Raw genomic sequence first — 57,671 nt, 5'->3', positions numbered from 1 at the left:
GAAGTTCCGCAGCAGGAAGATCGCGAACGGCAGCCCGAAGGCCGTGTGGAAGAGGACCACCCCGAGCGTCGTCTCGAAGATCCCGATGGTGCCGAAGAGTTCGGAGACCGGGATCAGCGCGACCTGCACGGGGACCACCAGCAACCCGACGACCAGCAGGAACCACCAGTCGCGGCCGGGGAAGTCCATCCAGGCGAAGGCGTACCCGGCGAGCGAACCGATCACCACCACCAGGACGGTGGACGGCACGGTGATCATGACCGTGCTGACCAGGGAGCCGGTGATCGTCGAATTGTCCAGCAGCCGCTGGTAGTTGTCGAAGGTCAGCTCGGAGGGGCGGTGAAGATCTTCCACCAGCCGGTGGCCGCGATGTTCTCGGGGCCGCGGAGCGAGGAGAGGAACAGGCCGATCGTCGGCATGATCCAGAACAGGGCGACCAGGATCAGGAAGACCCGCATCGCCCCGCCGCCCAGGCGCGCCGCGATCCGGGCGCCGAGGGACTGCTCGGCCTTGAGCTTCGGGGGCGTGCTCGGTGGTGAACTCGCAGGTGTGGTCGGGGGTGTACTCATCGCCGTGCCTCCTTCCTCATCCGCCGGATGTTGAACAGCATCACCGGCAACACCAGCAGCAGCAGAAGCACCGCGATGGCGCTGCCGATACCCAGGTCGGCGTCCGTGCCGAACGAGGACCGGTACAACTGGAGGGCCAGGACGTTGGCGTCGTCCTGGGACGAGCCCGGCGCGATGATGAAGACCAGGTCGAAGACCTTCAACACGTTGATCATCAGCGTCACCAGCACCACCGCCAGGACCGGGGCCAGCATCGGCACGGTGATCCTCCGGAACACCTGCCACTCGTTGGCGCCGTCCACCCGGGCCGCCTCCAGCAGCTCGCGTGGCAGGCCGGCCAGACCGGCCGCGATCAGCACCATCGCGAACCCGGCCCACATCCACACGTAACTCCCGATGATCGCGGGGGTCACCAGGGACGGGCCGAGCCAGTCGACGCCGTTGTACGGCTCGCGGAAGTTGTCGGCGGGCAGCCGCAGTTGGGCGCCGTCCGCCGACGCGGGCAGGGTGAACACCCCGTCGGCCCCGGCGGTCGCCGTGGCGACGACCCTGCCGTCCCTGACCGCCTCGATCTTCAGGCCCTTCAGGCCCAGCTCCTCCGGGTCGACGACATTGGGTTTCCCGCCGCCGCCCCGGGTGAAGTCCAGCCAGGCGGTGCCGGTGATCTCGTCACCCTTCGCCGCCGGGGCCGCCTTCGCCGGGCGGGCGTCGCCCGGCATCTTGCCCGGGGCCACGCCGACCAGCGGCACCTGGACGCTCTCCCCCGCCCGTACCGGCTCCTTGGAGACGAACGACCCGCCCGCACCCTTCTCCAGCGGGTGCACGGGCAGCGGACGCGCCTTGGGGTAGCCGGCCGACTCGTTGAACGTGTCGTGCACGCCCACCGCGACGGCGTTGGCCACCCCGCGCTCGGGCGCCTGGTCGTAGACGAGGCGGAAGATGATCCCCGCTGCCAGCATCGAGATCGCCATCGGCATGAAGACGATCAGCTTGAACGCCGTGCCCCAGCGGATCCGTTCGGTGAGCACCGCGAAGATCAGGCCGAGCGCGGTGGCGACGGTCGGGGCGAACACCACCCAGATCGCGTTGTTCTTCACCGCGGTGAGGATCGTGTCGTCGGTGAACAGCGCCGTGTAGTTGTCGATCCCGGCGAAGCTGGTGCCCGCCTGGTCGAAGAACGACCGGTAGACCGAGTAGCCGATCGGATAGAGCACCAGGGCGCCGAGCAGCACCAGCGCGGGCAGCAGGAACGCCGCCGCGATGACCCTGCGGGTGCCGGTCACACCTCTGCCGCCGGGCTTCGGTGACGGGCGCTGGTCCGTGTCTGCGGAGGCGGAGGACGCCGGACCGGCGCCCTCCGCGTTCGTGGTGGCCACCGCGTCAGCTCTTGTACGCCTTGGCCGCTTCGGACTCCAGCTTCTGCTGGGCCCCAGCGATGTCCTTCGTGTTCTTCAGGAAGTCCTGGAGGATCTTCCACTCACCCTTGCCGGGCGTCCCGCCGAACGACTGCGGGGCCTGGTCGGACATGTCGAAGCGGACGTCGTCACCGGCCGCGACGAGCGCCTCGGCCATCGTGCGCTGCACGTCGTTCGGGTACGCGGCCACGTCCAGGGACTTGTTCGGCGAGATGAACCCGCCCGCCTCGGCCCAGATCTTCGCCGCGTCCGCCGACGCCAGCCAGGTCAGCAGCGCCTGGGCGCCCTTGGAGTCCTTCAGCGCCACGGCCGCGTCGCCACCGGTCACCACGGGGGAGTCCGAGCCGACCGCCGGGAACGGGAAGACCTTGGCGTCCGTACCGATCTTCGCCTCGGTCTGCGCGATGTTGATGGAGACGAAGTCGCCCTCGAAGACCATGGCGCCCTTGGGCTGGTCGCCGCCGGTGAACGTCTGGGTCACCGAGGTCGGGAACTCCGTCTGGAGCGCCCCGTCCGCGCCGCCCGCGATCAGCTCCGGCTTCCCGAACAGCTCGGCCAGCGTGGTCAGCGCGTCCTTGACGGAGGGGTCGGTCCACGGGATCTCGTGCTTCGCGAGCTGGTCGTACTTCTCCGGGCCCGCCTGGGAGAGGTAGACGTTCTCGAACCAGTCGGTGAGTGTCCAGCCGTCGGCGCCCGCGACGGAGACCGGGGTGACACCGGAGGCGGAGATGGTCTCCGCGGTGGTGATGAAGTCCTTCCAGGTCTTCGGCTCACTCGCGCCCGCGTTGTCGAACGCCGCCGCGTTGTACCAGATCAGGGACTTGTTGGCGGCCTTGAAGTACACGCCGTACTGGGTGCCGTCCACCGCCCCGAGGTCCTGCCAGACCTTGGCGTAGTTCTTCGTCAGCTGGGCCTTCGCCTCGTCGCCGACCGGCTTGGCCCACTTCTTGGCCACCGCCTGCTGGATGGCGCCGACCTGCGGGATCATCGCGACGTCCGGGGGCTGGCCACCCGCGATCTTCGTACCGAGGAAGTTGACGATCGGGTCCTGGGCCGGGACGAAGGTGACCTTCGCGCCCGTACGCTTCTCGAACTCGCCCAGCACCTTGGTGAAGTTGGCCTGCTCGGGTCCAGTCCAGACCGCGGCCACGGAGATGTTCTCCCCGTCCAGCTTCGGCAGGGTGACGGTGGGGGCGCTGTCGGTGCCCTTGTCCGTCCCGTCGCCCGACTTCTTCGACCCGCCGCCGTCCCCGCAGCCGGTCAGCGCCAGAGCGCCGACCGCCGTGAGGACGAGCGCGGCCCTGCGTATGGAAAGGGTTGTACGCATTCCTGCCCCGTCTCTTCCGTACGCGCCCGACCACGTTGTCGTCGCCCGGGCTGCGTCGTCCGTGCGCACAGTCCTACGCCCGGGGCACGGGCCCCGCAATACCGCCGTCGGGGCCAACACGGTGATCGTGATGGCCTCGTGACGTCACATCAGCCGATGCCGGGTAATGCGGCGGAATGAGGTGAGGAACGGGCGGGCAGGGACAGGAGTGCCAGGTCGGGCACGCGGTTCGGGGCGGTGGCGGCCGACGGGGTCGGGGCTCGTCATGGCCGGTGGTCCGTGGCCTCGCGTGGGGGGGGGGGGGGGGGGGGGGGGGGGGGGGGGGTGCCTCTATGTCCTTCGTCAAGCCCGAGGTGGTCATGCGGCGGCTACCTCGGGCTGGCGTGCCTCGTAGAAGGTGCCGTCCCGGAGCATGGCGAACAGGACGCTGATGCGGTGGCGGGCGAGGCGGAGGAGGGCCTGGGTGTGGGTTTTGCCGCGGGCTCGGCAGCGGTCGTAGTAGGTGCGGGATGCGGGGTCGTGCAGGGCGGCGAACGCGGAGAGGAACATGGCGCGTTTGAGCTGCCGGTTTCCGCTTCTGGGTGCGTGTTCGCCGTGGATCGAGGTCCCGGACGACTTGGTTGCCGGTGCGAGGCCGGCGTAGGAGGCCAGGTGGGCGGCGCTCGGGAACGAACTGCCGTCGCCGACGGTGACCAGGAGGACTGCGGCGGTCCTGACGCCGACGCCGGGCAGCGACGTCAGGACCTGGGAAAGAGGGTGGGCCTCCAGCAGTTCGTTGATCTGGGCTTCCAGGGCCCGGCGTTGTTCGTGGACGGCCGCGAGCGAGCGGGCCAGGGACGGGATGACCACGTCGAGGGTTGCGGTGCCGGGGACGACGACGGTCTGTTCGTCGAGCGCGTCGAAGACGTCGTCGATGAGCCGCTGTGCCATGCGCGGGGCCTTCGGGCGGATCAGCTCGACAAGTCTGCGGCGGCCGGCTTTCCGCAGGGCGGCCGGGGATCCGTGGCGTTCCAGCAGCCAGGTGACGGCCTGGTGGTCCAGGCGTGGTCCGAGGACTCGTTCCAGGCTGGGATGGAACTGGGTGAGCAGGCCGCGTATCCGGTTGGAGGTGCGGGTGGCTTCGGCGGCGAGGTCCTGGTCGAAGCCCACGAGCACGGTGAGCTCGGCGGTGATCTCGTCGGTGAGTTCCAGTGAGCGCAGTGTGCGGGGCATGGTGCGGGCGGCGTCCGCGATCACCGCGGCGTCCTTCGCGTCGGTCTTGGCCTCGCCGGGGTAGAGGTCGGCGATCCGCCGCATCGCCAGTCCGGGCAGGTAGGCGACGTGGCAGCCCGCGTCGCGGGCCACCGCGAGCGGGAGGGCGCCGATCGAGGCGGGCTGGTCCACGACCACGAGGACGGTGCCGAACTTGTCGCGGAGCTTGTCGAAGACGGCCCGCAGTTTAGGCTCGCTGTTCGGCAGCGGCTTGTCGAAGACCTTCTTACCGGCCGGGGTCAGTCCATGGCCGTGATGAGCGGTCTTGCCGACATCCAGGCCCAGGAAGACGCCTACGCCGCTGGTGTCGATCATCGTGCCCCCACTTGCTCGATACCCGTGCTGGCCTGGGCGTCGGGGCCGTTCTCGCGCATCCACGTTATGCAGACCTGCCGCCCGTAAGCGGCCGGGCATTGCGCCCGGCCGGGCGGTGGTCGGACCTCTCATCAGCGTCTCCGACGGCACCCCTCGGGCCCGGTGACACCACCCCCCCAGGTCATCCGTTCGACAGGGGGCAACAGTCATGCCGGGCCCGGAGGCCAGCGGCCCTCTTGCAGGACCGCGAAAAACATAACGGGGGGGGCGGGGTCAGGGGCTCGTCAGGTTCGTCCCCATCGTCCGGCCCAGGGGCTCACGGCGGGAACGGGATCAGCGGGGGCAGCCGCTCGGCGTTCACCGAACGGGCCGCGCGCTCCAGGGCGCTGGCCAGCAGTGCCAGGTCCGTCGGCCCGTTGCCCAGCTCGCGGACCGGGCGGCGGGTCGGCGGATCGCCCATCCGCTCCCACTCCAGCGGTACGACGGTGGGCCGCAGCGTCGCCGTACGCGGGATGCGGCCCGTGACGCGGCCTCCCTGGAACGGGGTCACCCGGCCGTCCGGGTGGCCCAGCCTGCCCCGGCCCGGGGCCGGTTCGTCGGGTGAGGGCGGCAGGACCGGGGCGTCCAGCACGATGCGCAGCCGCGCCCCCCGGGCCAGCTCGGTGTCCTCCGTGCGGTCCGGGCGCGCCGAGGTGGCGACCAGGTGCACCCCGAGCCGGCCGCCGTCCCGGGCCACGGCCTCCAGCGCCCGCACCACGGAACCGGCTGAGGGGCGGCCGGGGCTGCCGAGCCCCGGAGCGACCAGTGCGTCGAAGTCGTCGGCGAGCACGACCAGGCGCGGCAGGGGCGAGGGGCCCGGGTCCGGCGTCCGGGCGGCGACATGGCGCAGCCGCAGTGTGCCGCTGGCCGGGGAGTCCAGGTCGCCCCGGCGCTCGGCGCCGCTCGGCGGACGCTGGCCCACGATGCGCCGGGGCTCCTCCTGCCGCTGGGCCGCTTCCGCCTGCCGGGCGTGCCAGGCGGTGAAGTCCAGCGGGCCGAGCAGCTCGGCGCGGCGCTTCAGCTCGCCGCCCAGGGCCTGCGCGAACTCCCGCATCCGGACCGGGTCGGAGGCGACGAGGTGGGTGAAGACGTGCGGCAGCTCCGTACAGGGGAGCAGCCCCGGTGCTGAGCTGTCGCGCTCCTCGGGCTTCCCGCCGGCGCCGTCGACCAGCAGGATGCCGAGCCGGTCGGGCCGGGCGGCGGAGGCGAGGGAGGCGGCGATGGCGCGCAGCAGCTCGGTACGGCCGCTGCCCGCCGGGCCCTCGATGAGCAGGTGCGGCCCCTCGTCGGCGAGATCGACGCTGAGGGCACCCCGGGGCCCGGCCCCGAGCACGAGCACGGGCCGCCCGGCGTGCGGCGGGCAACTGACCTGCGCCTCACCGGCCTGCGGGCCCACGCGGGGGGCGGTGGGTGCGGGGTACGGCGTACGCCCGGAGCCATGGGCCTCGGCGGCCGGGTACGGGGTGTGCCCGTGGTCCAGGTCGTCCGTGCCGGGGTAGAGGGTGCGGCCGGAGTCCCGGGTGTCGGCCCGGGGGTGGGGAGTGCGGCCGGAGCCCCGGTCCTCCGCCGCGCCCGGGTACGCCGTCCGGCCCGAGCCGCCCTCGCCCGCGCCCGGGTGCGGCGTACGGCCCGAAGCGGAGGTGTCCTGGGAGCGGTGGCCGTCCGGGGTGACCGTGCGTTGGGGGCCCACGCGGGGGCCCGTGCTCAGGGTGCGGCCCGAGCCGGGGGTCTCCAGGTCCGCGCGGGACGGAGGGACGGCCGCCGGGGCCGAGGCACCCGGCTGGTGGTCCGCCGTGGAGGCCCAGCGGGCCATCAGCGACGCCGGGGTCGCCCGGGCCAGGCCCAGCTCGTCCAGCAGTCGGGCCGAGGGCGGCAGCGCCGCCGTCGTGGGGCGGCCCGCCAGCGCGGCCGAGCCCTCGTCGCGCAGGGGCGCCAGCGCCCGCCCGAACCGCTCGGCCCAGGCGGCCGAGACCGCGTCCACCGCGGCCACCGCGCCGTGCCCCGCCGCCTGACCGCCCGCGGTACGCAGCAGCCGCAACGCCGTCGCCACATCGCCGCTCAGCATCGCCACCGCCCCGCACTCGCGGAAGGCGATGGAGGCCCGGCAGGCGGCGTCGTACGTCGCGTCCACCGGGGAGGTGGGCGAGGCCGCCGGGGTCTCGGCCAGGCAGATCAGATGGATGCCCGCCGCCGCCCCCGCACCCGCCAGCCGTGCCGTCGTCTCGCGCAGCGCCGCCGTACCGGGGTCGCCGTCCAGCACCACCACCGTGTGCGGGCCCGAGTGCGCGCGGGCCGCGTCGGCCACCTCGGTGCGCTCCAGGTTCGGCCAGCCGGGACCGAGCGGGCCCTCGTCGAGGCGGCGGACCAGCTCGGCCGTACGGGCGGCCGCCTGCTCACGGTCGTAGGCGAGAAGGAGTCGGCAGTCCTGCCCGTGCATCGGGCGCAGATGCGGCAGCCACCCCAGCCAGGACCACTCGCGCCGCCGCTCCTCCAGGGAGCGGCAGCGGTCCGTGGAGATGAGCACGATCTCCAGGTCGAAGGGGGAGTGCAGCGCGGCCAGTTGCGCCACCGTGGCGCGGGCCAGCCCCGCCAGCCGGGCGCGCGGCCCGGCGAGACCCAGCGAACCGGCCTCCCGCAGCCCCACCGTCACCGGCACCGACGGCACATCGGCCCGCTCGGTCGTCCCGAGCCGCACCACCAGCGCCTCCGGGTGCCCGTCGTGGCGCTCCCAGAGCCGGGGCCCGGGGCCCAGCGCGGTCAGCAGCACCGCCGCCGGGTCCGGCCAGGTGCCCTCGGGCGCGGACGGCACGGCGGAGAAGGGGGACTGGGGTGAGGCGGGGGAGGCGAGGTGGCCTCCCGCATCACCGGACGAGGCGAAGGAGGGGGCGTACGGGTCGGGGGGCGCGGCCTCCGGGGAGTCGGCGCAGCCGGACGGGGAGGCGCCCGCCCCCGGCCAGGGGCCCCGGGCCGTCTGATCGGGGCCCTGAGCCTGCTCGGCCTTCCCGCCGCCCTTGAGCCGCCGGGCCCAGGCACCTATGCCCCCACGCCGAGGCGCCTCGCCCGCACCGGAAGGCTCCCGGCCGCCCGTGCTCGCGCCCGTCGGAGCGAACGGCACGTGCCCGCCCGGGAACTGCTCCCGGCCGCCATGGGTGCCCTGCCGCGCGGCCGTCTCGGGGCCGTCGGGCTCCTGGCCCTCGTACCCCGCCGGCCCCTCGTACCCCTCCGGCTCCGCGCGCGAGCAGGAGGACGACGGGCCCCCGAACGCGGGGGCCGGCGTGTGCTGCTCCGGCTCGGCGCGGCTCACCCGCAGGTGGCCCTCGCCGTCCGGGGCCGTCGGCAGCGTCACCGGGCGCGGGCCCGCCGTGAGCCGGAGGGCCGATTCGCCGAGCCGCAGCAGGGCGCCGGGTGGGAAACGGACGGGCCGGTCGCGGACCTCCGTACCGTCCAGCGAGGTGCCGTTCGTGGAGCCCAGGTCGGCGACCGAGACCCGGCCGTCCTCGGAGACCGTCACCGCGCAGTGCAGCCGGGACACGTCCGGGTCGTCCAGCGGGACGTCGGCCTCGGCGGAGCGGCCGATCCGGATCTGCCCGCCGTGCAGCAGATGGACCCCGCCCGCGTCCGGCCCGGCGACCACATGGAGCTGGGCCGGAACGGGGCCGTCCGTCGCCTCGTCCTCACCCGGCACCTGGAGCGAGAGCACCGCCCCGTCCATCAGCGGCGGCTCACCGAGGGCGATGCGCTGGGAGTCCAGCCGCTCCCGCCCGGCGAAGAGGACCACCGCCCCGCCCCCCTGGGAGCTCTCGGGCCCGGAAACGGCCTGGGCCAGCCCGGAGGCGACGGCGGCCAGGGCCGTCCCGGCGGGGGCGGTGACGAGCACGTCGCAGGCGCGCGCCGGGGTCTGGCCGCTGCGCGGCGCGAGGACGGTCAGCCGGATCTGCATCGCCGTCGGCGGTCCCTTCTGCGCGGGGTGCCCGGCAGGGGGAAACGCCCTGTGATTCCCCCCGCCCGGCACGGACAGGTCGTCCGTACAGGTCGTCACGGACCCCGGGCTCCCGACCCGTCAGATCCGTGCTTGGAGGCATCCTCGCACCTGCCACTGACAACACGCCCGGCGGTCACCTTTAAATGATCTTGAATGGTCGGCTGTGGGCGCAAAAGTGCCTGCTTGCGTCCGGTTCCCGCCGCCCGGACCCCCGCAATCGGGGCCGCCAGCGCCTGTTCGCGCAGGTGTACGGCACTGCCGTTCGATCCTCCGATTCCCGAGCGTCAACCGCGTGTGGCAACCATCTGTCCGGTCCATGCGTCTTTCCCCGGAACGCGGCCCCCGGAGCGCCTCCTCCACAGGCACCCCGCCCCCTTGTCCAGCGGCATTAGAGTGGGCCGGAACATCGGGCCGGGAAGATCCGGGCAGGCCCGGGGGACCGCAAGCACCACGATCAGCAGGGAGTGCAAGACGTGCGGCCTGTAGGCAGCAAGTACCTCCTGGAGGAGCCGCTCGGACGCGGTGCCACGGGCACCGTCTGGCGAGCCCGCCAGCGGGAGACCGCGGGCGCCGAGGCGGCCGTCGCCGGTCAGCCCGGCGAGACCGTGGCGATCAAGGTCCTCAAGGAGGAGCTGGCCAACGACGCCGATGTCGTGATGCGGTTCCTGCGGGAGCGCTCGGTCCTGTTGCGGCTCACGCACCCCAACATCGTGCGGACCCGCGACCTGGTCGTCGAAGGCGATCTCCTCGCCCTGGTGATGGACCTGATCGACGGTCCCGACCTCCACCGCTACCTGCGCGCCAACGGTCCGCTCACCCCGGTCGCCGCGTCCCTGCTCACCGCGCAGATCGCCGACGCGCTCGCCGCCAGCCACGCCGACGGCGTCGTCCACCGCGACCTCAAGCCGGCCAACGTGCTGCTGGACGAGCGCGACGGCGGCATGACCCCGATGCTCACCGACTTCGGCATCGCGCGGCTCGCCGACTCCCCGGGGCTGACCCGGACGCACGAGTTCGTCGGCACCCCCGCCTATGTGGCGCCGGAGTCCGCCGAGGGCCGCCCGCAGACCTCCGCCGTGGACATCTACGGCGCGGGCATCCTGCTGTACGAACTGGTCACCGGTCGCCCGCCGTTCGCCGGGGGCACCGCCCTCGAAGTCCTGCACCGGCACCTCAGCGAGGAGCCCCGCCGCCCCTCCACCGTCCCCGAGCCGCTCTGGACGGTCATGGAGCGCTGCCTGCGCAAGGACCCCGACCAGCGGCCCAGCGCCGAGAACCTGGCCCGTGGACTGCGTACGGTCGCCGCGGGCATCGGCGTCCACGCGAACTCGGCCCAGATCGCCGCCGCCGACGGGGTGGGCGCCCTGCTCGCCCCCGACCCGGCACCCACGGCCGTCCCGGAGACCCCCGGAGCCGCCGACCCGACCCAGGTGCTGCCGGGCAACGCGGGCTCGTACGACCCGGCGGCCGCCACCAGCGTGCTCCCGCAGACCGGCAACCCCGGCTCCCCCCAGGGCCACGGCAGCCAGGGACACGCCGACCCGACCGCCGTCATGCCGCCCGTGCCGCAGCGCCCCGACGGGCCGCCGCAGCCGGACGGCCCGCACCCCTGGCAGTCGCAGCTCCAGGCGGCCCGCGACCGCAACGAGCAGACCCAGGTGCAGTACCTGGACCCGAGCCAGGATCCGCTGCGCCGCCGCCCCCAGCGCCAGGCGCCCCAGCAGCCTCCCCAGCGCCAGCAGCAGCCGCAGCACCGGCAGCAGCCGCTCCAGCAGCAGTACCCGCAGCAACAGCCCCAGCAGCACCAGCCGCAGCGCTACCAGGCCCCGCAGCAGCCCCAGCGCCAGCAGTACGCGCCCCCGCAGCCGCAGCAGCCCCAGCGGCCCGCCCCGCGTGAGCCGCGTCCGCCCAGGCAGCGCAGCTCCAACCCGATGCGCATCCCCGGTCTCGGCTGCCTCAAGGGCTGCCTGTTCACCGTGGTGCTGCTGGTCATCGCCGGCTGGCTCATCTGGGAGCTGACCCCGGTCCAGGACTGGGTCGCCCAGGGCAAGGGCTACTGGCAGGCGATCGGCGACGCGATCAGCAAGGTCACCGACTGGGTCTCCCAGCTCGGCGAGGCCACCGGCGACTCCGGGGGCACGGGCGGGGCCTGACGGCCCCCGGCTCTGTCCCTTTGTCGACTTCTCCGGGCCCAATCGGCCCGGAGAAGTGCAGGTTGGCGCCATCCTGGGCACGCACCACCCGGAACGCCGCGTAACTTTGTCGACCGGGGGTCCACCGCCAGCCGCTGAGGGAGCAGTCTTGGCACGGAATATCGGCAGCCGGTACACGGCCCACCAGATCCTGGGGCGCGGCAGCGCCGGCACGGTGTGGCTCGGCGAAGGGCCCGAGGGCCCGGTCGCCATCAAGCTGCTCCGTGAGGACCTCGCGTCCGACCAGGAGCTCGTGGGCCGCTTCGTACAGGAGCGCACCGCCCTGCTCGGACTCGACCACCCCCAGGTGGTCGCCGTCCGGGACCTCGTCGTGGACGGCAACGACCTCGCCCTGGTCATGACCCTCGTACGCGGCACCGACCTGCGCACCCGCCTGGACCGCGAGCGCCGTCTCGCCCCCGAGGCCGCCGCCGCGATCATCGCGGACGTCGCCGACGGGCTGGCCGCCGCCCACAAGGCCGGAGTGGTCCACCGGGACGTCAAGCCGGAGAACATCCTCCTCGACATGGAGGGACCCCTCGGCCCCGGCGGCTCCCACCCGGCCCTGCTCACCGACTTCGGCGTCGCCAAGCTGATCGACACCCCGCGCCGCACCAAGGCCACCAAGATCATCGGTACGCCGGACTATCTGGCCCCGAGATCGTCGAGGGCCTCCCGCCGCGCGCCGCCGTCGACATCTACGCGCTCGCGACCGTGCTGTACGAGCTGCTCGCCGGGTTCACCCCCTTCGGCGGCGGCCACCCCGGCGCGGTCCTGCGCCGCCACGTCACCGAGACCGTCGTCCCGCTCCCCGGCATCCCCGAAGAGCTCTGGCAGCTCCTGGTCCAGTGCCTGGCCAAGGCTCCGGCCTCCCGGCTGCGCGCCTCCGAGCTGGCCGTACGCCTGAGGGACCTCCTCCCGCTCCTCGCCGGCATCCCGCCCCTGGACGTGGACGAGCCCGGCGGCGACGAGGCGGAGCAGCAGCCGGCCGCGTACGACGAGCAGCAGTACACCCCCTCCGCCGATGAGCCGCGCCGCCGCGGGGCGGTCCCGCTGGTGCCCGGCTCGTCCCCGGACTCCAACCGGGATACCCATACGAGCATGCGTGTCCCCGCCCCCGACGAGCTGGCCGGCGGCCCCCTGGGCACCGCCCGCGCCCCGCGCGCCCCGGGCAAGCCGCGCCCCGGCTCCGCCCGTAACAAGGCGGCGGCCGTCCGCAAGCGCCGGATCACCCTGGGGGCGGCGGCCCTGCTGCTCTGCGCGGCCGTCGCGGTGGGCGGCTGGTTCGCCGCGGGCGGCGACGGGGACCCGGCGGGGCCCCAGGACAGCGAGAACTCGGCGCCGGCGATCCCGTAGAAGGCGCCGCGACGACTCCGCGGGCGGCCCTTTCCCGGCACCTGTCCCCGGGGAGGGCGAGCTTCATCCGCCATGCCGTTACGCTGGACCCGTGGCAGTCGTCGATATTTCCGAAGAGCTGAAGTCCCTCTCCTCGACCATGGGGTCGATCGAGGCCGTCCTGGACCTGGATGCGCTGAGGGCGGACATCGCCGCGCTCGAGGAGCAGGCAGCGGCACCGTCCCTCTGGGACGACCCGGACGCGGCCCAGAAGATCACCAGCAAGCTTTCGCACCTCCAGGCCGAGGTCCGCAAGACCGAGGCCCTGCGCGGTCGCATCGACGACCTCGGGGTCCTCTTCGAGCTCGCCGAGGACGAGGGCGACGCCGAGGCGCTGGCCGAGGCCGAGGCCGAGCTGGAGTCGGTGCGCAAGGCGCTGGACGAGATGGAGGTCCGCACCCTCCTGTCCGGCGAGTACGACGCCCGCGAGGCGCTGGTGACCGTCCGCGCCGAGGCCGGTGGCGTGGACGCCGCCGACTTCGCGGAGAAGCTCCAGCGCATGTACCTCCGCTGGGCCGAGCGGCACAACTACAAGACCGAGGTCTACGAGACGGCGTACGCCGAAGAGGCCGGCATCAAGTCGACCACCTTCTCCGTCCAGGTCCCGTACGCCTACGGCACCCTCTCCGTGGAGCAGGGCACCCACCGTCTGGTCCGGATCTCGCCCTTCGACAACCAGGGCCGCCGACAGACGTCCTTCGCGGGCGTCGAGGTGCTCCCGGTCGTGGAGCAGACCGACCACATCGAGATCGACGAGTCCGAGCTGCGCATCGACGTGTACCGCTCCTCGGGCCCCGGCGGACAGGGCGTCAACACCACGGACTCCGCGGTCCGTCTGACCCACCTGCCGACCGGCATCGTCGTCTCCTGCCAGAACGAGCGCTCGCAGATCCAGAACAAGGCGTCCGCGATGAACGTCCTCCAGGCCAAGCTCCTTGAGCGCCGCCGCCAGGAGGAGCAGGCCAAGATGAACGCGCTCAAGGGCGACGGCGGCAACTCCTGGGGCAACCAGATGCGTTCGTACGTCCTCCACCCGTACCAGATGGTCAAGGACCTGCGTACGGAGTTCGAGATGGGTAACCCCGAAGCGGTCTTCAACGGCGAGATCGACGGCTTCGTCGAGGCGGGCATCCGCTGGCGCAAGCAGCGCGAGAAGTAACCTCCGCCGTACGAGGGTTGGGCCCGGACGGGGAACTGTCCGGGCCCGTTCGCGTCGTGGCACCGCTGTTCCGAGTTGGGGGGAAACTGTGCCCGATGCGTCACAGTCGTGCTGTCGAATGGCCGTCAAGAACCCCTATAAGGTGCGTAGTGCACACAACGACCTTGACGGAATCCTTAACTCTGGCGAGGGTGCTGGAGCAGCATGCGTATGTCTGGGACGGGTGCGAACCGGGGGCCGGCGGGGTGACCACGATACGAACGTGGCCTCGCCGAGAGCGATCCCCGCAGGGCCGCCGTGGCCCGCATATGGCTGCTCCACTGACGAGATCAGCTACTGGGGGTAGCAACAGATGACGAAGAAGACGCGCGTTCGCGTCGCGCGGATAACCGCCGGCGCGATTATCGCCGCGGGTGCCTCGCTGACCGCCGCCGGTGCGGCGCAGGCACTGAATCCCGGCGAGGACCAGGTGACCACCCAGGACGGGAACACCGACGGCGGGCTCATCGGGGGCCTCATCGAGGGCAACACCAGCGGTGAGAACCCCATCGGTGGCGCTGACCAGGGCGGTACGTCCGAGGGTGGCGACCAGGGTGGCACCTCTGAGGGTGGCGACCAGGGTGGCACGTCCGAGGGTGGCGACCAGGGTGGCACCTCTGAGGGTGGCGACCAGGGCGGTACGTCCGAGGGTGGCGACCAGGGTGGCACCTCTGAGGGTGGCGACCAGGGTGGTACGTCCGAGGGTGGCGACCAGGGCGGTACCTCTGAGGGTGGCGACCAGGGTGGTACGTCCGAGGGTGGCGACCAGGGCGGTACCTCTGAGGGTGGCGACCAGGGCGGTACCTCCGAGGGCGGCAACAACGGCGGCTCGGGCAACAACGGCGGGTCCGGCAACAACGGCGGCTCCGGCAACACGGGTGGCAGCAACGGCGGCTCCGGCAGCAACGGTGGTTCGGGCAACACCGGCGGCTCCGGCGGCGACGACGACGGCGGCACCGGCACGACCGGTACCACCGGCTCCACCACCGCCGGCGCCGGCACCTCCGGTTCCGCGACCGGCGGCGACGAGGCCTGCACCGTCGAGTCCGGCGTCGTCGAGTGCGCCGACAACACGGGCCCGAACAGCGTCGGCAACCAGCCGGTCGAGCAGAGCAAGGGCAAGGAAGAGCTCGCCGAGACCGGTGCGGCCGAGACCACCTTCCTGGTCATCGGTGCCGCGACGATGATCGCCGGCGGTATCGGCTTCCGTATCCTGCCGCGTCTGGTCGGCGGCCGTACGGTCGCCTAGGACCCGCTGAAGATCGCGTACGGGGCGAGTTGAGCCCCGTACACGGTCCGGCAACGCACGAAGGGCCCGGGAGGCAGCAGAACACCTCCCGGGCCCTTCCTGCTGGCCTCGGCTGCTTCATGGGCCCCGGAGGGCCGTGCGTGTGGGGGTCAGGCCGTTTGGTGGGCCAGCAGCGCGAGCGCGGCCAGCAGCACGACCATCAGCGCGATCAGCATGGCCGGATTCATCCCGGCCAGCGGGCCCTGCCCCTGCTCCTCCAGCATCTGCTGCCGGACAGCACGGCAGACGCGGCAACGCCCCTCGCTCACGGGGGCCGCGCAGTTCGCGCACACCAGTCGGTCATAGGTCATGCGCATTCCTCCTCCCGCGCGGCGGAGCCGCTGACTGCTTCTCTCTCCGCACAACGCTCCGGGAAACGCAACCGTTCCCCCCACCACTGTGCCAGCTCCGGCCGTTTTCGGCGCGGCCCGCCGGAGAAGGGAGGGTCCGACCCGATGCGTTCCGTGCGGCGATCCGCCATAAATCGCCCATTGCCGGACGCCGCCTGCGCGCGTGAGCCCGGTTCGCGTATGGTCACGCTCACCTACTCCCGGCCGACCGTGGTGCATCCGTGATCCGATTCGACAACGTCTCCAAGACCTACCCGAAGCAGACCCGACCGGCTCTGCGTGATGTCTCGCTGGACATCGAGAAGGGTGAGTTCGTCTTCCTGGTGGGCTCCTCCGGCTCCGGCAAGTCGACCTTCATGCGGCTGATCCTGCGCGAGGAGCGCGCCAGCACGGGCATGGTCCATGTGCTCGGCAAGGACCTCGCGCGGCTCTCCAACTGGAAGGTGCCGCAGATGCGCCGCCAGCTGGGGACGGTCTTCCAGGACTTCCGCCTGCTGCCCAACAAGACCGTCGCGCAGAACGTGGCCTTCGCCCAGGAGGTCATCGGCAAGCCCCGCGGCGAGATCCGCAAGGCCGTGCCCCAGGTCCTCGACCTCGTCGGCCTCGGTGGCAAGGAGGAGCGGATGCCCGGTGAGCTCTCCGGTGGTGAGCAGCAGCGGGTGGCGATCGCCCGGGCCTTCGTCAACCGCCCGATGCTGCTGATCGCGGACGAGCCGACCGGCAACCTCGACCCGCAGACCTCCGTCGGCATCATGAAGCTGCTGGACCGGATCAACCGGACCGGCACCACCGTGATCATGGCGACCCACGACCAGAACATCGTCGACCAGATGCGCAAGCGCGTCATCGAGCTCGAACAGGGCCGTCTCGTACGCGACCAGGCGCGCGGCGTCTACGGCTACCAGCACTGACCGAGGGGCCCTCGGGCCCCTCGCGCATTTCGAGCATCGAGTCACTGAAAGGACGCCATGCGCGCCCAGTTCGTCCTGTCGGAGATCGGCGTCGGTCTCCGTCGCAACCTCACGATGACCTTCGCCGTCGTGGTCTCCGTCGCCCTCTCGCTCGCCCTGTTCGGGGGCGCGCTGCTGATGCGCGAACAGGTCAGCACGATGAAGGACTACTGGTACGACAAGGTCAACGTCTCGATCTTCCTCTGCAACAAGAACGACGCCAAGGACATGCCCAAGTGTGCGAAGGGCGCTGTCACGACCGAGCAGAAGAACCAGATCAAGGCCGACCTGGAGAAGATGGAGGCCGTGCAGAAGCCGGTCCACTTCGAGACGGTCGACGAGGCGTACAAGCACTACCAGGAGCAGTTCGGCGATTCCCCGATGGCGGGCAACATCACGCCCGACCAGATGCAGGAGTCGTTCCGCGTCAAGCTCAAGGACCCGCAGAAGTACAAGGTCGTCGCGACGGCCTTCGCGGGGCGGGACGGAGTGCAGTCCGTCCAGGACCAGCGGTCCATCCTGGACAACCTCTTCGAGCTGATGAACGGCATGAACGTCGTCGCGATCTACGTGATGATCCTCATGCTCGTCATCGCGCTGATCCTGATCGTCAACACCGTGCGCGTCTCCGCGTTCAGCCGGAGACGTGAAACGGGCATCATGCGGCTGGTGGGAGCCTCCGGCTTCTACATCCAGGCCCCCTTCATCATGGAGGCGGCCGTCGCCGGACTCATCGGCGGTCTGCTGGCCTGCGCGATGCTGCTCGGCGGCCGGTACTTCCTGATCGACGGCGGTCTCGCCCTCCAGGAGAAGCTGAACCTGATCAACTTCATCGGCTGGGACGCGGTCCTCACCAAGCTCCCGCTGGTGCTCGCGATCGGCCTCCTGATGCCGGCCGTCGCCGCTCTCTTCGCGCTGCGCAAGTATCTGAAGGTATGACATACGCCTCCTGGGGCGCACGGCCGATCACCCGTGCGCCCCAGGAGGCTTGTCCTAGACTCGGCGCCATGTCCGGTTGTTCGCACCGCTTCCGGCCCCGCGGCCTCTGCCGTGGGGTGACCCTGACCTTGGTCTTCGGGTGTGTCCTCGCCACCGGCGCGGCGACCGGTTCGCTGCCCCAGGACCCCGACCCCCTCCCTGAACTCCCGGCCCGTGCCGTGGCCTCCACCCTGCCCCCGGTCGACCGCGAGGAGATCCGGGACGCGGCGGCGAAGGCCGCGGCCGACGGGAAGTCGGTGAAGGAGGCGGCCGGGGAGGTCGTCAGCCGCAGCGGGGACCGCTGGGGCGCGGTGTACGACGAGCGCGAGTACGAGGAGTTCGAGCAGTCCCTGGACGGCTCGTACCTGGGCGTCGGCCTCTCCGCCCGCCGCACCGAGGGCGGCGGCGTCGCCGTCTCCCGCGTCCAGCCCGGCGGTCCCGCCGACCGGGCCGGCATCCACGAGGGCGACCTGCTCCGCACCGTCGACGGCCGCCGGGTCGACAAGCGCCCCGTCCCCGAGGTGGTGGCCCTGCTGCGCGGTGACGGTACGGGGGCGGGGGAAGGCACCCGCGTCGTCCTCGGTCTCGTGCGCGAGGGGAAACCCTCCACGCGGACGCTGGAGCGCGCCCGGCTGACCCCCGACGCGGTCACCGTGAGCCGCCTGGGCACCGGCCCCTCCGCCGCCCTGCTCCTCAAGGTCAGCGCGTTCACCAAGGGAGCGGGCGAGGAGGTACGGGAGGCGGTCCGCGAGGCGCCCCGGGACGCCGGGATACTCCTGGACCTCCGGGCCAACTCCGGCGGCCTGGTCACGGAGGCCGTCACCGCCGCCTCCGCCTTCCTGGACGGCGGCCTGGTCGCCACGTACGACGTACGCGGCGAGGAGCAGGCCCTGTACGCCGACCCGGGCGGCGACACCGAGCGGCCCGTGGTGGTCCTGGTGGACGGCGGCACGATGAGCGCGGCCGAGCTGCTGACCGGCGCCCTCCAGGACCGGGGCCGCGCGGTCACCGTCGGTTCGCGCACCTTCGGCAAGGGCTCGGTGCAGATGCCCAGCGAGCTGCCGGGCGGTTCGGTGGCCGAGCTGACCGTGGGCCACTACCGCACACCGGCCGGCCGCAGCGTCGAGGGCCGGGGCATCACACCCGACCTGGTGGCGGGCGAGCGGGCCCAGCAGCGGGCCGAGACGGTATTGAGTGGCCTCGGGGGTGGGTCGTAGTGCGAAAATGGCCGCACTATGGCTAAGGAAAAAGACACCGGGCGCAAGATGATCGCGCAGAACAAGAAGGCGCGACACGACTACACCATCCTCGACACCTACGAGTGCGGCCTCGTCCTCATGGGCACCGAGGTGAAGTCCCTGCGCATGGGCCGGGCCTCCCTGGTCGACGGGTTCGTCCAGATCGACGACCACGAGGCGTGGCTGCACAACATCCACGTCCCCGAGTACGTCCAGGGCACCTGGACCAACCACGCGGCCAAGCGCAAGCGCAAGCTGCTCCTGCACCGGGCCGAGATCGACAAGCTGGCGTCGAAGTCCCAGGAGAGCGGCCACACGATCGTGCCGCTCGCCCTGTACTTCAAGGACGGCCGGGTCAAGGTCGAGATCGCGCTGGCGAAGGGCAAGAAGGAGTACGACAAGCGTCAGACGCTCCGCGAGAAGCAGGACACGAGGGAGACGAACCGCGCCATCTCGGCGGCCCGCCGGCGGCAGCGCAGCGCCTGAGGAGCCCCCTGCGGGGGAATACGCTGGCATCGTCCGGCGTTGGTCACGTACGATGGGCCGTGCACCTCAGCGAAGGTGTGCGTTTTGAAAAATCAACATGGGGATGATCGGTTTCGACAGCGGATGTCGAAGCAGGGGAAGCGAGTCGAGGAAGCGGCAATGATCTCGTAAACCATATGTCGCAAACAATAATCGCCAATTCCAAGCGCGATTCCTCCGCCTTCGCCCTCGCTGCCTAATTAGCAGCTAGCGAAGACTCTGCGGAGTGTCAGCCCGGGGGTGATCCCGACCCGGATCCTGGCATCAACTAGGGATCTAAACTTCTCGGCCCGGCCACGGGGCCGAGAAGGAAATCAAACAGTGGCTGGGCCTGTCGGAGGCTTGTTCGCGTGACCTCCGGGGCCGAGAAAAGCGTAGCGAACTGCACTCGGAGAAGCCCTGGTTCCGCACCGTTGGACGCGGGTTCGATTCCCGCCATCTCCACCACCCCATGTAAACCTCTGCCCCGCGAGTCCGCTCGCGGGGCAGAGGTTTTTTCGCGTCCGGCACCGGGTGGCGGCCGCCACCCGGTGCCACCGTCACGCCGCCGGTGACGGCGGTGCGGCGGGCTCCGCTCCGCTCGGACGCCGGAAGTGTGTCCCTGCGGCCGCGACGACCAGAGCCAGGGCCGCCGCGCTCATCGGGGCCGCGTAGCCGGAGACCGTGCCCGTGTGCTCCACCAGCCAGCCGCCCGTCGCCGCGCCGGCTGCGACCCCGCCCAGCAGGGCGGTGACCGAGAGCGTCATGCCCTCGTTCAACTGGCCCGAGGGTGTGGCGCGTTCTCCCCGCCGATTCACGCACCACAGTGGTGAATCGCAGACCCACCGCGCCGCAGCCCGGCCGCTGCCCCGCGGCCTGCCGCAGCCCGGCCGCCTTGTGGACCCGCTGCCTCGCGGCCCGCCGCCTCAGCCCTGCCGCGCCGCAGCCCTGTCTCCTAGCGGCCCGGCCGCCCGCAGACCTCCCGCGCCACGGTCCCGCCCTGTCGCAGCGCGCGGCCTTGTAGATTCGCCGCGTGCCCACCCCCGACACCGACCCCCGGCTCCTCCGTGCCTTCCTCGCCGTCGCCGAGGAACTGCACTTCACCCGGGCCGCCGCCCGGCTCTTCGTCGCCCAGCAGGCGCTGAGCCGGGACGTCCGGCGGCTGGAGCGCGAGCTCGGTGCGGAGCTGTTCGTCCGTACCACCCGGCAGGTCGCGCTCACCCCGGACGGCGAGCGTCTGCTCCCGTACGCGCGGCGCGTACTCGACGCGCACGCCGAACTGGCCGGGGCCTTCGGCGGTGGGACCGCCCGGCCGCTGCTGGTCGACCTGAACAGTGAGGGGACGACCGCCGCCCGGGTGCTGGAGCGGGCCCGTGAGCTGGCTCCGGAGTGCGAGCTGATGGCGCGGTTCGAGTCCGGGCTGACCTGGGCCGCGTCCGAGATCCTGGCGGGGCGGCTGGACGTCTCCTTCGGCCGGGCCGCCGGGCTCGCCCCCGGGGTGCGCGCCGGGCTCTCCGTACAACCGGTGCGGTACGAGCCGATGGCGCTGATGCTGCCGGCCTCTCATCCCCTCGCCGGGCGGGAGGTCATCCCGCTGTCCGAGCTGTCCGGGACGACCGTCTACGCGGGGGTGGGAAACGAGCGGACGCGGGAGTGGACGGAGCTCGCGGCGCTGCTGTTCGCCGCCTGGGACATCGAACTGGCCCCGCCGGTTCCGCTCGCCGTAGGGGTGGCTGAATTTCAGCGCGTCATCGCCAAGGCGGGGCACCCGGTGCTGGCGGTGACGGGCTTTCCGCCGCTGCCTGGATCCGTGCTGCGGCCACTGGTCGAACCGGTTCCGCTCTCGCCGCTGATGCTGGTCTGGCGCAGAGGTCTGCGGCACCCCGGAGTAGACGCCGTGCGTAGTGCTAGTGCCCAGTTGAGTAGGGAGAACGGCTGGCTGGTACCCCCACCCGGAGCCTGGCTGCCGGAGGGCGATCTGTCGCTGATGTACGACCGTTCCTGATCAACTCCGTTCAGGAGGGCTTGGGTGTCAATGTCGTGCGCTACATTCGTCCTCCAGGTGCATGAATGCCGGTTTTGATTGACGGAGTGGGGTCCGTCCAACAGTAAAAAACCGGTCATTCTTTGGCGCCTGTCCGTTGAGTGGGGGATGGGCTACACCTGTGGAGAATTGGCGCGAAGGTGCTCGAAGCGGGCACACGCATGAACCCAACGACGTCACCGTCCAGCTGGACGGCCTCGGACGGCAGCTCGCCGAGCTGCCCGGCGAGCCCGTACCGCCGGGCGGATCCGAGAGACCGGTCTTCGTCGACGAGAGCGGCCGCCGCAGCAAGACCTACCGCCGCCTCGGCTGGGTGGTCGCCTCGCTCTGTGCCGCGTATGCCGTGACGCTGGTCCTCGCCGTCCTCGGCGGCAACTCCACCGCCCCCTGGCTGCCGCTCTCCGGCCCCAAGGAGGAAGCCAGGGCCGAGGAGGCCGAGGCGCTCCCCGGGCCGAGCGAGTCCGCCGGACCCTCCGCCGACGACCCGGACCCGGCCCCCGGGGCCACCGGCCCGGCCGGGACCCCGGAACCGGACGCCTCCCGCTCCGCCGCCCCCTCGGTCACCTCCATCACCGTCCCCGCCGGGTCCGGCGCCTCCACCCCGTCAGCCTCCGCCTCCGCCCAGCCCCCGGGCCCCACCACCGCCGGCGGCGGTGCCACGAAACCGGCGCCCACCACCTCGGCCGCCGAGCCGCCCGTCCCCACCCCGCCGCCGTCACCCGAGCCGGAGCCCCCCGCCACCACGAGCGCTCCCGCAGAGTCCCCGGAACCTCCGGTGCAAGAAGAGAGCGCTTTCTGAATGACACACCCCGCCCCGCGGGGCAGGCACGACCGGTCGCAGCGGACCGCGGACAGGCAGACCGGAGCCGGAGCGCCCATGAGGCCGCGCACCGCCCGGAAGCGGCCCCGGCGCAAGCTCCCCATGCGCTACCTCCTGCCCTTCATGCTGCTGGTCGCCCTGCTCGCCCTGCTGATGCTGCGCGGCTATGTGCACAGCGAGATCCTCGCCGACCACCGCGTCCGCCCGCCCGCGCCCGCCGGCCAGGTGCCGGACGAGGTCCTCGACGGCGGGCCCGTCATCGACGCCCGCTCCGCCGAGGTGAAGACCCTGTCCATCCCGGACCACCGGGTCGTCCTCACCTTCGACGACGGACCCGACCCGGTCTGGACGCCGAGGGTGCTGGACAAGCTGAAGGAGTACGACGCCCACGGCGTCTTCTTCGTCACCGGCACCATGGCCGCCCGCCACCCGGACCTGGTCCGGCGGATGGTGGAGGACGGCCACGAGATCGGCCTGCACACCTTCAACCACCCGGACCTCTCCTACCAGTCCACCAGCCGCATCGACCGCGAACTCTCCCAGAACCAGCTGGCGCTGGCGGGCGCGGCCGGGGTGCGCACCTCGCTCTTCCGGCCGCCGTACTCCTCGTTGTCCGACGCCATGGACAACAAGTCGTGGCCGGTCACCGAGTACATCGGCAGCCGCGGCTACCTCACCGTCGTCAACAACACCGACAGCGAGGACTGGAAGCGCCCGGGCGTCGCCGCCATCGTGGAGCGCGCCACCCCGAAGAACGGCAAGGGCGCCGTCGTCCTGATGCACGACTCCGGCGGCGACCGCTCGCAGACCGTGGCCGCACTCGACACCCTGCTCCCGGACCTCCAGGAGAAGGGCTACACCTTCACCCGGCTCACCACCGCCCTCGACGCCCCCAGCGCGCACACCCCGGTCACCGGCTCCGCGCTCTGGAAGGGGAAGGCGTTCGTCTCCGCCGTCAGCGTCTCGGAGCGGATCACCAGCGTGCTGGTGGTCGGCCTCGCCGCCATCGGCGTGCTGGTCCTGGCCCGCTTCGGGCTGATGCTGCCGCTCTCCTTCCTGCACGCCCGCAAGGTCCGCCGCAAGGACTTCAGCTGGGGGGAGCCCTTCACCCGCCCGGTCTCCGTCCTGGTGCCCGCGTACAACGAACGCGCGTGCGTCGGGGCGACCGTGCGTTCGCTGGCCGTCAGCGAGCACCCCATCGAGATCATCGTCATCGACGACGGCTCCACCGACGGCACCGCCGACCTGGTCGAGGCGATGCGGCTGCCCGGCGTACGGGTGGTGCGCCAGCAGAACGCGGGCAAGCCGGCCGCCCTCAACAACGGCATCCGGCAAGCCCGTTACGACATCGTCGTGATGATGGACGGCGACACCGTCTTCGAACCCGCCACCGTCCGCGAGCTGGTCCAGCCCTTCGGCGACCCCCGGGTCGGGGCCGTCGCGGGCAACGCCAAGGTCGGCAACCGCGACTCGCTGATCGGCGCCTGGCAGCACATCGAGTACGTGATGGGCTTCAACCTGGACCGCCGGATGTACGACCTCCTCGGCTGCATGCCCACCATCCCCGGCGCCGTCGGGGCGTTCCGCCGCGACGCCCTGGAGCGGGTCGGCGGGATGAGCGAGGACACCCTCGCCGAGGACACCGACGTCACCATGGCCCTGCACCGGGACGGCTGGCGCGTGGTCTACGCGGAGAACGCCCGCGCCTGGACCGAGGCGCCGGAGTCCGTGCAGCAGCTCTGGTCACAGCGCTACCGGTGGTCGTACGGCACCATGCAGGCCATCTGGAAGCACCGCCGCTCGGTCATCGAACGCGGGCCCTCGGGCCGCTTCGGGCGGGTCGGGCTGCCGTTCGTCTCGCTCTTCATGGTCGTCGCCCCACTGCTGGCGCCCCTGATCGATGTCTTCCTGCTGTACGGGCTGGTCTTCGGCCCGACCGGCAAGACCGTCGCCGCGTGGTTCGGCGTCCTGGTCGTGCAGGCCGTCTGTGCTGCGTACGCGTTCCGGCTGGACAAGGAGCGGATGGTCCACCTGATCTCGCTGCCGCTCCAGCAGATCCTCTACCGCCAGCTCATGTACGTCGTGCTGCTCCAGTCCTGGATCACCGCCCTCACCGGCGGCCGGCTGCGCTGGCAGAAGCTGCGGCGTACGGGCGTCGTCGAGGCGCCCGGCGGGGTCTCCGCGCAGCGCCGCGGGACCGAGGCCGTACCGGAGAGGAGGCCCGTCGGATGAGCGCCGCCGCCACCGTGCCCGCCGGTGTCCCCCTGGAGGCCCCCGCCCCCGCGAGGAAGCCCGGCCGGGACCGCTATCTCGACCTGCTCCGCGCCGTCGCCCTGGTCCGCGTGGTGATCTACCACCTCTTCGGCTGGGCCTGGCTGACCGTCCTCTTCCCCTCCATGGGCGTGATGTTCGCCCTGGCCGGTTCGCTGATGGCCCGTTCGCTGGCCCGCCCCGCCCTCGGCGTCATCCGGGGCCGCATCCGCCGTCTGCTGCCGCCCATGTGGGCGTTCTCGCTCGTCGTCGTACCGATGATGTTCGCGCTGAGCTGGCGGCCGGTGAAGGAGGAGGGGCTGTGGTGGTTCGTCAAGCTGGCCTGGTACGTCTTCCCGGTCGGCGCGCCCCCCTACCCCTGGTCCAGCGGTGACCCGGCCGGTCTGCTGGAGGAGACCTGGGCGGACCAGGCGGCCGGGCCCCTCTGGTACGTCCGGGCCTACCTCTGGTTCGTCCTCGCCTCGCCCCTGCTGCTGCGGGCGTTCCGCAAGCTGCCCTGGGTGACCCTGCTCGCCCCGCTCGGCCTGACCGCGGTGATCGGCACCGGCCTGGTGACGATCCCCGGCGAGAGCGGCAACGCGCTGAGCGACTTCGCGGTGTTCGGCTCCTGCTGGATCCTCGGCTTCGCCCACCACGACGGTCTGTTCGAGGACGTGCCGCGCTACCTCACCGTCTCGCTGGCCTCGATCGTCATGGGATTCGGGCTCTGGTGGGCCTCCGGGCACCTCACCGCGGACGGCTGGGACCTCAACGACATCCCGCTTGCCCAGGCTGCCTGGTCGCTGGGCTTCTGCGTGATCCTGCTCCAGTACGCCCCGTCCTGGCAGGAGCTGCCCGGCCGGCTGGCCCGCTTCGACCGCCTGGTCACGCTCGCCAGCAACCGGGCCGTGACGATCTACCTCTGGCACAACCTGGTGATACTGGCGACGGTCCCGCTGATAGACCTCCTGTGGAAGATCCCGTACGTGGACGCGCACCTGGGATCGACGGTGGAGGCGATGTACACCCTGCTGATGGCCCTGCTCGTCTGGCCGCTGATCGGGCTGGTGATCCTCTGCGTGGGCTGGGTGGAGGACGTCGCCGCCAAGCGGCGGCCCCGCCTGTGGCCGGACGGGCGTCGGTAGGAGCTCATCTCACCGGGCCGCCCCCCGGCCCGGTGGGAGCAAGGTTGCCCACCGGTCACCTCACGGCACCGCACCGAGACGCGCGCTCCCCAGCGTCGGGACCACACCCCGCGGTGACGGGGACACCACCCCGCCCCCCTGTGGAGGCGCGTGATGGCAGGCCGCTGGATCGGGACCTGGGAGCCGGAGGACGAGACGTCCTGGCGGGAGCGGGGCGAGCGCGTCGCCCGCCGCGACCTGTGGTTCTCCGTGCTCTCCGAGCACATCGGATTCTCCGTCTGGACCCTGTGGTCGCTGATGGTCCTGTTCATGGGACCGGAGTACGGCGTCGACCCGGCCGGGAGGTTCTTCCTGATCTCCACCGCCACCCTGGCCGGGGCGCTGGTGCGGGTGCCGTACACGTTCGCCGTCGCCCGGTTCGGCGGCGCCCTGGGCGGCCTCGCGGTCAACCTCGCCTGCCGCCAGTCCTTCCAGACCTCCGGCACCGGAACCGCCGCCTTCTGGTCCTTCCTCGCCTTCTACGCCGTGTGCTCCGCACTGACCTGGGTGGTATACCTTCGCCGCCCCGCACCCGTGCCCACGAAGGCCCAGGTCGGTTACGCGAAGGTGTGGAGAGGCGGCCTCCCGGGCCACGGCCGACGTAACGGCCGGGAAATGCGGGGGAACCGAGCCTGTCACGGACCGTTGGCAGTCTCGGGCCTCCGCACATCGCGTAGCAGCAGGACCACGAGAGCCGGGAACACGCCATGCAGGACGACGACACCACGCACGGCCCCCTCGCGGGCTTCACGGTCGGAGTGACCGCGGCCCGCCGCGCCGAGGAGCTCACCGCCCTGCTCAGGCGGCGCGGCGCCGCCGTCCAGCACGCCCCGGCCCTGCGGATCGTCCCGGTCGCCGACGACAGCGAACTCCTGCAAGCGACGCAGGAGTTGATCGGCCACGCCCCCGATGTGGTGGTCGCCACCACCGCGGTCGGCTTCCGGGGCTGGGTGGAGGCGGCCGACGGCTGGGGCATCGGTGACGCGCTCCTGGAGCGGCTGCACGGGGCCGAACTCCTCGCCCGGGGGCCCAAGGTCAAGGGCGCGGTGAGGGCCGCCGGGCTGACCGAGGCCTGGTCACCCGGGTCCGAATCCATGGCCGAGGTCCTCGAACGGCTCCTCGGCGAAGGCGTCGAGGGCCGCCGTATCGCCCTCCAGCTGCACGGCGAACCGCTCCACGGCTTCATCGAGTCCCTCCAGGCGGCGGGCGCCGAGGTCGTCGGCGTCCCCGTCTACCGCTGGATGCCCCCGCGGGACATCGCCCCCCTCGACCGCATGCTCGACGCCACCGCAGCCCGGGCGCTGGACGCCATCACCTTCACCAGCGCCCCGGCCGCCGCCTCGTTCCTGGGCCGCGCGGAGACCCGCGGGCTCCTCCCGGAGATCCTGGGGGCGCTGCGCGACGACGTGCTGGCCGCCTGCGTCGGACCGGTCACCGCCCTCCCGCTCCAGGTCCGCGGCATCCCCACCGTCCAGCCCGAACGCTTCCGCCTGGGCCCCCTCGTCCAGCTGGTCTGCGCCCAACTCCCCGCCACCGCGAGGGTCCTGCCCATCGCCGGCCACCGCGTCGAGATCCGCGGCCACGCCGTGCTGGTCGACGACAAACTACGCGCGGTCCCACCCGCGGGCATGGCCCTCCTGCACACCCTGGCCCGCCGCCCCGGCTGGGTGGTGGCCCGGGCCGACCTGTTGCGGGCCCTGCCGGGCAGCGGCACCGACGAGCACGCGGTGGAGACGGCGATGGCCCGACTGCGCTCCGCGCTGGGCGCGCCCCGCCTGATCCGGACCGTCGTCAAACGCGGCTACCGGCTGTCGCTGGACCCGGCGGAGGACACGCCGGGGCCACGCTGAGCGGGAGCCTGCCTCAACTCCGCCCGCCGCGCGTGCAGATGGCCGTCCAGCGGGAACTCCGTCGGCAGGGCGCCCAGCACCTCTGTGAACGCGTAACCGGCCTTCTCCGCCACCCGGCAGGAGGCCGCACCCCGGCCCGCGTCCGTCACGGTGAAGCTGAACCGGGCCCTCTGTCCGTTCTCCCGTGATCGTTCATGGCCGTCACGGTAGCGGGGGTTACGGGCGAGCTCCGGCGGGGGCACTCTGGGGGGTGGCATCCGACCGGTGACCCCGAGGCGGTGACAGGCGCATGGCGGCGGGCAGGGGCGCGTACGTGTGGCGGTTCGACTCCGGCCGGATCTGTCTCGACCTGGTGGCCACCGGACCCGGCGGCGGGACACCCCGCGCCCGGGAACAGCTCGAAGGGCCGGGGCGGCTCGCCGACTGGCTGACCGCCGCCCGGCTCGTCCCGGCGGGCACGGCACTGACCGCCCTGGACGCCACCTGGCTGCCTCGGTTCCGGGAGCTGCGGGCGGATGTGGACCGGCTGGTCTCGGACCAACTGGACTCCTTATGCGGGAAGGTTGCCCAAAAGGATTCTCAACTCTCCTCACCTGCCTATGAGAAGGCCCTTGAACGGGTCAACTCCCTTGCCGCCGCGGCTCCGCCGGGTCCGCGTGCGGTGCCGGGTGAGGGCGGGGCGCTGGTTCGGACCCTGAGCGCCGAACCCGACTGCGCGGGGCTCCTCGCGGTCGTGGCGCGGGACGCGGTGGACCTGCTCACCGACCCGGTGGCGCGGGGAGCCCTGCGCCGCTGTGCGGGCGCCGCCTGCCACCGGCTCTACCTGGACACCTCACGCGGGGGCCGCCGCCGCTGGTGCTCCGGCGAGGTCTGCGGCAACCGGGAACGGGTCGCCCGGCACCGCCGCCGCACGGCCTCCGCGCCCGCCGCCACGGCGGCCGGGGCACCTGCCACCACGGGCGGCCGGCGAGCGGCCCAGGAGGATCCCGGCGAAAGAAATATGAAGCGACGTTGAATGATCCGGCGCCCGCCCCCGTACCCATGCGCGAAGAGCTCCATTCAGGGTCTCGACCAGGAGGTTCGGGTGCGCAAGGATGCGGCCGTGGCCGATGACCGTCCGCACAGGGCTCGACATCGCAGTGAGCCGCCCACGCCTCCCGACGGGATACCCGACGAGGAGCTGATGCGGGCGCTCTACCGCGAACACGCCGGGCCGCTGCTCGCGTATGTCCTCAGACTCGTGGCGGGCGACCGCCAACGGGCCGAGGACGTGGTGCAGGAGACGCTCATCCGTGCCTGGAAGAACGCCGGCCGGCTCAACCGGGCCACCGGCTCCGTCCGCCCCTGGCTGGTGACGGTCGCCCGGCGCATCGTCATCGACGGCCACCGCAGCCGGCAGGCCCGGCCGCGCGAGGTCGATCCGTCGCCGCTGGAGGTCATTCCCGCGGAGGACGAGATCGACAAGGCGTTGTGGCTGATGACGCTCTCGGACGCGCTCGACGATTTGACGCCCGCGCACCGGGAAGCATTGGTCGAGACCTACTTCCGGGGACGTACGGTGAACGAGGCGGCCGAGGTGCTCGGTATCCCCAGTGGCACCGTGCGGTCCCGGGTCTTCTACGCACTCCGTTCGATGAAGCTCGCACTCGAAGAGAGGGGGATCACGGCATGAGCGACCAGCAGTGGCAGCCGTTCGGGCCCCGGCCTCCGGGACCCCGTATGCCCACCGGTCCCTCGCACCCCCCGCACTCCCCCTGTCCCGCGGGTCCTGCACACCCCTCAGGGCCCGCGTACCTCTCCGCCCCCGGGCACCCCGGCGCCCCGGGGTACCCCGCCGCTCCCGGTGGACCCACCGGCCCCGAGCCGCCGTTCGGCGGGGAGCCCGAAGGGAGCGAGCACGACGCGGCCGCCGCCTACGTCCTGGGCATCCTGGACGACGCGCAGGCGAGCGCATTCGAGGCCCATCTCGCGGGGTGCGCCCGGTGTTCGGCGCATCTCGACGAGTTCGCCGGGATGGAGCCCATGCTCGCGATGCTGGCCGAGGCGCCGGCGGCCACGCCCGGGGCCCGTCCCGTACCGCACGTGCCCGAGCGGCCCGCGCCCAAGGTGCTCGGCGGGCTGATGGACGAGGTCGCGCACCGGCGGCACCGGCGTACGCGGCGCAGCCGGTATCTGATCGCCGCGGCCGCCGCCCTGATCATCGGCGGGCCGGTCGCCGCCGTCGCCGTGACGGCGGGCGACGACGGCGGCCGCAGCGTCGCCGTCGGCGACCCGCACCCCACCAGCCCGGCCGAGGACGCCTTCTTCCAGCACATGACGGAGAAGGTGTCCGCGACCGACCCCACCACCCGGGTCGGCGCGACGGTCGGGATGGAGGAGAAGGCGTGGGGCACCCACACGGTCCTGGAGCTGAAGAACGTGAAGGGGCCGCAGAAGTGCACGCTCGTCGCCGTCTCCAAGACGGGGGAGGAGGAGGTCGTCACCTCCTGGTCCGTCCCGCAGTGGGGGTACGGCATCGAGGGGTCGACGCACGAGTCGGCGAAGAACCCGCTGTACGTGCACGGCGGCGCGGCGATGGCCCGCGAGGACATCGACCGGTTCGAGGTGCGTACGTTCGACGGGGAGCGGCTGGTGGAGATCGGCGCCTGAGCGGACCCGGCCGCCCGGACGCACCCCTCCCGCCCGGGCGGCCCGGCCGTCCGGGCGCGCCTCCTTCCGACGCGCAATCGCAACACGCGTAACGGTGGACGGCAGGTGCGCCCGGCCCCCCCTTCGCATAGGCTTGACGGCTGCCCGATGCACGTCAGAAGGGGGCCTCGGTGGCCGCGCAGGATGCCGCTGTCGATTCGCTGCGGGACCGGGAGATCGGTGTCGAACAGGATCATCTGGACCGCGTTTACCACCGTCTCGAAGAGAAGATCGACGAGGCGGAATTTCTCATGCACGACGCCGTCAAACGCGGGCAGGTCGGCACGCCCGGTGCCCTCGCCGAACGGGACGCCCAGGTCTTCCGGGCGGGCGTCCACCTCAACCGGCTGAACAACGAGTTCGAGGACTTCCTCTTCGGCCGGGTCGACCTGCTCCTCGGCAAGGACGGTGAGCGCGGCCCCGACGGCGCGTTCACCTCCGTGGAGCCGGCCGACGACGCCGTACGGGAGGACGCCACGGCCGATATCGCCGAGACGCTCCACATCGGCCGGATCGGGGTCCTGGACTCCGACTACGCGCCGCTGGTGATCGACTGGCGGGCCCCGGCCGCCGCCCCGTTCTACCGCTCCACCCCGAAGGAGCCGGGCCGCGTCGTACGCCGCCGGGTCATCCGCTCCAAGGGCCGCAGGGTCCTCGGGGTCGAGGACGACCTGATGCGCCCGGAGCTGACGGCGTATCTGAACGGCGAGAAGCTGCCGGTGATCGGCGACGGCGCCCTGATGGCCGCCCTCGGCCAGGCCCGCAGCCACACCATGCGGGACATCGTCGCCTCCATCCAGGCCGAGCAGGACCTGGTGATCCGGGCCCCCGCCGCCTCCGTCACGGAGGTCACCGGCGGCCCCGGCACCGGTAAGACGGCCGTCGCCCTGCACCGGGCGGCGTACCTCCTCTACCAGGACCGGCGGCGGTACGCGGGCGGCATCCTGGTCGTCTCGCCGACCCCGCTCCTGGTCGCGTACACCGAGGGCGTGCTGCCCTCGCTCGGTGAGGAGGGCCAGGTCGCGATCCGCGCCGTCGGCTCGCTCTCGGAGGAGGCGGCGGGCGTCGAGGGCGCGTACGGAAGGGGCGGCTCGAAGGGCCTCGATGAGGGGCGGCGATCGGGTGACGGGGGGGTCTACGACGAACCGGCCGTCGCCCGGATCAAGGGTTCCTCCCGGATGCTCCAGGTGCTGCGCAAGGCGGCCCGGGGCGCGCTGGAGGCGCCGAAGGCTTCGCCCAGCGACGGCCAACTCCCCTTCGGCGACGAGCCCGCACAGAGCGGCGCCGCCACCCCCACCCGGCTGCGCGTCGTCGCCTTCGGCGCCCGGCTGGAGCTGGAGGCCGACGAGCTCCAGCGCATCCGCAACAACGTCCTCAGCGGCACCGCCCCCGTCAACCTGCTGCGCCCGCGCGCCCGCAAACTGCTGCTGGACGCCCTGTGGAGCAAGTCCTCCGGGCGCGGCCGCTACACCGACCCGCAGCTGGTGGCGGAGTTGCGGTCCTCCTTCGACGAGGACGTCTCCACCGAGACGCCGTTCCTGGAGTTCCTGAACGCCTGGTGGCCCGAGCTGACCCCGCGTCGGGTGCTGGCCGCGATGGCCGACGAGAAGCGGCTGGCCCGCTGGTCCCGGCGCATCCTCAACCAGGGCGAGGTGCGCCGCCTGGCCCGCTCCCTGAAGCGGCTGGACGCGGCGGACGGCACCGGCCCCCTCTCCGTACACGATGTGGCGCTCCTGGACGAGCTCCAGGCGCTGCTGGGCACGGTGGTCCGGCCCAAGCGGAAGCGTGAGATGGACCCGCTGGACCAGCTCTCCGGACTGGAGGAGCTGATGCCGCAGCGCGAGGAGACCCAGTGGGAGCGGGCCGAGCGGCTCGCGGCTGAGCGCACGGAGTACACGCACGTCATCGTCGACGAGGCGCAGGACCTCACCCCCATGCAGTGGCGGATGGTGGGCCGCCGGGGCCGCCACGCCACCTGGACCATCGTCGGCGACCCGGCCCAGTCCTCCTGGTCGGACCCGGACGAGGCGGCCGCCGCCCGGGACGAGGCGCTCGGCTCCCGGCCGCGCCGCCGCTTCACCCTCACCGTCAACTACCGCAACCCGGCCGAGATCGCGGAGCTGGCCGCCAAGGTGCTGGCGCTCGCCATGCCCGGCATGGAGTCCCCGTCGGCGGTCCGCTCCACCGGGGTGGTGCCGCGCTTCGTGCCGGTCGGAGGCGGCGACCTGGCCGCCACGGTCCGCGAGGAGGCGCGGCGGCTGCTGGCGGAGGTGGACGGCACGGTGGGCGTGGTCGTGGCGATGGACCGCCGTGCCCAGGCCCGCGAGTGGCTGGCCGAGCTGGGGGAGCGGGTGGTGGCGCTGGGCAGCCTGGAGGCGAAGGGGCTGGAGTACGACGCCACGGTGGTCGTCTCACCGGCGGAGATCGCGGACGAGTCCCCGGCCGGGCTGCGGGTGCTGTACGTGGCGCTGACGCGGGCCACCCAGCAGCTCACGGTGGTGTCGGGGGAGCGGGACATGCCGGACGGGGACGGGGTGCCGGACCTGCTCAGGGAGTGATCCGGACCTGCCGGGGGAGCGCCCCGGGCCCGCCGCGGGAGTGACCCGGACCCGCCGGGGATTCGCGGCGCGCGAGTCAACCTGTCGCACGGGAATCACTTCTCCGGGGTCTTTGTTACCGTGGTACTGGCACCGGCTCGATCCAAGCCCCCGGGCCCAACCTTCGTCGCTTCGAGCGACCACTTGCCGCGAGGCGAGCATGGCGGGTCGGTGCCACTTAAGTGAAGAAGACAGACCCGCGTCACCTGATGGTGGCGCGGGTCTGTTTTCGTTCGTGGGGCCTGTTGGGGGTTCCGCCGAACGGGTGACTTCTCGTATGGTGGAAAATACTTTCCGAAAGGCGGCACTCATTACCGGCTACCAGCCGGTAGGTGCGACGATCGGGGAGCGTGACCGGAACGAGGGTTCCGGATGCGCGGCAATGAAGCTCAGGAAAGCGAAGGACACGGCCATGGCAACGGCGCCCAGCGTCTCGTACTCGATGACGGTCAGGCTGGAGGTGCCCGCCAGCGGCACCGCGGTCTCCCAGCTCACCACGGCCGTGGAGTCGTCGGGGGGTTCGGTCACCGGCCTCGACGTGACAGCCTCCGGCCACGAGAAGCTGCGGATCGATGTCACGATCGCGGCCTCCTCCACCTCGCACGCGGACGAGATCGTCGAAGGTCTGCGCGATGTCGAGGGCGTCGTGCTGGGCAAGGTCTCCGACCGTACGTTCCTCATGCACCTCGGCGGCAAGATCGAGATGGCGTCCAAGCACCCCATCCGCAACCGTGACGACCTCTCGATGATCTACACCCCCGGCGTCGCCCGGGTCTGCATGGCGATCGCCGAGAACCCCGAGGACGCGCGCCGCCTCACCATCAAGCGCAACTCCGTCGCAGTCGTGACGGACGGCTCCGCCGTGCTCGGCCTCGGCAACATCGGCCCGATGGCCGCGCTGCCGGTCATGGAGGGCAAGGCGGCCCTCTTCAAGCGCTTCGCCGGCATCGACGCCTGGCCGATCTGCCTGGACACCCAGAACACCGATGAGATCGTCGCGATCGTCAAGGCGATCGCCCCCGGCTTCGCGGGCATCAACCTGGAGGACATCTCCGCCCCCCGCTGCTTCGAGATCGAGGCCCGGCTGCGCGAGGCCCTGGACATCCCCGTCTTCCACGACGACCAGCACGGCACCGCCATCGTCGTCCTGGCCTCGCTGACCAACGCCCTGCGCGTGGTGGGCAAGAACATCGGTGACGTACGGGTCGTCATGTCCGGTGCCGGAGCCGCCGGTACGGCCATCCTGAAGCTCCTGATCGCCGCCGGTGTCAAGCACGCCGTCGTCGCCGACATCCACGGCGTGGTGCACAGCGGCCGCGAGGACCTGGTCGCCGCCGACCCCGACTCGCCGCTGTGCTGGATCGCCGACAACACCAACCCCGAGGGCGTCACCGGCACCCTCAAGGAGGCCGTCGTCGGCGCCGACGTCTTCATCGGCGTCTCCGCCCCGAACGTCCTGAACGGCGACGACGTCGCGGCGATGGCGGACGGCGCGATCGTGTTCGCGCTCGCGAACCCGGACCCCGAGGTCGACCCGACGATCGCCCGTGAGACGGCCGCCGTCGTCGCCACCGGACGCTCCGACTTCCCCAACCAGATCAACAACGTGCTGGTCTTCCCGGGTGTCTTCCGCGGTCTGCTGGACGCTCAGTCCCGCACCGTCAACACGGAGATGATGCTCGCCGCCGCCGGAGCCCTCGCCGACGTGGTCGCCGAGGACGAGGTCAACGCGAACTACATCATCCCCTCGGTCTTCAACGACAAGGTCGCCGGCGCGGTCGCCGGAGCCGTCCGCGCGGCCGCCAAGGCCGCCTCCGGCACCGGAGCGGCGCCCGCCGCGTCCGTCTGACCCGGCCGTCCACCCCTGTTTCGCGGGGCCCTCAAGGGGTACCCGCGGAGCACCTCGGGCCGCACCCGCCCGTGCCGTACGGCGCGTCGCGGGTCGCGGCGCCCCAAACGCCCCTTTAGGGTGGGCGGGCAGTGGGCCCCGTAGGGCCCGGCATCCGCTGCGGACCGCTAAGGGAAGCCGACGGAACGTCACCACGAGCAGACAGTGGCGCCTTTCGTTGACCCTGAAGGGTTCCGGATTGGCTTTCCCGCCGCAGGTGGGGGCAGGATGCGTAATCGGGCGCGAGGGTCTGACATCAGACCCGGGTCCGGGGACTGTCAGAGGGCCCTGGCAGCATCGGCTTCGATCTCACGCCTCACAGGCAAGAAGAACACGGGAGTAACAACATGAACCGCAGTGAGCTGGTGGCCGCCCTGGCCGACCGCGCCGAGGTGACTCGCAAGGACGCCGACGCCGTGCTGGCCGCGCTCGCCGAGACCGTCGGTGAGATCGTCGCCAAGGGCGACGAGAAGGTCACCATCCCCGGCTTCCTGACCTTCGAGCGCACCCACCGTGCCGCTCGCACCGCTCGCAACCCGCAGACCGGCGACCCGATCAACATCCCCGCCGGCTACAGCGTGAAGGTCTCCGCGGGCTCGAAGCTCAAGGAAGCCGCCAAGGGCAAGTAACCCCAAGGCGCAGCAATGAGGGCGGCCACCCCCGACCAGGGGTGGCCGCCCTCGCGCATGCCAGGGGCACATGCGCCCCGCTCAGCCCTTCGTACGCCGACGGGGCCGCCCGGGGTCAGGGATGCATCCGCGCGCCCTTGAGGACCTTGTCCACGGCGTTGCGGGGCCCGTACACGGCCAGCCCCACCAGGTCCAGCGCGTCCCGCCCCACCGCCCGCACCGCCGCCCGGTTGTCCCGGTCGTTCCCCGTACCGAACAGGTCCGAGGTGAACACGGCCACCGTCAGGGACCGGGAGAGCGCCTTGGCGTGCGCGGCGGTCAGCGTCTCCGCCGCCCCCTCGAAGACCAGCACCGGCTGCCGGAGCATCGGCAGGTAGGCGGTGGCATCGGCGTCCTCGTAGGGTTCGCCGATCACCTCGGGCGCCGCCGTCCCCAGACCGCTGACCAGGAAGGCGGTCACGTTCAGGCGCTGCCAGCTCTCCAGGTCGTCGCGGAGCAGCACCGCGATCTTCGTGTCGAAGCGGACGGGTGCCTCGCCGGTGGTCATGGTTCCGTCCGCCGTCTCGTGCGTGTTTCTCATGGTCCGAGACTGGCCGTCGGCCCCCGGCCGTTTCTTGTACGTTCTTGGCGTGACGCCGAGGCAGCAGGCGCGGCAGGAGATCTCGGCCTGGCGTCCGGAGGTCCCGGGCGTCGTGGAGGTCTTCCACGCCCGCTTCACCGAGCACGCCTACCCCATGCACGTCCACGAGGCCTGGACCCTCCTGATCGTCGACGACGGGGCCGTCCGCTACGACCTGGACCGCCATGAGCGCGGTACGCCGGGCGGCACGGTGAGCCTGCTGCCGCCGCAGGTCCCGCACAACGGTTCGCCCGCGACCTCCGAGGGCTTCCGCAAACGGGTGCTCTACCTGGACATGTCGCAGCTGGACGCGCGCTACATCGGGCTCGCGGTGGACACCCCCGACCTCGCCGACCCGCTCCTGCGCACCCGCGTCGCCCGGCTCCACACGGCCCTGGCCGACCCGGGCGACGCCTTCGAGGCGGAGAGCCGCCTGGCGTTCATCGCGGAGCGGCTGAGAGGCCACCTGGGCCCCGCACGGGGCCCGGAGAGCCCGCCGCCCGGCCCCGGCGTCGCCCGGGACCTGCGTGAGCTGCTGGACGAGCGGCTGGGCGAGGGCATCACCCTGGCGGAGGCGGCCCGGCTGGTCCACGCGCACCCGACCCATCTCGTGCGGGCGTTCAGCGCGGCGTACGCGATCGCCCCGCACCAGTACCTGACGTCCCGCCGGGTCGACCGGGCCCGCCGGCTGCTGCTGGACGGGGTGCCGCCCGGTGAGGCGGCGGCCGTCGTGGGCTTCCACGACCAGTCCCATCTCACGCGGCACTTCAAGCGGATCGCGGGGACCACGCCGGGCCGGTTCGCGCGTTCCCGGGAAAGCCCGGTGCCCCGGCCCCGGTGAGGGGCCGGGGCACCGGTTCGCGCAGTGCTGTGTGCGGCAGCACTGTGCGGTCAGACCAGGGAGCCGCCCGGCAGCTCCACCTTGGCGCCGAGCTTCTCCAGCTTCTCCATGAAGTTCTCGTAACCGCGGTTGATCAGGTCGATGCCGTGCACCCGGGAGGTCCCCTGGGCCGCCAGCGCCGCGATCAGGTACGAGAAGCCGCCGCGCAGGTCGGGGATGACCAGATCGGCGCCCTGGAGCTTCGTCGGTCCCGAGACGACCGCCGAGTGCAGGAAGTTGCGCTGGCCGAAGCGGCAGTCCGAACCGCCCAGGCACTCCCGGTAGAGCTGGATGTGCGCACCCATCTGGTTGAGCGCGGAGGTGAAGCCGAGCCGCGACTCGTACACCGTCTCGTGGACGATGGAGAGCCCCGCGGCCTGCGTCAGCGCCACCACCAGGGGCTGCTGCCAGTCGGTCTGGAAGCCGGGGTGGACGTCCGTCTCCAGCGCGATGGCGTTGAGCGCGCCGCCCGGGTGCCAGAAGCGGATGCCCTCGTCGTCGATCTCGAAGGCGCCGCCGACCCGGCGGAAGGTGTTGAGGAAGGTCATCATCGAACGCTGCTGGGCGCCGCGTACGTAGATGTTGCCCTCGGTCGCCAGCGCCGCCGACGCCCAGGAGGCCGCCTCAAGCCGGTCCGGGATCGCCCGGTGGGTGTACCCGTCGAGCTTGTCGACACCGGTGATCCGGATGGTCCGGTCGGTGTCCAGGGAGATGATCGCGCCCATCTTCTGCAGTACGCAGATGAGGTCCTCGATCTCCGGCTCGACGGCCGCGTTGGACAGCTCGGTGACGCCCTCGGCGAGGACGGCGGTGAGCAGCACCTGCTCGGTGGAGCCCACCGAGGGGTACGGCAGCCGGATCTTGGTGCCGCGCAGCCGCTGCGGGGCCTCCAGGTACTGGCCGTCCGCCCGCTTCTCGATGGTCGCGCCGAACTGGCGGAGCACCTCGAAGTGGAAGTCGATCGGCCGGCCGCCGATGTCGCAGCCGCCCAGGCCCGGGATGAAGGCGTGGCCGAGGCGGTGCAGCAGCGGGCCGCAGAAGAGGATCGGGATGCGCGACGAACCCGCGTGGGCATCGATGTCGGCGACGTTCGCGGACTCGACGTGCGAGGGGTCGAGGATCAGTTCGCCCGGCTCGTCGCCGGGGCGGACGGTGACGCCGTGCAGCTGGAGGAGCCCCCGGACCACCCGTACGTCACGGATGTCGGGAACGTTGCGGAGGCGGCTGGGCCCGCTGCCGAGCAGCGCGGCGACCATTGCCTTCGGCACCAGGTTCTTGGCGCCTCGGACGCGGATCTCGCCCTCCAGCGGGGTGCCGCCGTGGACAAGCAGGACATCGTCTGTGCCGGTCATGTATCTCGCGTTCCGGAGTGGTCGGGCAGGGGGCCAACGAAAAGGGTAATGGCCTCCTACCCCCCTTCCGTAAGGCGAAGGGGGGTGTACGAACGTCATGAATCCGCCACAACACCCTCCGCGCACCCGATCTTGCGGAGGGTCACCGTCCGGATGGCCCCCGGATCCCGCCCTCGTGGTGCGCTCCCCGTGCCTCCGTGCGCCCTGAGCTGCGCTCGCTCTCCTGAGGTGGTCGTCACGGTCACGGGGCCCCCGCGGAGGGCGAAGATGCGGGATCATCTCTGCCATGACGGAGGTGTCCTCGCTCACAGGGCGACTGCTCGTGGCCACACCCGCCCTCGCGGACCCGAATTTCGACCGCGCGGTGGTGCTCCTCCTCGACCACGACGAGGAGGGGTCCCTCGGTGTGGTGCTCAACCGCCCGACCCCGGTCGGCGTCGGTGACATCCTCGGCTCCTGGGCCGGGCTGACCGGCGAGCCGGACGTCGTCTTCCAGGGCGGCCCCGTCTCCCTCGACTCCGCGCTCGGCGTCGCGGTGATCCCCGGCGACGAGGGCCCGCTCGGCTGGCGGCGGGTGCACGGGGCGATCGGCCTGGTCGACCTGGAGACCCCGCCGGAGCTGCTCGGACCGGCGCTCGGATCGCTGCGGATCTTCGCCGGGTACGCCGGGTGGGGGCCCGGTCAGCTGGAGGGCGAGCTGACCGAGGGCGCCTGGTACGTGGTCGAGTCGGAGCCCGGTGACGTCTCCTCCCCGCGCCCGGAGAACCTCTGGCGCGCGGTGCTCCGCCGCCAGCGCAGCGAGCTGGCGATGATCGCCACGTATCCGGACGACCCTTCGCTCAACTGAAGGCCCCTTCTTTCAGTACCCTTGGCGGTTATGAGCACTCTTGAGCCCGATCGCGGGGCAGGTACGGGGACCCTCGTAGAGCCGACGCCGCAGGTGTCGAGGGGCGACGGCGACCACGAGCGCTACGCCCATTACGTCCAGAAGGACAAGATCATGGCGAGCGCCCTGGAGGGCACTCCCGTGGTGGCGCTGTGCGGCAAGGTCTGGGTGCCGGGGCGTGACCCCAAGAAGTACCCGGTCTGTCCCATGTGCAAGGAGATCTACGAGTCCATGGGCGCCGGCGGCGACAAGGACAAGGGCAAGGGCGGCAAGGACAAGGGCAAGAAGTAGGGCCCGGGTCCCACTCGGGTCCACGGCCCCCGGCACGCGCGGTCGACGCGCGTGTCGGGGGCCTTTTGCGTTCCCGGTCACGGAGAGTGCCCGAACGCTCGCGTTGCACGGGCTGCGTCGGCTGGTCACAGAGTGGTGGAGACCACTTGTCGGGCGCCGGAACCGGACTTACTCTCCTGCCAGTTGTGCAGAACGAAACGCACGTTGCACATGATGCAACGCATGACCGGTAGGGGTTCCCGGATGAAGCTTTCTGCCCGAATTGCCGCCCCGGTTGCGGCGCTTGTGCTGGCGGGCCTCACCGCCACCGCCTGCGCGCCGCAGACCTCCGACACCAGTGCGAAGGGTGACGACAAGAGCGGGACTCTCCGTGTCTGGCTCTTCCAGGAGGTCGGCAACAAGCCCAAGGAGAAGGTCGTCGACGACGCCGTCGCCGCGTTCGAGAAGAGCCACGAAGGCGCGAAGGTCGAGGTCGAGTACATACCCGTCGACACCCGCGCCCAACGCATCAAGGCCGCCTTCAACGACCCCAAGAGCGCCCCCGACCTCATCGAGTACGGCAACAGCGACACCGCCGGATACGTCAAGGACGGCGGACTCGCGGACGTCACCGAGGAGTTCGGCGCCTGGGAGGAGGCCAAGGACACCGACCCGATCGCCAAGCAGTCCGTCACCGTCGGCGACAAGGTCTACGGCGCCCCCTTCTTCGTCGGTGTCCGCGCCCTCTACTACCGCACCGACGTCTTCAAGGACCTCGGCATCGAGCCCCCCAAGTCCCAGGCCGAGCTGATCGCCACCGCGAAGAAGATCCACAAGGCGAAGCCCGACCTCTACGGCCTCGCGGTCGGCGGCGCCTACACCTACGGCGCGATGCCCTTCATCTGGTCGCACGGCGGCGAGATCGCGGGCGAGAGCGGCGGTACGTACAAGTCGGCCATCAACAGCGAGAAGGCCCGCAAGGGCATCGAGGCCTACACCTCCCTCTTCGGCGACGACAACTGTCCGGCCGCCAAGTGCGCCTCCATGGGCGGCAACGCCACCGTCACCGCCTTCGCCTCCGGCAAGGCCGCCATGGCCATCGGCGGCGACTTCAGCCACACGGCCGTCGAGGCGGGCTCGGTCAAGGGCAAGTACGCCGTCGTCCCGCTGCCCGGCATCGCCCCGAACTCCATCGCCCCCGCCTTCGCGGGCGGCAACAACATCGGCGTGCTCAAGAGCAGCTCGCACCGCACCCTCGCCGTCGACCTGATGAAGTCGCTCACCGGCAAGAAGACCCAGGCCGAGATGTTCGACGCGATGGGCTTCCTGCCCACCTACACCGACGTCCTGGACAACGCCGCCAAGAAGCAGCCCTTCGTCGCCCCGTTCGTCCAGACCCTCGGCGCCGGCGCCAAGTTCGTCCCCGCCTCGCCCGCCTGGGGCCAGATCGACGCCTCGCTGGTCCTGCCGACGATGTTCCAGGAGATCGTCTCCGGCCGTAAGGACGTGGCGCAGGCCTCGGACGACGCGGCGGAGAAGATGGACGCGGCCTTCACCGACGCGGGCTGACGATGACCACGCCCACCACCGCTCTCCAGGCCCCGGCCCCCGGTGCGTCCGGGACGGGCGCCGGCACCCCCGCCGGCCGCCCGCCCCGGCGCGGCCGCTCGGTCTCCCCCAGGGGGCACTCCGGCTGGACCCCCTGGCTCTACCTCCTGCCCGCCCTCGTCCTGCTCGCCGGGCTGCTGGTCTACCCGATCTACCAACTCGGCCTGATCTCGTTCCTGGAGTACACCCAGGCCCAGGTCAGCGGCGGCGAACCCACCACCTTCCAGGGGTTCGGCAACTACGCCACCCTCTTCAACGACAGCCAGTTCTGGCAGGTCCTCCTCGCCACCGTCCTCTTCGCCGCCGCCTGTGTGGTCTCCACGCTCTTCGTCGGCTGCGCCCTGGCCGTCCTGCTCACCCGCATCCGCGCGCTGCCCCGGCTCGCGCTGATGATGGCCGCGCTCGGCGCCTGGGCCACCCCCGCGATCACCGGCTCCACGGTCTGGGTCTTCCTCTTCGACCCCGACTTCGGACCGGTCAACAAGGTGCTCGGCCTCGGCGACTTCTCCTGGACGTACGGCCGCTACAGCGCCTTCGCGCTCGTACTCCTCGAAGTCCTGTGGTGCTCGTTCCCGTTCGTCATGGTCACCGTGTACGCGGGCATCCGGGCCATCCCCACCGAGGTGCTGGAGGCCGCCTCGCTGGACGGCGCGTCCCAGTGGCGGATCTGGCGGACCATCATGGCGCCGATGCTCAAGCCCATCCTGATCGTCGTCACCATCCAGTCGATCATCTGGGACTTCAAGGTCTTCACCCAGATCTACGTCATGACCAACGGGGGCGGTATCGCCGGGCAGAACCTGGTGCTCAACGTGTACGCGTACCAGAAGGCGTTCGCGTCCTCGCAGTACAGCCTCGGCTCGGCGATCGGCGTCGTGATGCTGGTGATCCTGCTGGCCGTCACGCTGGTCTATCTGCGCCTGGTGCGGCGCCAGGGGGAGGAACTGTGAGCGTAGTCAAGTCCCTGCGGGTCAAGCGGCCCGGCAGGCTGGCCGCCGAGGCCGCGGCCCTGCTGATCGCCGTGGCCGTCGCCTTCCCCCTCTACTGGATGGTGCTCTCCGCCTTCAAGCCGGCCGGCGAGATCCAGTCGACCACCCCCCGCCCCTGGACCCTCGCCCCCTCCCTCGACTCCTTCCGCCGGGTCTTCGAACAGCAGGACTTCGGCCGCTACTTCCTCAACAGCCTGCTGGTGGCGGGCACGGTCGTCATCGCCTCGGCGCTGATCGCCTTCCTGGCCGCCACCGCCGTGACCCGCTTCCGCTTCAAGTTCCGCACCACGCTGCTCATCATGTTCCTGGTGGCGCAGATGGTGCCGGTGGAGGCACTGACCATCCCGCTGTTCTTCCTGATGCGGGACTTCGGCCAGCTGAACACGCTCGGCTCGCTGATCCTGCCGCACCTCGCCTTCTCGCTGCCGTTCGCCATCTGGATGCTGCGCGGCTTCGTCAGGGCGGTCCCCGAAGCCCTGGAGGAGGCCGCCTACATCGACGGGGCGAGCCGCACCCGCTTCCTGTGGCAGATCCTCTTCCCGCTGGTCTTCCCGGGCCTGGTGGCGACCAGCGTCTTCTCCTTCATCACCACCTGGAACGACTTCCTGTTCGCGAAGTCGTTCATCATCAGCGACACCTCCCAGTCGACGCTGCCGATGGCGCTGCTGGTCTTCTTCAAACCGGACGAGAACGACTGGGGCGGGATCATGGCGGCCTCGACCGTGATGACCATCCCCGTCCTGGTCTTCTTCGTACTCGTACAGCGGCGCCTGGTCTCCGGACTGGGCGGCGCGGTAAAGGACTGACGTCTCATGACATCCGATGACACGACGGCTCCCGGCCTGATCCCCGCGCCGCGCGAAGTGACCTGGGGAGCACCGGGAGCGGAGCCGTTCCGGCTGGACGCGGCGACCGTGCTCACCGCCGCACCGGGCACCGAGGGCGTCGCCCGGCTGCTGCGCGCCACCGTCGGCGCGGCCACCGGCCTGCCGCTCGCCGACGGCACGGACGGCCCCCGCGTGGAACTGGCGCTCGACGAGGCGCTGACCTCGGAGGCGTACGGACTCGTCGTCGACGGCGACACCGTACGCATCACCGGCTCCGGCGCGGCCGGGCTCCTGCACGGGGCGCAGACCTTCCGTCAGCTCCTCGGCCCGGACGCCTTCCGGCGCGCGCCCATCACCCCGGGGCGGACCTGGGAGGTGCCGGCGGTGGCCATCGAGGACGAGCCGCGCTTCGGCTGGCGCGGCATGCTGCTCGACGTCTGCCGGCACTTCCTGCCCAAGGACGACGTGCTGCGCTACCTCGACCTCCTCTCCGCCCACAAGCTGAACGTCTTCCACTTCCACCTCAACGACGACCAGGGCTGGCGCATCGAGATCAAGCGCCACCCCCGCCTCACCGAGACCGGCGCCTGGCGCTCCCGCTCGAAGTACGGCCACCGGGCGTCCGACCTCTGGGACGAGACCCCGCACGGCGGTTACTACACCCAGGACGACATCCGTGAGATCGTCGCCTACGCCGCAGAGCGGCACATCCGGGTCGTCCCCGAGATCGACATCCCGGGCCACGCGCAGGCCGCCATCGCCGCCTACCCCGAGCTGGGCAACGCCGATGTCGTCGACACCGCCGCCCTGACCGTCTGGGACTCCTGGGGCGTCAGCCCGAACGTCCTCGCCCCCACCGAGAACACCCTCCGCTTCTACGAGGGTGTCCTGGAGGAGGTCCTGGAGCTCTTCCCCGCCGAGACCTCGCCGTTCGTCCACATCGGCGGCGACGAGTGCCCTAAGGACCAGTGGAAGGAGTCCCCGCTCGCCCAGGCCCGGATCGCCGAACTCGGCCTCAAGGACGAGGACGAGCTCCAGTCCTGGTTCATCCGCCACTTCGACACCTGGCTCACCGCACGCGGCCGCCGTCTCATCGGCTGGGACGAGATCCTCGAAGGCGGCCTCGCCGAGGGCGCCGCCGTCTCCTCCTGGCGCGGTTACGCGGGCGGCATCGCGGCAGCGGAGGCCGGGCACGACGTGGTGATGTGCCCGGAGCAGCAGGTGTATCTGGACCACCGTCAGGACGGCGGCCCCGACGAGCCGATGCCCATCGGGTACGTCCGCACCCTGGAGGACGTCTACCGCTTCGAACCCGTTCCGCCGGGGCTGAGCGAGGAGGCGGTCCGTCACATCCTGGGCACCCAGGCCAACGTGTGGACCGAGGTCATGCAGAACCGGTCCCGCGTCGACTACCAGGTCTTCCCACGCCTCGCCGCTTTCGCGGAGGTCGCCTGGAGCTCCCTGCCTGCCCCGGCCGAACGGGACTTCGCGGGATTCGACGCGCGCATGACCGATCACTACGCCCGGCTCGACGCCCTCGGCGTCGACTACCGCAGGCCGGGCGGCCCGCTGCCGTGGCAGCGGCGGCCCGGCATCCTCGGCCGCCCGATCGAGGGAGCGCCGCCGGTGGTGTGAGCCCCGGAACGGTCCGCGCCGGAGCATGCCCGGCGCGGACCGAACGGCCTCTCCTCGAACGGCCTCCGCAACAGACAGCCTCCGGACCGAACGGCCTCCGGACCGAACGGAATAAGTCGCACAAGCCTCGCTGAAGAGTGGCAATTCACCCTCCACTCCGAAGAGGTGCGAAACCGGATCATCCTCCAGGTCAGGGACGGATCCACCCTTCGCGGACCCTCGCGCCGGTCCCGTCGGAAGATGTGCCAGAGTTGCCACGTCCGGCCTGTGAACACGTACCGTACGGCGGAGCAGGCGGACCAGCCGGGAGACCGGGAAGGGGCAGCTGGGTTGACCACGCACGCACCGCAGGCGATGCAGTCGGTGACACTGCCGGCCTCGTTGGACGAGGCCGTGGCGGCGCTGGAAGCCATGCCTGCCGCCGTCCCCGTGGCGGGGGGAACGGACCTGATGGCGGCCGTGAACAAGGGGCTCCTGCGCCCCTCGGGACTGGTCGGCCTCGGCCGGATCAGCGAGCTGCGCGGCTGGCATTACCAGGACGGCCACGCCCTGCTCGGCGCCGGCCTCACCCACGCCCGCACGGGGCGCCCCGACTTCGCCGCCCTGATCCCCGCCCTCGCCGCCTCCGCGCGCGCCGCGGGCCCGCCCCAGATCCGTAACGCCGGAACCCTCGGCGGCAACATCGCCACCTCCGCGCCCACCGGCGACGCCCTGCCGGTGCTGGCCGCGCTGGAGGCCGAGCTGGTCGTCGCCGGACCCGGCGGCACCCGCCGCGAGGTCCCCGTCTCGCACCTGCTGGCCGGCCGCGAGATGCTCGGCCCCGCCGAGCTGATCGGCTTCGTCCGGGTCCCCCTGCTGCACGCCCCGCAGGTGTTCCTGAAGGCCACCGGCCGCACCGGCCCCGGCCGCGCCACCGCCTCGGTCGCCATCGTGCTGGACCCGGCCCGGCGCGGGGTGCGCTGCGCGGTCGGTGCCATCGCCCCGATGCCGCTGCGCCCGCTGGAGGCGGAGCGCTGGATCGCCTCGCTGATCGACTGGGACGGCGAGCGTGGCCTGGCCCCCGACGCGCTGGCGGCCTTCGGCGAGTACGTCGCCGCCGCCTGCATCCCGGACCACGAACCACCGGCCGACGGCTCGGAGCCCCCGCCGCTGTCCCCGGCCGTACTCCACCTGCGGCGCACCGTCGCCGCGCTCGCCCGACGCGCACTGGGGAGGGCACTGTCGTGAGCAATGAGGAACACCCCGACCCCCGGTACGAGGGCTGGGAGCCGACGCCGCAGAGCGGTGAGTACGACGCCGACGCCACGGCCTTCGTCCAGCTCCCGCCGGAGGACCTGGCGGCCATCCCGCTGGCCGCGCCCGGCCATGGATACGTACCGCCGATGATCGTCCCGCTGACCCCGGCCGCCGGTCTGGACCCGGCCGCGACGGGCAGCTGGGTCGTGCAGACGCAGAGCCAGCAGCAGGCGCAGGCCGAGCGGCACGCCCAGGAGCAGCCCCCGGGCGCGGTGCACTGGCCCGAGCCGAACGAGCAGGGCGGCTACGCGCAGCCGTACCAGAACACCGCGCACTCCACGGCCCAGTGGAACTTCGCCGAGGCGGTGGGGGAGCGGTCCGGGCAGTCCGGTGCGGGGACGGGGCCGGGGGAGTACCAGGACCACCCGGGCCACGACGGCCGGTACCCCTACGCGGACCACGGCGGCCACCCGGGCCACCCGGGCCCTGGTGACCACACCGGCCCCGGCGACCACACGAGCCACCAGGACCACGCAGGCCGCACGGACCACACCGACATCTCCGCGCACACCGGCCGCACCGACTCCTCCGCGCACACCGAGCACGCGGGTCAGCCCACGCCGGTCGGCCACACCGGCCAGTGGACGATCCCGGTCGCGGACGGGGATCTGCCGGACGAGTCGGGCGAGTTCCTGGCCTCGGCGGCGGCCTCGCAGCAGTGGTACGCGGACGACGCGCGCCCGGCCACGCTCCCCGGCGGCGCCCCCGCCCCCTGGGCCACGCAGCCGCAGCTCGAGGAGTCCCCGGCGCCCGTGCGCCCCGGCCCGGACGAGGAGCACACGGCGGTTCACCCCGCCGCCGACCCCGGGACCGGCCCCCACCCGCTCCCCGGCGACGAACCGGAGGCGGAGGCGCCGGCCGAACCCCGCACCGAAGCGGGAGCGGAACCGGAAGCGGAACCTCCGGCCGACATCGCCCCGGAAGCACCCACCGAGGCCGGGACCGGCTCCCCCTCGGAGGAAACGGCACCCGCCCTCGCCGAGGCGGACGCGGAACAGGCCCCCGAAGCGGAACCCGAGCCGGACCCGGCGCATGACCCCGCGCACGACCCGGCCGCCGCCCCCGTCGACGTACCCAGCGAACACCCCGCCGCCTCCTACCTCCTGCACGTCAACGGCGTGGACCGCCCGGTCTCCGACGCCTGGATCGGCGAGTCCCTGCTCTACGTGCTCCGCGAGCGCCTCGGCCTCGCCGGGGCCAAGGACGGCTGCTCGCAGGGGGAGTGCGGGGCGTGCAACGTCCAGGTCGACGGCCGCCTGGTCGCCTCCTGCCTGGTGCCCGCCGCGACGGCCGCGGGCAGCGAGGTCCGTACGGTCGAGGGGCTGGCCGTCGACGGCGAACCCTCCGACGTCCAGCGCGCGCTCTCCGCCTGCGGGGCCGTCCAGTGCGGCTTCTGCATCCCCGGCATGGCGATGACCGTCCACGACCTGCTGGAGGGCAACCACGCCCCCAGCGAGCTGGAGACCCGCCAGGCCCTCTGCGGCAACCTCTGCCGCTGCTCCGGCTACCGGGGCGTACTCGACGCGGTCGCGGACGTCGTGGCGGCCCGCGAGGCGAGCGCGGAGGCCTCCGCGGCCGCCCAGGACGAGGCCCGCATCCCGCACCAGGCCGAGCCCGGCGCCGGCGGCGTACACCGGTCGCACCAGCACCACCCGCACGAGGGAGGCGCGCAGTGATCGACGCGCGCAGACCCCCGTCTTCCGGACGGCACCCCGCGACACCACAGGTCACCCCCCGCCCCCGTAGCGGCGGGGCGAACGACAAGGAGGCGGCGTGAGCGGCGACGCGGCCAACGCGACCAGCACCAGCCTGCCGAGGATCGACGCGGCCGGAGGTCCGGGCGACGGGCCCGGCCAGGAGCCGCCGCTGACGGGCCTGGGCGCCTCGCTGCCGCCCGCCGACGCCCGCGCGAAGACCGAGGGCACCTTCCCGTACGCCGCCGACCTCTGGGCCGAGGGGCTGCTCTGGGCCTCCGTGCTCCGCTCGCCGCACCCGCACGCCCGCATCCTGTCGATCGACACCTCGTCCGCCGCCGCGATGCCCGGGGTGCGCGCGGTCGTCACGCACGAGGACGTCCCCGGGGACAGCAACTACGGCCGCAGCGTGGTCGACCGCCCGGTCTTCGCCTCCGAGCTGGTCCGCCACCACGGCGAGCCGATCGCCGCCGTCGCCGCCGACCACCCGGACACCGCGCGTCTCGCCGCCGCCGCGATCGCCGTCGAGTACGAGGTGCTGGAGCCGGTCACGGACCCGGAGAAGGCGTTCGCGGCGGAGCCCCTGCACCCCGACGGCAACCTGATCCGGCACATCCCGCTGCGCTACGGCGACGCCGAGGCGACCGGTGAGGTCATCGTCGAGGGCCTCTACCGCATCGGCCGCCAGGACCCGGCCCCGATCGGCGCGGAGGCCGGGCTCGCCGTGCCCCGCCCCGACGGCGGCGTCGAGATCTACACCGCCTCCACCGACCCGCACACCGACCGCGACCTGGCCGCCGCCTGCTTCGGCCTGGAGCCGGACCGGGTCAAGGTCGTCGTCACCGGCGTCCCCGGCGCGACCGGCGACCGCGAGGACCCCGGCTTCCAGATCCCGCTGGGCCTGCTCGCCCTGCGCACCGGCTGCCCGGTGAAGCTGGCCGCCACCCGCGAGGAGTCCTTCCTCGGCCACGCCCACCGCCACCCGACCCTGCTGCGCTACCGCCACCACGCGGACGCCGACGGCCGGCTGGTCAAGGTGGAGGCCCAGATCCTGCTGGACGCGGGCGCGTACGCCGACTCCTCCTCGGAGTCACTCGCGGCGGCCGTGGCGTTCGCCTGCGGCCCGTACGTCGTCCCGCACGCCTTCATCGAGGGCTGGGCGGTCCGCACGAACAACCCGCCGTCGGGCCATGTCCGTGGCGAGGGCGCCATGCAGGTCTGCGCGGCGTACGAGGGCCAGATGGACAAGCTGGCCGCCAAGCTCTCCATCGACCCGGCCGAACTCCGCCTCCGCAACGCCCTGTCGACGGGCGACATCCTGCCCACGGGCCAGACGGTGACCTGCCCGGCCCCCGTGGCCGAACTGCTCCGCGCGGTCCGCGACGCCCCCCTCCCCGCCCTCCCCAAGGACACCCCGGAGGACGACTGGCTGCTGCCCGGCGGCCCCGAGGGCGCGGGCGAACCCGGGGCGGTCCGCCGGGGCGTGGGCTACGGGGTCGGTATGGTCCACATGCTCGGCGCCGAGGGCGCGGACGAGGTCTCCACGGCCACGGTCCGGGTCCACGACGGTGTGGCCACGGTGATCTGCGCGGCGGTCGAGACGGGCCAGGGCTTCACCACCCTCGCCCGCCAGATCGTCCAGGAGATCCTGGGCGTGGACGAGGTCCATGTGGCGGCGGTCGACACCGACCAGCCGCCCGCGGGCCCGGCGACGCACGGCCGCCACACCTGGGTCTCCGGCGGGGCGGTGGAGCGTGCGGCGAAGATGGTCCGCACCCAGCTCCTCCAGCCGCTGGCCCACAAGTTCGGCATGTCCACGGAGCTGCTCCAGATCGCGGACGGCAAGATCACCTCGTACGACGGTGTCCTCTCCACCACGGTCCTGGAGGCGATGGACGGCAAGGAGCTCTGGGCCACCGCCCAGTGCCGCCCCCACCCCACCGAGCCGCTGGACGGCTCCGGCCAGGGCGACGCGTTCGTGGGCCTCGCGTTCTGCGCGGTACGGGCGGTGGTCGACGTCGACATCGAGCTCGGGTCGATCCGGGTGGTCGAGATGGCGGTCGCCCAGGACGTGGGCCGCGTCCTCAACCCCGCCCAGCTGGCCACCCGCATCGAGGCGGGCATCACCCAGGGCATCGGCGCGGCCCTCACCGAGAACCTCCGTACCGCGCGAGGCCTGATCCGCCACCCCGACCTGACCGGCTACGCCCTCCCGACCTCGCTGGACGCGCCGGACATCCGTATCGTCAAGCTGGTCGAGGAGCGGGACGTGGTGGCCCCGTTCGGCGCCAAACCCGCCTCGGCCGTCCCGGTCGTCACGGCCCCGGCCGCCGTGGCCTCGGCGGTCCGCTCGGCCACCGGCCGCCCGGTGAACCGCCTGCCGGTCCGCCCGCAGGCGGCGGTGGCGGCGACGAAGGGCTGACAGGACGGCGCACACGCGTGCGCCGTCCTTCTTGACCAGGGGGAGTGCCGGACATGATCTCCGAGCCGGAGCTGATGGGGGAGTTCGGACCGGAACACCCCCCCGGAGGCGGTGGGCGGCTTCGACCGGAAGCCCACGTCGGGCCGCAGACGCGGCCACGGCCTGCTGTGGGGCGGCGGCCGGAGCGCTGACCGCGTCGGCGGTGTGGGCGACGGCTGTCTTCGCGTACTCAGTGACATGCGCGATGTGACGAAGGCGCTGAAGACCGCGGCCTGAGCGCCGCCGTACGCACGCGAAAGTGGCCGCCCCCTTCTCCCGGGGCGGCCACTTCGCCGTTGGAGGCCGTGACCGGAATCGAACCGGTGTAACTCGAGTTGCAGTCGAGCCCCTGAGCCTCTCGGGCACACGGCCATGCGTTCGCTGTTGTGTCCTCGACGTTAGGGGGCGCGGGGAGCGGACCACAAGGGCGGCGGCCGGTACGCAACGCGACTGCCACACGCCGTTCACGCCCGGCCCTGCGGCCTACGACCAAGGGACGACCCCGGGCGGGCACAGGGACAGGGCCCAAACCGCTCCACGCCCCTTACCCTGGGGCCATGACCGCCCCCGAACAGCGTGACGGCACCGATGCCGCGCGTCCCGCGCCGACCGATCTGCCGCACGGCCTGCCGGGCGGTCCCACCGACCCGGCCACCGGACTGCCGGCGGACCTCCCCACCGATCTGAAGACCGGCATACCCGGCGATGTGCGTCCCGGTATGCCGGACGCGCTGCCCGGGGATCTGGGCGGGGCGGTCGCCGAGGCCGCCGCCGAGGGGGTGCTCGGGCGGACCTACCGGGCGCTGAGCATCGGCATCGTCTCCGTGGTCTTCCTCATCGCCTTCGAGGCGACGGCGGTCGGTACGGCGATGCCGGTGGCCGCCCGTGAGCTGCACGGCATCCCGCTCTACGCGTTCGCCTTCTCCGCGTACTTCACCACCAGCCTCTTCGCCATGGTGCTCTCGGGGCAGTGGGCCGACCGGCGCGGGCCGCTCCAGCCGCTCGCGACCGGGATCACCGCCTTCGGCGCGGGGCTGCTGCTCTCCGGGGCGGCCGGCTCCATGTGGGTCTTCATCGCGGGCCGGGCGGTCCAGGGGCTCGGCGGCGGGCTGGTGATCGTCGCCCTGTACGTGGTCATCGGGCGCGCCTACCCCGAACGCATCCGGCCCGCCATCATGGCCGCCTTCGCCGCGAGCTGGGTGATCCCGTCCGTGGTCGGGCCGTTGGCCGCCGGGACGGTGACCGAGCACCTCGGCTGGCGCTGGGTCTTCGTCGGCATCCCCGTCCTGATCGTGATCCCGCTGGCGCTGGCCCTTCCGCAGATCCGCCGGATGGCCTCGGGCCCGGCGGACCCGGATGCGCCGCCGCCCCCGTACGACCGCCGGCGTATCCGTCTCGCGCTGGGGATCTCGGCGGGGGCCGGGCTGCTCCAGTACGCGGGCCAGGAGCTGAACTGGCTGGCGCTCCTGCCCGCCGCCGCGGGCGTCGCGCTGCTGGTGCCCGCCGTACGGGGCCTGCTGCCGACCGGGACCGTACGGGCGGCGCGCGGGCTGCCGTCGGTGATCCTGCTGCGCGGGGTGGCGGCCGGTTCGTTCATCGCCGCGGAGTCCTTCGTCCCGCTGATGCTGGTCACCCAGCGCGGCCTGACCCCGACCATGGCGGGCCTCTCCCTGGCGGTGGGCGGCGCGACCTGGGCGCTCGGCTCGTACGTCCAGTCCCGGCCGCGCCTGGAGCCGTACCGGGAGCGGCTGATGGTGAGCGGGATGGTGCTGGTGGCGGCCTCGATCGCGGTCGCGCCCACCGTGTTGATCCCGGCCGTCCCGGTCTGGATCGTCGCCGTGGCCTGGGCCTTCGGCTGCTTCGGCATGGGCATGGTGATCGCCTCCACCAGTGTCCTGCTCCTGAAGCTCTCGGCCCCCGAGGAAGCGGGCTCCAACTCCGCCGCCCTCCAGATCTCCGACGGCCTCTCCAACGTCCTCCTCCTGGCCATCGGCGGCGCCGCCTTCGCGGCCCTCGGCGGCAAGGCCCTGGGCGCGGCGGCCCACGGCACGGTCTCCGGCGCGGCCACGGGCTCCCACCCGGCGGCCTTCGCGGCGGTGTTCGTGCCGATGGCGGCGGTCGCGGTGGTGGGGGCGTGGGCGGCCACGCGGGTGGTCGTACGGGAGAAGTGAGCGGTACCGCTCGGTACCGTGGGCGTGTGGCTGGTCTGAATCTGCGGTTCACCGAAGAAGAGCCGCACTCCCTGCGCTCCCGTGCCGCGGCGGAGGGCAAGAGCACGCAGGCGTTCGCCCACGACGCGGTGATCACTGCCATAAACGAGCACTCGCGGCTCTCCGGCGAGGCCGCGGACCATGTCCTGAAGGCGAGTGAGGAGCTCGACCGGAGGCTCGCCCTGATGGAGTGCCTGGCCCGCAACCGCGGGCTCGCCGGCGGCAACAAGCGCATCGCGTGGTACGCGACCTGGGTCTCTCTCCACATGAACGGCCATCCGCTCGATCCGCACCTCGATGCCGACGAAGCGGAGCGGTCGGTGCTGGCCACGTGCCAGGGGGCTCTGGACATGCCCAAGATGGCCGAGCAGTTGCCGCGGTTCGCCCGGTAGCCGCGGTTGTGAAGAGGGTCTCAACGGACTCGAACCGCGACTCGTTCGTACGGGTTCTCAGCCGGGCCCCCGGTAGGGTGGCCCGGTTGTCGTATCGCGGGCCGGGTCCTTCGGGCCGGGTCCGGTAGCGGCAGCGACCCACGTACCCGAGCGCCCCGAACCGGAGACCGTGACTACTACCACCGCCTCCCACCACCTCTCTCCCGCCTTCCCCGGCCGTGCCCCCTGGGGCACCGCCAACAAGCTGCGAGCCTGGCAGCAGGGGGCCATGGAGAGGTACATCCAGGAGCAGCCGCGCGACTTCCTCGCCGTCGCCACGCCCGGCGCCGGCAAGACCACCTTCGCGCTGACCCTCGCGTCGTGGCTGCTGCACCACCATGTCGTCCAGCAGGTCACCGTGGTCGCCCCGACCGAGCACCTGAAGAAGCAGTGGGCGGAGGCGGCCGCCCGGATAGGGATCAAACTCGACCCCGAGTACAGCGCCGGCCCGCTCAGCAAGGAGTACCACGGCGTCGCCGTGACGTACGCCGGTGTCGGTGTGCGCCCCATGCTGCACCGCAACCGGTGCGAGCAGCGCAAGACCCTGGTCATCCTCGACGAGATCCACCACGCCGGTGACTCCAAGTCCTGGGGCGAGGCCTGCCAGGAGGCGTTCGACCCGGCGACCCGGCGGCTCGCGCTGACCGGTACGCCGTTCCGGTCGGACACCAACCCGATCCCCTTCGTCCAGTACGAGGAGGGCAACGACGGCATCCGCCGCTCCTCCGCCGACTACACCTACGGCTACGGCAACGCGCTCGCCGACGGTGTCGTCCGGCCCGTGATCTTCCTCAGCTACAGCGGCAACATGCGCTGGCGCACCAAGGCCGGGGACGAGATCGCGGCCCGGCTCGGCGAGCCGATGACCAAGGACGCCATCGGCCAGGCCTGGCGCACCGCGCTCTCGCCCACCGGCGACTGGATCCCCAATGTGCTGAGCGCCGCCGACAAGCGGCTCACCGAGGTCCGCAAGGGCATCCCCGACGCGGGCGGGCTCGTCATCGCGACGGACCAGGACTCGGCACGCGCGTACGCCAAGATCCTGAAGAAGGTCACCGGCGAGACGCCGACCGTCGTCCTCTCCGACGAGAAGGCCGCCTCGAAGAAGATCGACAAGTTCAGCGCGGACGAGTCGCGCTGGATGGTCGCGGTGCGGATGGTGTCGGAGGGCGTGGACGTGCCGCGGCTCGCCGTGGGCGTGTACGCCACCACCATCTCCACCCCCCTCTTCTTCGCCCAGGCCGTCGGCCGCTTCGTGCGCTCCCGCAGGCGCGGTGAGACGGCCTCCGTCTTCGTACCGACGATCCCGATGCTCCTCGACTTCGCCAACGAGATGGAGGTCGAACGCGACCACGTCCTCGACAAGCCGAAGAAGGGCAGCGACGAGGAGAACCCGTTCGCGGAGGAGGACCAGCTCCTCGCCGACGCCGAGAAGCTGGAGGACGAGGAGACCGAGGACCAACTGCCCTGGGAGGCGCTGGAGTCGGACGCGGTCTTCGACCGGGTGCTGTACGACGGCGCCGAGTTCGGCATGCAGGCCCACCCGGGCAGTGAGGAGGAGCAGGACTATCTCGGCATCCCGGGCCTCCTGGAGCCGGACCAGGTGCAGCTCCTCCTCCAGAAGCGCCAGAGCCGGCAGATCGCGCACAGCCGCCAGAAGCCGGCCGAGGAGGCCGACCTCCTGGAGAAGCCGGCCGAGGCGCGGCCCGTCGTCACCCACAAGCAGCTGCTCAGCCTGCGCAAGCAGCTCAACACGATGGTCTCCGCCTACACCCACCAGAGCGGCAAGCCGCACGGCGTGATCCACAACGAGCTGCGCCGCGTCTGCGGCGGCCCCCCGAGCGCCGAGGCGACCGCCCACCAGATCCAGCAGCGGATCGCCAAGGTCCAGGAGTGGGCCACCCGTATGACGTGAGCGGGCGCGGCCCCTCCCTCGCCTCCGTGCGGCTCGTTCCGGTCCATCCGGGACGAGCCGCACGGCCGTTTCCGGCCACGCCCCACCGTCCGGCCGGAAAATTGTGCGGGCTCCGATTCACGGTGGGTTAACGCCAGTTCACATGAGGTGCACGAAGGGTCACCGGCACGTCTGTCCTCCTGGACGCGCGTAGATGTTCGCGTTCCGGACGCCACCGCGCTGACCGGCGGTTATGTCGTACGGTCGGGGCCCCGCCCGGGGAAGCGCCCGGATTCTGGACGAGGTCTTCCGCTGAGCGGACTGGCTCGCTACTGTCCCCGCCATATGAACGCCCCGTGGCAGAGCCGCCGCGGAGCGCAGCCGGGGCCTTGGCCAGACCGGCGGCCTCTCCGTGCGTCGCCGCTGGGACCGGCGTCGCAACCCCCGGAGCCCGGCCGTCGTCGCTCACCCGAAGAGGAGAGGGCGTCGTGACAGCGGAGACTTCCCAGACGCTCGACCGAGGACTGCGGGTCCTCAAATTGCTCGCCGATACCGACCACGGCCTGACCGTCACCGAGTTGTCGAACAAACTCGGGGTCAACCGGACCGTCGTCTACCGGCTGCTCGCCACCCTGGAGCAGCACGCCCTGGTCCGCCGTGATCTGGGCGGCCGCGCCCGGGTCGGACTCGGGGTGCTCCGTCTGGGCCGACAGGTGCACCCCCTCGTCCGGGAGGCCGCGCTGCCCGCGCTGCGCTCCCTGGCCGAGGACATAGGGGCCACCGCCCACCTCACGCTCGTCGACGGCAGCGACGCCCTCGCGGTCGCCGTCGTGGAGCCCACCTGGACCGACTACCACGTGGCCTACCGGGCGGGCTTCCGGCACCCGCTGGACCGAGGCGCCGCGGGGCGGGCCATCCTCTCCGCCCGCCAGCACACCACGGCCGGACACCCCGGCTACACCCTCACCCACGGCGAGCTCGAAGCCGGTGCCAGCGGGGCGGCGGCGCCGCTGGTCGGGGTGTCGGGGGTGGAGGGCAGTGTCGGCGTGGTCATGCTCGCCGACGCCGTACCGGAGCGGGTCGGGCCCCGGGTGCTGGACGCCGCCCGGGAAGTCGCGGACGCCCTGCGGTAGCGCATCGCGTGTCGGCGCCCCGGTGTCCGGGGCGCGGCGCGGGCCGGTGGCCCACGGGTCCCGGCCGTCCCGCGTCGGCGGCGCCCCTGCGGCCGGGGCGTGGCGGGGGCGCACGCCTGGCGCGTTCCCGCTTCCGGGCGGCGGTTAGATTGGACGGGTGCTCACTCGTCTCTCGCGCCCCCGCGCGCTCGCCCTCTGCGCGCTGCCCGTCCTCGCCCTGTTCGGTACGGCGGCCCTCGCGCCGCTGCCGTTCACCCTGGCGCAGCCCGGGGTGACCGCCGACGTGCTCGGCAAGGACCGCGGCAAGCAGGTGATCACCATCACCGGCGCGGAGACCCGGCCCACCGACGGGCAGCTGCGGATGACCACGATCGTCGCCACCGGGCCCAAGGCGGACGTCCGGATCGGCGATGTGCTGGACGGCTGGTTCCGTACGGACCGGGCGGTCATGCCCCGGGACTCCGTCTACCCGACGGGCGGCTCCGAGCAGGAGATCGAGGAACACAACCTGAACGACATGAAGGAGTCCCAGAACGTCGCCGTCGACGCGGCCCTCAACCAGCTGAAGCGCGAGCCCGGCGCCATGCGGGTCACCGTGGACCTCGGCGACATCGGCGGCCCCAGCGCGGGCCTCTTCCTCTCGCTCGGGATCATCGACAAGCTCGACGGCGACGGCAAGGGCGGCGGCCTCACCGGCGGCCGCACCATCGCCGGTACGGGGACGATCAGCGCCGACGGCAAGGTCGGTGCGGTCGGCGGGGTCTCCATGAAGACCCAGGCCGCCCACCGCGACGGGGCCACCGTCTTCCTCGTCCCCAAGGCCGAGTGCCGCGAGGCGGAGGCCGAGCGGCCCGACGGGCTGCGGCTGATCCCCGTCACCACACTCGGTGGCGCGGTGGACGCGCTCAAGGCGCTGGAGCAGGGCGGCAAGGTGCCGAGCTGCTGACCTCCGGTGGCAGGGCTCTGTGCGCAACGCCCTCTCTGTGACTCGCGGAAGCCCCCGCCCCCTCACCCCTCCTCGATGAACCCCTCCGCCACCAGCCACTCCTTCGCCACCTCGTGCGGGTCCTCCCCGTCCACGTCCACCTTCGCGTTCAGCGTCTGCGCCACCTCGGTGGTCAGCTTCTTGGCGAGCGGGGCCAGCAGCTCCGCGATCACCGGGTACTTCTCGAAGGTCGCCAGGTGGATGACCGGGGACGCGTTGTAGTTGGGGAAGAAGTTCTTGTTGTCCTCCAGCACGTCCAGGTCCATCGCCTTGATCCGGCCGTCGGTGGTGAACACCTCGCCCAGCAGACAGGAATCGGACTCGGAGACCTGGGTGTAGATGATCCCGGCATCCATCTTCTTGATGTTGCCCGCCGGGATCTTCATCCCGTACTTCTTCTCCATCCCGGGCAGTCCGTCGTCGCGGGAGGCGAACTCGTTCTCCACGCAGATCGTCACCGCGCCCGGGTCCTTCTTCGCCAGGGCGGCCACGTCCGAGAGGGTCTTCAGCTGGTACTTGGCGTTGTTCTTCTTGCTGATGGCCAGGGCGTACGTGTTGTCCAGGGGGGCCGGCGGCAGCCAGACCACCCCGTTGCCCTTGTCCTCGTCCCGGACCGCCTCGTACTGCTTCTTCGGGTCCACGATCGGGTTCTCGTGGCCCAGGAACGTGATCCAGCCGGTGCCGGTGTAGTCCCACTGCGCGTCGGCGTCACCGTTGATGATGGCCTCGCGGGCGCTGATCGACCCCGGCAGGTTCGTGCGGTCCAGGACCTCCGCCCCGGCCGCCTTGAAGACCAGGCCGGTCATCTGGCCGAGGATGATGTTCTCGCTGAAGTTCTTCGAGGTCACCGTCAGCGTGGCGCCCTTGAGCGGCTCGCCCTTGCCGACCGACCCGGGCGACACGTCGTCCACCATCGGCGAACCGCTCTTGAGCCCGCAGCCGCCCAGGGCCAGTACCAGCGAGAGCGCCGCACCCCCGGACACCAGGGCCCGCTTCCGCATACCGTACGTCGTCGTCCTCACCGCTCCTCCAGCCCGCGCGGCGTCAGCGCCAGTTCGGCCAGCGAGGCCAGCCAGTCCACCAGCAGCGCCAGCACCACCGTCAGCACCGACCCGATGATCAGCACCGGCATCCGCTGCGTCTGGATCCCCGAGGTGATCAGGTCGCCGAGCCCGCCGCCTCCGCCGAACGTGGCCAGCGTCGCCGTACCGACGTTCAGGACCAGTGCCGTACGGACCCCCGCGAGGATCAGCGGAACCGCCAGCGGCAGCTCCACCCTCAGCAGGACGCCCCGCCCGGACATCCCCATCCCGCGCGCCGCCTCGACCATGTTCGGCTCGATCGCCCGCAGACCCGCCACCGTGTTGGAGAGCACCGGCAGCACCGCGTAGATCACGATCCCGATGATCGCCGTCCGGGGCCCGATGCCCAGCCAGATCACCAGCAGTGCCAGCAGACCGATCGCCGGGGTCGCCTGCCCGATGTTGGCCAGCGCCGTGAACGCCGGGGCCGCCTTCCGCAGCCGCCGCCGGGTCAGCGCGATGCCCAGCGGGATCGCGA

Annotated in this window: 43 protein-coding genes, 1 tRNA gene, 1 other RNA gene and 4 pseudogenes (2 of these 49 running past the window's edge); 36 read left to right on the top strand and 13 right to left on the bottom strand. The window is 72.1% G+C overall.

Annotated elements, in window-relative coordinates:
* From D6270_RS12065 to D6270_RS12045, 5 genes and pseudogenes are all read right to left on the bottom strand, one after another.
* A pseudogene (locus D6270_RS12065) lies at positions 1 to 569 on the bottom strand (carbohydrate ABC transporter permease) (it extends 345 nt beyond the left edge of the window).
* A complete protein-coding gene (locus tag D6270_RS12060; protein WP_109167484.1) occupies positions 566 to 1,852 on the bottom strand; it encodes a carbohydrate ABC transporter permease in 1,287 nt (428 codons plus the stop codon). The pseudogene D6270_RS12065 and the gene D6270_RS12060 overlap by 4 nt, the downstream one beginning before the upstream one ends.
* Before the next feature lie 97 nt (positions 1,853 to 1,949).
* Positions 1,950 to 3,311: an ABC transporter substrate-binding protein gene (locus tag D6270_RS12055; RefSeq protein ID WP_109165407.1), complete on the bottom strand. Its 1,362-nt coding sequence runs from the start codon at positions 3,309 to 3,311 to the stop codon at positions 1,950 to 1,952.
* Positions 3,312 to 3,668: 357 nt separating this feature from the next.
* On the bottom strand, positions 3,669 to 4,877 hold the full coding sequence (locus D6270_RS12050; RefSeq protein ID WP_109165139.1) for an IS110 family RNA-guided transposase: 1,209 nt from the start codon (positions 4,875 to 4,877) through the stop codon (positions 3,669 to 3,671).
* 316 nt (positions 4,878 to 5,193) lie between these two features.
* Entirely contained in the window at positions 5,194 to 8,856 is a 3,663-nt protein-coding gene (locus D6270_RS12045; RefSeq protein WP_109165408.1) for an FHA domain-containing protein, read from the bottom strand.
* 515 nt (positions 8,857 to 9,371) lie between these two features.
* Between D6270_RS12045 and D6270_RS12040 the strand changes: the two genes are divergently transcribed.
* From D6270_RS12040 to D6270_RS12025, 4 genes and pseudogenes are all read left to right on the top strand, one after another.
* On the top strand, positions 9,372 to 11,051 hold the full coding sequence (locus tag D6270_RS12040; RefSeq protein ID WP_109165409.1) for a serine/threonine-protein kinase: 1,680 nt from the start codon (positions 9,372 to 9,374) through the stop codon (positions 11,049 to 11,051).
* A gap of 148 nt (positions 11,052 to 11,199) precedes the next feature.
* Positions 11,200 to 12,446, top strand: a pseudogene (locus D6270_RS12035) (serine/threonine-protein kinase).
* A gap of 91 nt (positions 12,447 to 12,537) precedes the next feature.
* Complete coding sequence (gene prfB, locus D6270_RS12030; protein ID WP_109165411.1) at positions 12,538 to 13,644, top strand: peptide chain release factor 2; 1,107 nt, start codon at positions 12,538 to 12,540, stop codon at positions 13,642 to 13,644.
* Between the two features lie 352 nt (positions 13,645 to 13,996).
* Positions 13,997 to 14,932, top strand: coding sequence for a hypothetical protein (locus D6270_RS12025; RefSeq protein ID WP_151414668.1), 936 nt, complete (start codon positions 13,997 to 13,999; stop codon positions 14,930 to 14,932).
* A gap of 149 nt (positions 14,933 to 15,081) precedes the next feature.
* Here the strand turns inward: D6270_RS12025 and D6270_RS12020 are convergent, their stop codons facing one another.
* Positions 15,082 to 15,282 carry a hypothetical protein gene (locus D6270_RS12020; RefSeq protein WP_109165412.1) on the bottom strand — a complete coding sequence of 67 codons (201 nt, stop codon included), beginning with the start codon at positions 15,280 to 15,282 and terminating at the stop codon, positions 15,082 to 15,084.
* A 260-nt stretch (positions 15,283 to 15,542) separates the two neighbouring features.
* Between D6270_RS12020 and ftsE the strand changes: the two genes are divergently transcribed.
* From ftsE to ssrA, 5 genes are all read left to right on the top strand, one after another.
* Positions 15,543 to 16,232: a cell division ATP-binding protein FtsE gene (gene ftsE, locus D6270_RS12015; protein WP_018512316.1), complete on the top strand. Its 690-nt coding sequence runs from the start codon at positions 15,543 to 15,545 to the stop codon at positions 16,230 to 16,232.
* Positions 16,233 to 16,289: 57 nt separating this feature from the next.
* Complete coding sequence (ftsX, locus tag D6270_RS12010) at positions 16,290 to 17,210, top strand: permease-like cell division protein FtsX (protein WP_093688823.1); 921 nt, start codon at positions 16,290 to 16,292, stop codon at positions 17,208 to 17,210.
* Positions 17,211 to 17,278: 68 nt separating this feature from the next.
* The gene (locus D6270_RS12005) at positions 17,279 to 18,466 is read left to right on the top strand and encodes a S41 family peptidase (RefSeq protein WP_109165413.1); all 1,188 of its coding nucleotides are present in this window, start codon (positions 17,279 to 17,281) and stop codon (positions 18,464 to 18,466) included.
* Positions 18,467 to 18,484: 18 nt separating this feature from the next.
* Positions 18,485 to 18,973, top strand: coding sequence for an SsrA-binding protein SmpB (smpB, locus tag D6270_RS12000; RefSeq protein ID WP_093688819.1), 489 nt, complete (start codon positions 18,485 to 18,487; stop codon positions 18,971 to 18,973).
* A gap of 99 nt (positions 18,974 to 19,072) precedes the next feature.
* Positions 19,073 to 19,459, top strand: a transfer-messenger RNA (tmRNA) gene (gene ssrA / locus D6270_RS11995).
* A 92-nt stretch (positions 19,460 to 19,551) separates the two neighbouring features.
* Here the strand turns inward: ssrA and D6270_RS11990 are convergent.
* A pseudogene (locus D6270_RS11990) lies at positions 19,552 to 19,794 on the bottom strand (MFS transporter); the annotation flags it as partial.
* Between the two features lie 230 nt (positions 19,795 to 20,024).
* On the opposite strand from D6270_RS11990, the gene D6270_RS11985 reads away from it, so the two are divergent.
* The 6 genes and pseudogenes from D6270_RS11985 to D6270_RS11960 all read left to right on the top strand — a co-directional run bounded on the left by D6270_RS11985 (position 20,025) and on the right by D6270_RS11960 (position 27,139).
* The gene (locus D6270_RS11985; RefSeq protein WP_109165414.1) at positions 20,025 to 20,996 is read left to right on the top strand and encodes a LysR family transcriptional regulator; all 972 of its coding nucleotides are present in this window, start codon (positions 20,025 to 20,027) and stop codon (positions 20,994 to 20,996) included.
* Positions 20,997 to 21,156: 160 nt separating this feature from the next.
* On the top strand, positions 21,157 to 21,834 hold the full coding sequence (locus D6270_RS11980) for a hypothetical protein (RefSeq protein WP_109165415.1): 678 nt from the start codon (positions 21,157 to 21,159) through the stop codon (positions 21,832 to 21,834).
* Between the two features lie 123 nt (positions 21,835 to 21,957).
* Positions 21,958 to 24,087: a bifunctional polysaccharide deacetylase/glycosyltransferase family 2 protein gene (locus D6270_RS11975; protein WP_391039572.1), complete on the top strand. Its 2,130-nt coding sequence runs from the start codon at positions 21,958 to 21,960 to the stop codon at positions 24,085 to 24,087.
* Complete coding sequence (locus D6270_RS11970; RefSeq protein WP_109165417.1) at positions 24,084 to 25,250, top strand: acyltransferase family protein; 1,167 nt, start codon at positions 24,084 to 24,086, stop codon at positions 25,248 to 25,250. The genes D6270_RS11975 and D6270_RS11970 overlap by 4 nt, the downstream gene beginning before the upstream one ends.
* Positions 25,251 to 25,403: 153 nt before the next feature.
* Positions 25,404 to 25,679 (top strand): annotated as a pseudogene (locus tag D6270_RS32960) (MFS transporter); the annotation flags it as partial.
* Between the two features lie 317 nt (positions 25,680 to 25,996).
* Entirely contained in the window at positions 25,997 to 27,139 is a 1,143-nt protein-coding gene (locus tag D6270_RS11960) for a uroporphyrinogen-III synthase (protein WP_109165418.1), read from the top strand.
* Here D6270_RS11960 and D6270_RS33970 read toward each other — a convergent pair.
* Positions 27,091 to 27,396 carry a hypothetical protein gene (locus D6270_RS33970; RefSeq protein ID WP_391039545.1) on the bottom strand — a complete coding sequence of 102 codons (306 nt, stop codon included), beginning with the start codon at positions 27,394 to 27,396 and terminating at the stop codon, positions 27,091 to 27,093. The two genes, D6270_RS11960 and D6270_RS33970, sit on opposite strands and share 49 nt — an antisense overlap.
* 32 nt (positions 27,397 to 27,428) lie before the next feature.
* Between D6270_RS33970 and D6270_RS11950 the strand changes: the two genes are divergently transcribed.
* The 6 genes from D6270_RS11950 (at position 27,429) to D6270_RS11925 (ending at position 34,941) form a co-directional block, all read left to right on the top strand.
* Positions 27,429 to 28,154 (top strand): CGNR zinc finger domain-containing protein, encoded by a 726-nt coding sequence (locus tag D6270_RS11950; protein ID WP_109165419.1) that lies wholly within the window; start codon positions 27,429 to 27,431, stop codon positions 28,152 to 28,154.
* 69 nt (positions 28,155 to 28,223) lie between these two features.
* A complete protein-coding gene (locus tag D6270_RS11945; protein ID WP_076966337.1) occupies positions 28,224 to 28,811 on the top strand; it encodes a sigma-70 family RNA polymerase sigma factor in 588 nt (195 codons plus the stop codon).
* On the top strand, positions 28,808 to 29,788 hold the full coding sequence (locus D6270_RS33800) for an anti-sigma factor family protein (RefSeq protein ID WP_109165420.1): 981 nt from the start codon (positions 28,808 to 28,810) through the stop codon (positions 29,786 to 29,788). Before D6270_RS11945 ends, D6270_RS33800 begins: the two co-directional genes overlap by 4 nt.
* A gap of 170 nt (positions 29,789 to 29,958) precedes the next feature.
* Complete coding sequence (locus tag D6270_RS11935; RefSeq protein ID WP_109165421.1) at positions 29,959 to 32,385, top strand: HelD family protein; 2,427 nt, start codon at positions 29,959 to 29,961, stop codon at positions 32,383 to 32,385.
* Positions 32,386 to 32,836: 451 nt separating this feature from the next.
* A complete protein-coding gene (locus D6270_RS11930; protein ID WP_109167485.1) occupies positions 32,837 to 34,273 on the top strand; it encodes an NAD-dependent malic enzyme in 1,437 nt (478 codons plus the stop codon).
* A gap of 386 nt (positions 34,274 to 34,659) precedes the next feature.
* Positions 34,660 to 34,941 (top strand): HU family DNA-binding protein, encoded by a 282-nt coding sequence (locus D6270_RS11925; RefSeq protein ID WP_003968811.1) that lies wholly within the window; start codon positions 34,660 to 34,662, stop codon positions 34,939 to 34,941.
* Between the two features lie 115 nt (positions 34,942 to 35,056).
* Here D6270_RS11925 and D6270_RS11920 read toward each other — a convergent pair whose 3' ends face one another.
* Positions 35,057 to 35,521 (bottom strand): DUF2000 domain-containing protein, encoded by a 465-nt coding sequence (locus D6270_RS11920; protein ID WP_202418315.1) that lies wholly within the window; start codon positions 35,519 to 35,521, stop codon positions 35,057 to 35,059.
* Positions 35,522 to 35,570: 49 nt separating this feature from the next.
* Here D6270_RS11920 and D6270_RS11915 point away from each other — a divergent pair, with 49 nt between their 5' ends.
* A complete protein-coding gene (locus tag D6270_RS11915; protein WP_109165423.1) occupies positions 35,571 to 36,401 on the top strand; it encodes an AraC family transcriptional regulator in 831 nt (276 codons plus the stop codon).
* 50 nt (positions 36,402 to 36,451) lie between these two features.
* On the opposite strand, the gene murA is transcribed toward D6270_RS11915, so the two are convergent.
* A complete protein-coding gene (gene murA / locus D6270_RS11910; RefSeq protein WP_109165424.1) occupies positions 36,452 to 37,792 on the bottom strand; it encodes a UDP-N-acetylglucosamine 1-carboxyvinyltransferase in 1,341 nt (446 codons plus the stop codon).
* 286 nt (positions 37,793 to 38,078) lie between these two features.
* On the opposite strand from murA, the gene D6270_RS11905 reads away from it, so the two are divergent.
* The 9 genes from D6270_RS11905 (at position 38,079) to D6270_RS11865 (ending at position 49,419) form a co-directional block, all read left to right on the top strand.
* Complete coding sequence (locus D6270_RS11905) at positions 38,079 to 38,639, top strand: YqgE/AlgH family protein (RefSeq protein WP_018512335.1); 561 nt, start codon at positions 38,079 to 38,081, stop codon at positions 38,637 to 38,639.
* Positions 38,640 to 38,669: 30 nt separating this feature from the next.
* The gene (locus D6270_RS11900; RefSeq protein WP_029395429.1) at positions 38,670 to 38,969 is read left to right on the top strand and encodes a DUF3039 domain-containing protein; all 300 of its coding nucleotides are present in this window, start codon (positions 38,670 to 38,672) and stop codon (positions 38,967 to 38,969) included.
* A gap of 243 nt (positions 38,970 to 39,212) precedes the next feature.
* The gene (locus D6270_RS11895; protein ID WP_109165425.1) at positions 39,213 to 40,517 is read left to right on the top strand and encodes an extracellular solute-binding protein; all 1,305 of its coding nucleotides are present in this window, start codon (positions 39,213 to 39,215) and stop codon (positions 40,515 to 40,517) included.
* Between the two features lie 2 nt (positions 40,518 to 40,519).
* Positions 40,520 to 41,506 carry a carbohydrate ABC transporter permease gene (locus D6270_RS11890; protein ID WP_109165426.1) on the top strand — a complete coding sequence of 329 codons (987 nt, stop codon included), beginning with the start codon at positions 40,520 to 40,522 and terminating at the stop codon, positions 41,504 to 41,506.
* Positions 41,503 to 42,351 carry a carbohydrate ABC transporter permease gene (locus D6270_RS11885; RefSeq protein WP_109165427.1) on the top strand — a complete coding sequence of 283 codons (849 nt, stop codon included), beginning with the start codon at positions 41,503 to 41,505 and terminating at the stop codon, positions 42,349 to 42,351. Before D6270_RS11890 ends, D6270_RS11885 begins: the two co-directional genes overlap by 4 nt.
* A gap of 6 nt (positions 42,352 to 42,357) precedes the next feature.
* On the top strand, positions 42,358 to 44,007 hold the full coding sequence (locus D6270_RS11880; RefSeq protein WP_109165428.1) for a beta-N-acetylhexosaminidase: 1,650 nt from the start codon (positions 42,358 to 42,360) through the stop codon (positions 44,005 to 44,007).
* A 330-nt stretch (positions 44,008 to 44,337) separates the two neighbouring features.
* Positions 44,338 to 45,234 carry an FAD binding domain-containing protein gene (locus D6270_RS11875; RefSeq protein WP_109165429.1) on the top strand — a complete coding sequence of 299 codons (897 nt, stop codon included), beginning with the start codon at positions 44,338 to 44,340 and terminating at the stop codon, positions 45,232 to 45,234.
* A complete protein-coding gene (locus tag D6270_RS11870) occupies positions 45,231 to 46,979 on the top strand; it encodes a 2Fe-2S iron-sulfur cluster-binding protein (RefSeq protein ID WP_109165430.1) in 1,749 nt (582 codons plus the stop codon). The genes D6270_RS11875 and D6270_RS11870 overlap by 4 nt, the downstream gene beginning before the upstream one ends.
* Before the next feature lie 97 nt (positions 46,980 to 47,076).
* Positions 47,077 to 49,419, top strand: coding sequence for a xanthine dehydrogenase family protein molybdopterin-binding subunit (locus D6270_RS11865; protein WP_109165431.1), 2,343 nt, complete (start codon positions 47,077 to 47,079; stop codon positions 49,417 to 49,419).
* Positions 49,420 to 49,755: 336 nt separating this feature from the next.
* Here D6270_RS11865 and D6270_RS11855 read toward each other — a convergent pair.
* Positions 49,756 to 49,830 (bottom strand) — tRNA-Cys (locus D6270_RS11855).
* 185 nt (positions 49,831 to 50,015) lie between these two features.
* On the opposite strand from D6270_RS11855, the gene D6270_RS11850 reads away from it, so the two are divergent.
* From D6270_RS11850 to D6270_RS11830, 5 genes are all read left to right on the top strand, one after another.
* Positions 50,016 to 51,629 (top strand): MFS transporter, encoded by a 1,614-nt coding sequence (locus D6270_RS11850; protein WP_109165432.1) that lies wholly within the window; start codon positions 50,016 to 50,018, stop codon positions 51,627 to 51,629.
* Between the two features lie 26 nt (positions 51,630 to 51,655).
* Positions 51,656 to 52,060: a hypothetical protein gene (locus D6270_RS11845; protein ID WP_109165433.1), complete on the top strand. Its 405-nt coding sequence runs from the start codon at positions 51,656 to 51,658 to the stop codon at positions 52,058 to 52,060.
* A 169-nt stretch (positions 52,061 to 52,229) separates the two neighbouring features.
* Positions 52,230 to 54,014 carry a DEAD/DEAH box helicase gene (locus D6270_RS11840; protein ID WP_109165434.1) on the top strand — a complete coding sequence of 595 codons (1,785 nt, stop codon included), beginning with the start codon at positions 52,230 to 52,232 and terminating at the stop codon, positions 54,012 to 54,014.
* Between the two features lie 467 nt (positions 54,015 to 54,481).
* Entirely contained in the window at positions 54,482 to 55,126 is a 645-nt protein-coding gene (locus D6270_RS11835) for an IclR family transcriptional regulator (RefSeq protein WP_018488589.1), read from the top strand.
* 157 nt (positions 55,127 to 55,283) lie between these two features.
* A complete protein-coding gene (locus D6270_RS11830) occupies positions 55,284 to 56,072 on the top strand; it encodes a S16 family serine protease (protein ID WP_109165435.1) in 789 nt (262 codons plus the stop codon).
* Between the two features lie 62 nt (positions 56,073 to 56,134).
* Here D6270_RS11830 and D6270_RS11825 read toward each other — a convergent pair whose 3' ends face one another.
* Positions 56,135 to 57,112: a glycine betaine ABC transporter substrate-binding protein gene (locus tag D6270_RS11825; RefSeq protein ID WP_109165436.1), complete on the bottom strand. Its 978-nt coding sequence runs from the start codon at positions 57,110 to 57,112 to the stop codon at positions 56,135 to 56,137.
* Positions 57,113 to 57,129: 17 nt separating this feature from the next.
* Positions 57,130 to 57,671, bottom strand: partial view of an ABC transporter permease gene (locus D6270_RS11820; protein WP_109165437.1) — the 3' portion only. The gene runs 328 nt beyond the window's last position; 542 of the gene's 870 nt are visible here — the last part of the coding sequence; its start codon lies off the right edge, out of view; it ends in the stop codon at positions 57,130 to 57,132.

Source organism: Streptomyces griseus subsp. griseus (assembly GCF_003610995.1).
Lineage (GTDB): Bacteria > Actinomycetota > Actinomycetes > Streptomycetales > Streptomycetaceae > Streptomyces.
Note: the sequence above shows the minus strand (reverse complement) of the source record. Positions and strands in the feature narration are given on the sequence as shown.

Coding starts and splice junctions, on each gene's coding strand:
- D6270_RS12055 (WP_109165407.1), bottom strand. CDS start 3,311: ATGCGTACAACCCTTTCCATACGCAGGGCCGCGCTCGTCCTCACGGCG.
- D6270_RS12050 (WP_109165139.1), bottom strand. CDS start 4,877: ATGATCGACACCAGCGGCGTAGGCGTCTTCCTGGGCCTGGATGTCGGC.
- D6270_RS12045 (WP_109165408.1), bottom strand. CDS start 8,856: ATGCAGATCCGGCTGACCGTCCTCGCGCCGCGCAGCGGCCAGACCCCG.
- D6270_RS12025 (WP_151414668.1), top strand. CDS start 13,997: ATGACGAAGAAGACGCGCGTTCGCGTCGCGCGGATAACCGCCGGCGCG.
- D6270_RS12020 (WP_109165412.1), bottom strand. CDS start 15,282: ATGACCTATGACCGACTGGTGTGCGCGAACTGCGCGGCCCCCGTGAGC.
- ftsX (WP_093688823.1), top strand. CDS start 16,290: ATGCGCGCCCAGTTCGTCCTGTCGGAGATCGGCGTCGGTCTCCGTCGC.
- D6270_RS12005 (WP_109165413.1), top strand. CDS start 17,279: ATGTCCGGTTGTTCGCACCGCTTCCGGCCCCGCGGCCTCTGCCGTGGG.
- smpB (WP_093688819.1), top strand. CDS start 18,485: ATGGCTAAGGAAAAAGACACCGGGCGCAAGATGATCGCGCAGAACAAG.
- D6270_RS11975 (WP_391039572.1), top strand. CDS start 21,958: ATGCGCTACCTCCTGCCCTTCATGCTGCTGGTCGCCCTGCTCGCCCTG.
- D6270_RS11970 (WP_109165417.1), top strand. CDS start 24,084: ATGAGCGCCGCCGCCACCGTGCCCGCCGGTGTCCCCCTGGAGGCCCCC.
- D6270_RS11960 (WP_109165418.1), top strand. CDS start 25,997: ATGCAGGACGACGACACCACGCACGGCCCCCTCGCGGGCTTCACGGTC.
- D6270_RS33970 (WP_391039545.1), bottom strand. CDS start 27,396: ATGCCACCCCCCAGAGTGCCCCCGCCGGAGCTCGCCCGTAACCCCCGC.
- D6270_RS11950 (WP_109165419.1), top strand. CDS start 27,429: ATGGCGGCGGGCAGGGGCGCGTACGTGTGGCGGTTCGACTCCGGCCGG.
- D6270_RS33800 (WP_109165420.1), top strand. CDS start 28,808: ATGAGCGACCAGCAGTGGCAGCCGTTCGGGCCCCGGCCTCCGGGACCC.
- D6270_RS11930 (WP_109167485.1), top strand. CDS start 32,837: ATGGCAACGGCGCCCAGCGTCTCGTACTCGATGACGGTCAGGCTGGAG.
- D6270_RS11925 (WP_003968811.1), top strand. CDS start 34,660: ATGAACCGCAGTGAGCTGGTGGCCGCCCTGGCCGACCGCGCCGAGGTG.
- D6270_RS11920 (WP_202418315.1), bottom strand. CDS start 35,521: ATGAGAAACACGCACGAGACGGCGGACGGAACCATGACCACCGGCGAG.
- murA (WP_109165424.1), bottom strand. CDS start 37,792: ATGACCGGCACAGACGATGTCCTGCTTGTCCACGGCGGCACCCCGCTG.
- D6270_RS11905 (WP_018512335.1), top strand. CDS start 38,079: ATGACGGAGGTGTCCTCGCTCACAGGGCGACTGCTCGTGGCCACACCC.
- D6270_RS11900 (WP_029395429.1), top strand. CDS start 38,670: ATGAGCACTCTTGAGCCCGATCGCGGGGCAGGTACGGGGACCCTCGTA.
- D6270_RS11895 (WP_109165425.1), top strand. CDS start 39,213: ATGAAGCTTTCTGCCCGAATTGCCGCCCCGGTTGCGGCGCTTGTGCTG.
- D6270_RS11890 (WP_109165426.1), top strand. CDS start 40,520: ATGACCACGCCCACCACCGCTCTCCAGGCCCCGGCCCCCGGTGCGTCC.
- D6270_RS11880 (WP_109165428.1), top strand. CDS start 42,358: ATGACATCCGATGACACGACGGCTCCCGGCCTGATCCCCGCGCCGCGC.
- D6270_RS11850 (WP_109165432.1), top strand. CDS start 50,016: ATGACCGCCCCCGAACAGCGTGACGGCACCGATGCCGCGCGTCCCGCG.
- D6270_RS11825 (WP_109165436.1), bottom strand. CDS start 57,112: ATGCGGAAGCGGGCCCTGGTGTCCGGGGGTGCGGCGCTCTCGCTGGTA.